Source organism: Streptomyces sp. NPDC085596, from assembly GCF_044541565.1.
Classification (GTDB): Bacteria; Actinomycetota; Actinomycetes; order Streptomycetales; family Streptomycetaceae; genus Streptomyces.
The window spans coordinates 1-57,050 of the sequence record NZ_JBITTC010000006.1; the positions used below are offsets into that span (position 1 = coordinate 1).

Genomic DNA, 57,050 nt, shown 5'->3' on the forward strand with positions numbered 1-57,050 from the left:
ACGCCCGGTTACATATCGAACCCGGAAGCTAAGCCTCACAGCGCCGATGGTACTGCAGGGGGGACCCTGTGGGAGAGTAGGACGCCGCCGAACAATCTTTGGAGGACCCCTGGTCCCAGCGTTCAGCTGGGACCAGGGGTCCTTTTGTTTTTACAATGCTTGTAGTACCCGAAGACAGGAGTCACCCGATGTCCACCAACTCTCCCGACGACCGACCGGAGCGCGATCAGCGGCGACGGGACAGTGGTGACCGCGGTGATCGTGGCGGCTACCGCGGTGGCCCGCCCCGGTCCAACGATCGTGGTGACGACCGCCGTGGTGGTGACCGTCCCTCCTTCCGCCGTGACGACCGAGGTGGCGACCGTGGTGGCGACCGCGGTGACCGTGGCGGCTTCCGCCGCGACGACCGCTCCGGCGACCGCCCCTCCTTCCGTCGCGACGACGACCGCCGTGGCGATGACCGCGGTGGCGCCCGCCGTGACGACAGCCGTGGTGGCGACCGTGGCGGCTTCCGTCGCGACGACCGCTCCGGTAACCGTCCGCCCTTCCGTCGTGATGACAGCCGTGGTGGAGACCGTCCCTCGTTCCGTCGTGACGACAGCCGTGGCGACTTCCGCCGTGACGACAGTCGTGGTGGCGACCGTGGTGGGTTCCGTCGTGACGACCGCTCCGGCGACCGGCCGGCCCCCCGTCGTGATGACAGCCGTGGCGGTGACCGTCCGGCCTTCCGTCGTGACGACAGCCGTGGTGGAGACCGTCCCTCGTTCCGTCGTGACGACAGCCGTGGCGACTTCCGCCGCGACGACCGTCGTGGCGACGACCGTGGCGGCTTCCGGGGCCGTGACGACAACCGTGGTGGCGACCGTGGCGGCTTCCGCCGCGACGACCGCTCCGGCGACCGTCCCCCCTTCCGTCGCGACGACAGCCGTGGCGGCGACCGTCCGCCCTTCCGTCGTGACGACAGCCGTGGCGGTGACCGTCCGCCCTTCCGTCGTGACGACAGCCGTGGCGGTGACCGTCCGCCCTTCCGTCGTGACGACAGCCGTGGTGGTGACCGTCCCTCGTTCCGTCGTGACGACAGCCGTGGCGGCGACCGCCGCGACGACCGTCGTGGCGACGACCGTGGCGGCTTCCGGGGCCGTGACGACAACCGTGGTGGCGACCGTGGCGGCTTCCGTCGCGACGACCGCTCCGGCGACCGTCCCCCCTTCCGTCGCGACGACAGCCGTGGTGGTGACCGTCCCTCGTTCCGTCGTGACGACAGCCGTGGCGGCGACCGCCCGGCCTTCCGCCGTGACGAGCGTTCCGGTGACCGTCCGGCCTTCCGCCGTGACGACAGCCGTGGCGACTTCCGCCGCGACGACCGTCGTGATGACCGCCGTGGCGACGACCGTGGCGGGTTCCGCCGCGACGACCGCTCCGGCGACCGTCCCCCCTTCCGTCGCGACGACAGCCGTGGCGGCGACCGCCCGGCCTTCCGTCGTGACGACAGCCGCGGCGGCGACCGTCCCTCCTTCCGTCGCGACGACCGGGGCGACCGGGGCGACCGTGGCGCGCGGCCGGGTGAGCGTGGCGGGTTCCGTGGCCGGGACGACCGGCGCGGTGACGACCGGCGCGAAGGTGGCCGGTTCCGCGACGAGCGTGACCGTGACCGCGAGCCGATCAAGCGGCTGCCGATCCCCGAGGACGTCACTGGCGACGAGGTCGACAAGGACGTCCGCCAGGAGCTGCAGAGCCTCCCGAAGACGCTCGCGGAGGACGTCGCCAGGAACCTGGTGATGGTCGCGCGGCTCATCGACGAGGACCCTGAGGGTGCCTACGGCTACTCCAGGGTGGCCCTGCGTCTGGCGTCCCGTGTGGCCGCTGTCCGTGAGGCCGCCGGCTTCGCGGCGTACGCCACCCAGAAGTACAGCGAGGCGCTGGCCGAGTTCCGTGCCGCGCGTCGGATGACCGGCAACACCGAGCTGTGGCCCGTGATGGCCGACTGCGAGCGTGGGCTCGGGCGTCCGGAGAAGACGCTGGACATGGCCGGTGCCCCCGAGGTGCAGAAGCTGGACAAGGCCGGCCAGGTCGAGATGCGGCTCGTCGCGGCCGGTGCCCGGCGTGACATGGACCAGCTGGACGCGGCCATCGTGACGCTCCAGAGCGCGGAGCTGGCCTCCAACTCCATCCAGCCCTGGACCGCCCGCCTGCGCTACGCCTACGCGGACGCCCTGCTGGCCGCCGGCCGGGAGAGCGAGGCGCGGGAGTGGTTCGGCAAGGCCGTCGAGGCCGACCGGGACGGCAGCACGGACGCCTCCGACCGGCTCGCCGAGCTGGACGGTGTCGAGTTCGTCGACGCGATGGACGAGGACGACGCCGAGACCGAGACCGTGGTGACGGTCGTGGTCGACGAGGACACGACGACCGACGACGAGTCCGAGGCCGACGAGGCCGACGAGCCTGAGGTCGACGAGTCCGAGGCCGATGAGCCCGAGGCCGCCGAGCCCAAGGTCGTCGAGATCAAGGTCGTCGAGATCAAGGACACTACCGAGCGGAACACCGAGGACTGATCCTCGGCTCCTCGGCGCATGGAAAGCACATGAAAGAAGGGCGGGACCCCAGTGGTCCCGCCCTTTTTTCATGCCCGGAGCCGGCAGGAGCCCGCCTCAGATGTCCACCACCCGCAGCACCAGCCCCGACGCCGGCTTCGGCCCGAAGGACGTCGACTTGCGGGGCATCGTCACGCCCTGGCGGGCCAGCTCGCGTACGACCTCCTCGCGTACCGGGTGCAGGAGCACGGCCGTGCCGCCGCCGCGTTCCGCCTTGCTGACCGTGGCCGCCGTGTCGTGGATGTACGCGATGTGCGCGGGGGAGTCCTCGGGGATGTGCCACACGTGGTCGAGGAGCGCGGTGTGCAGGACCGTCGCGTCCAGGGAACGCCAGGCGGCCGGATGTCCGGCCGGGACCGCGCGGGCCAGCAGGGCCGGGTCCGGGCGGTCCAGCAGGTGGAAGGCGCCGTCGCCCGCCAGCAGGAAGGCGTTGCCCTCGGCGGCCGCTTCGGCGAGCTCCGCCAGCGCCTCGGGCAGCGGTACCGCGAGACGCCGTACCCGGAACAGGTCGCCCACGGCGGCGAGGGCGTCCGCCACCGGCAGGCCGTGCAGCAGGCGGTGGATGGCGCGGACACGGAGCGGATAGCGGGCGGTGTCGACCAGCAGGACCAGTCCCAGGTCCCACGGGCCGGGGGAGGGCTGCTCCGCGCGCAGCAGGCGGTAGGTGGCCCAGCGGTGGTGGCCGTCGGCGATGAGGGCCTGGTGGTGGGCGAGATCCGCCCGTACGAGGGCCAGCTCGGCCGGGTCGGTGAGGCCCCAGAGCCGGTGCCGTACGCCGTCCTCGGTGGTCGTCGTCAGCAGGGGCGGGAGTTTCGCCGTGCGCTCGACGGCCTCGGAGGTGGCGCCGTCGCCGCGGTAGGTCAGCAGCAGGGGTTCCAGGTTGGCGCGGGTGGCGCGCATCAGGCCGGCGCGGTCGGCGACCACCGGCGTCATCACGTCCTCGTGGGGGAGGACGACGCCCTCCTCCGGCTCCGAGACGCGCAGGGCACCGATGACACCGCGCTGGACCAGACCGTCCACGTCCAGCTGCTCGTACACGTACAGGGCGGGGGCCGGGTCGGGGGCGAGGATGCCCTCGGCGAGCCAGCGGCGCAGGGTGTCGGCGGCCTGTTCGTTGCGGATGTCGGGCGTGTCGGCCTGCGGGAGGATCAGCCGGACGATGTTGTACGGGTCGGCGTCCTGGAGGTGGTGCAGGCCGTCCGGGCGTACGACCACGTCGTACGGCGGGGAGGTGACGGAGGCCAGGCTGCCGACCCGTTCGGGGTCGTAACGAAGGCCGCGGAACGGGGTGAGTTCCAGACCTCGGGGCGCCATTGCTTCCGAGTGACCTGCGATGTTCATCCCGGCATCGTACGTGTGCGGGCGGGGTGCGGGATGATCGGGGGAAAGAGCGTCGAACGAGGAGCGATACGGATGAGCCGGAGCGTCAGGACGAGCCCCGAGGGCAGTGAGCGGCCCCTGCACGAGGCGTACGACACGGCGCTGCTCGACCTGGACGGGGTGGTGTACGCGGGTGGCGAGGCCATCGCGCACGCCGTGGACTCGCTGGCCGACGCCCGCGCCGAGGGCATGCACCTCGCGTATGTCACCAACAACGCGCTGCGCACCCCGGACACCGTGGCCGGGCACCTGACCGAGCTGGGCATACCGACCGGCGCCGACGACGTGATCACCTCCGCGCAGGCGGTGGCCCGGCTGATCAGCGAGCAGGTGCCGGCCGGGGCGCGGGTGCTGGTGATCGGCGGCGAGGGGCTGCGGGTGGCGCTGCGCGAGCGCGGGCTGACCCCGGTGGAGTCGGCCGACGACGACCCGGCCGCCGTCGTGCAGGGGTACGGCGGGCCCGACCTGGCGTGGGGGCGGTTCGCGGAGGCGTCGTACGCGGTGGCGCGCGGGGTGCCGTGGTTCGCGTCCAACACCGACCTGACCATTCCGAGCGGGCGGGGCATCGCACCGGGCAACGGCGCGGCCGTGGAGGTCGTACGGATCGCCACCGGTGCCGAGCCGCAGGTGGCGGGCAAGCCGCTGCCCCCGATGCACAAGGAGACCATCCTGCGCACCGGCGCCGAGCGGCCGCTGGTGGTCGGGGACCGGCTGGACACCGACATCGAGGGCGCCTACAACGGCGAGGTCGACTCGCTGCTGGTGCTGACCGGTGTCACCGACGGCGCCCAGCTGCTCGCCGCGCCGCCGCAGCACCGGCCGACCTATGTCGACGCCGACCTGCGCGGCCTGCTCACCGGGCAGCCGGAGGTGGCCGAGGAGGGTGACGGTTTCCGCTGCGGGGGCTGGACCGCCACGGCAGGCTCCGAGCAGCTGGAGCTGTCGGGCGAGGGGTCCGCGCTGGACGGGCTGCGGGCCCTGTGCGCGGCGGCCTGGACGGCGGCCGGTGACGGCTCCTGCGCGCTGGACGCGGAAAAGGCGCTGGCCAGGCTGGGTCTCTGAGGTCTCGCACGCATCGGCGGGATCGAGATCAAATAGGAGGATAGGCTAACCTAACCGCGTGTTGGTCGAGAGTCCTCCGGAACAGCGCGCGGAAACCGCCCCCGCGCCCCCGAAGCGACGGCTGGTGCGTGCCCTCGGGCTGCTCCTGGCCGTCGTGCTCCTGGCGTTCGTCGCCATGGCGAGTATCGGCGTCGGCGCCAAATCGCTGGCGCCGGACCTGATCTGGCACGGGTTGTTCCACGACAGCGGCACCTACGCCGACATCGTCGTGCGGGACCGGATCTCCCGGACCGTCCTCGGTCTGCTGGCCGGGGCCGCGTTCGGGCTGTCCGGCTCGGTGCTCCAGGCGCTCACCCGCAACCCGCTGGCCGACCCCGGTCTGCTCGGCATCAACGCGGGCGCCTCCGCCGCCGTCGTCACCGCCATCACCTTCTTCGGCGTGACCTCGCTGAGCGGCTATGTGTGGTTCGCGTTCGCCGGTGCGGCCGCCGTGGGCGCGCTGGTCTGGTTCCTCGGCGGCAGCCGGGGCGCCACCCCGGTACGCCTCGCGCTGGCCGGCACCGCGATCGCCGCCGCGCTGTACGGCTACCTCCAGGCCGTGATGATCCTGGACGACGAGGCGCTGTCCCGGATGCGCTTCTGGACGGTCGGCTCGCTGGACTCCGCGAACGACCGGACCATCGTCCAGGTGCTGCCGTTCCTGGTGGCCGGCATGGTCCTCTCGCTCGCCCTGGCCCGGCCGCTGAACGCCATGGAGATGGGCGACGACACCGCCCGCGCGCTCGGCGCCCACCTGGGCCGCACCCGCGCGCTGGCCATGCTCGCCGCGACCGTGCTGTGCGGCGCCGCGACCGCCGCCTGCGGCCCGATCATGTTCGTCGGTCTGATGGTGCCGCACGTGGTGCGCTCTTTCACCGGGCCCGACCTGCGCTGGATTCTGCCGTACGCCGCCGTGCTGTCGCCCGTGCTGCTGCTCGGCGCCGACATCATCGGCCGGCTCGTCGCCCGGCCCGCCGAGATCCAGGTCGGCATCATCACCGCGCTCATCGGCGGCCCGGTCTTCATCTTTCTCGTACGACGGCGGAGGACGGCCCAGCTGTGAAGACACTCTCCCGGAGCCGTGCGGTACGCACCCCCGGCGGGCTCTCGCTGCGCCTGGACCTCCGTTCCCTCATCGTCGTCGTCCTCCTGCTTCTCGCCGTGCTCGCCGCGGGCGTGGCGCTGATCGGCACCGGCGACGCCCACATACCCGCGACCGACGTGCTGCGGACCCTCGTCGGCGACGGCAACCCGTACCAGGACTTCATCGTCAACGAGCTGCGGCTGCCCCGGCTGCTGGTCGGGCTGCTGGTCGGCGCGTCGCTGGGGCTCGGCGGGGCGCTGTTCCAGTCGATCTCGCGCAACCCGCTCGGCAGCCCCGATGTGCTCGGCCTCTCCCAGGGCTCGACCGCGGGCGCCCTGGTGATGATCGTGCTGTTCTCCGGCAGCGCCACCGCCGTGACCGTCGGCGCGCTCGTCGGCGGCCTGGTCACCGGCATCGGCATCTACCTGCTCGCCTGGAAGCAGGGCGTGCACGGATACCGGCTGGTCCTGGTCGGCATCGGCGTCTCCGCCGTCCTCACCGCCGTCAACGGCTACCTGATCACCAAGGCCGACATGGTCGACGCCGCCCGCGCGGTGGTGTGGATGACCGGTTCCCTCAGCGGCCGGGACTGGACCCAGGTCTGGCCCCTGCTGATCCTGTGCGCGGTCCTCGTCCCGCTGGTCCTCGTCAACGGGCGGGGCCTCAGGATGCTGGAGATGGGCGACGACGTGGCCCACGCCCTCGGGGTGCGGGTGCACCGGGTGCGGCTGGTGCTGATGGTGTGCGCCGTACTGCTCACCGCCGCCGCCACCGCCGCCGCGGGCCCCGTCGGCTTCGTCGCCCTCACCGCGCCGCAGCTCGCCCGCCGCCTGACCCGCTCGCCGGGACCCAACCTCGTGCCGTCCCTGTGCATGGGCGCCGCCCTGCTGGTCACCGCCGACTGGATCTGCCAGCGCGTCTTCGGCGCCGACCAGCTGCCCGTCGGCGTGGTCACCGGCGTCGTCGGCGGCGCCTACCTGCTGTGGCTGCTGGTCAGCGAGCGCCGGGCGGGGCGGGTATGAGCGCCGAAGCCAGCGGACTGAAGTCGAACACCTCTAGGAGCACCAGCACCGTGAACCGCCTGTCCGCCGAGAACGTCACCCTCGCCTACGAACAGCGCGTCATCGCCGAACGGCTGTCGGTGGAGATACCCGACAACTCCTTCACCGTCATCGTCGGCCCCAACGCCTGCGGCAAGTCCACCCTGCTGCGGGCGCTGTCCCGGATGCTGAAGCCGGCCGAGGGCCAGGTGCTGCTCGACGGACAGGCCATCCAGTCGCTGCCCGCCAAGAAGGTCGCCCGCACTCTCGGTCTGCTCCCGCAGTCCTCCATCGCGCCCGACGGCATCACCGTGGCCGACCTGGTCGGCCGGGGCCGCTACCCGCACCAGGGGCTGCTGCGCCAGTGGTCGGCCGAGGACGAGCGGGTCGTGAACGAGTCCATGGCCCAGACCGGCGTCACCGAACTCGCCGAGCGGTACGTGGACGAACTGTCCGGCGGCCAGCGCCAGCGCGTCTGGATCGCCATGGCCCTCGCCCAGCAGACCCCGCTGCTGCTCCTGGACGAGCCGACCACCTACCTCGACATCCAGCACCAGATCGACGTCCTCGACCTGTGCGCCGAGCTGCACGAGACCCAGGGCCGCACCCTCGTCGCCGTCCTGCACGACCTCAACCACGCCGCGCGCTACGCCACCCACCTCATCGCCCTGCGCGACGGCGAGGTCATCGCCGAGGGCGCGCCGACGGAGATCGTCACCGCCGACCTGGTCGAGCGGGTCTTCGGGCTGCGCTGCCAGGTCATCGACGACCCCGAGACCGGGACCCCGCTGGTCGTACCCGCCGCCCGCAAGGCGCGGACGGCGAAGGTCACAGCAGCTTCCTGAGCCGGAACAGATCCATCAGGGCCGCCTCCAGCCGGATGCGGCCCGAGCCCCAGGCGGTGGCGAAGTTCAGCTCGCCGTCCACCAGGGCCACCAGGTCGTCCCCGGCCAGGGCCAGCCGGATCTGGGCCCGCTCCCTGGGCGGGCCCGGCAGGGTCTCGGCCACCTCGATCCGGCCGCCTCTCATGCGCCCGGCGAAGGTGACGTCCAGGTCGGTGACATGGCAGCTCACCGAGCGGTCCAGCGCGGCGGCCGCGCCGACGTCGCCCTCGGCGCCGCTCATGCTGTCCGAAAGCTTCTCCAGTGCCGTACGGCACTCCTCGATCGTGGCCATCGCGCACGACGGTACCCCAGCGGTTCGCGGTAGCGTCTGGGCATGAGCGAGTCCGCGCCCGAGTCCGCGTCCCAGGCCGAGGCCGTCAGCCCCGACGCCCCGGCGCCCCTGGCCGTCCCCCGCACCCCCACCGGGGACGCCGGGGTCGACGCCCGCCTGGCCCGGCTGGCCGACGCCGACCACCTGCCCACCGACGGACACCTCGGCGTGTACGAGGATGTACACCGGGGGCTGCGCGACGCGCTCGACGCGCTCGACACCCGCCCGGACCATCCGGCACCCGCCCCCCGGTGAGGCCCAGGGCCGCACCGCCCGTACCAAGAGCACGAAGCACTGAGCAGGAGCTGAACCGAACGTGGCAGGAGTCGCACGCCGCCGTCTGGACGCGGAACTGGTCCGCCGTAAGCTGGCGCGCTCGCGCGAGCACGCCAGCCAGCTGATCGCCGCCGGACGGGTCACCGTCGGCAAGACCGTGGCGACCAAGCCGGCCACCCAGGTGGAGACCGCCGCCGCGATCGTGGTCCTGAAGGACGACACCGAGCCCGACTACGTCTCCCGCGGCGGCCACAAGCTCGCCGGCGCCCTCGCCGCGTTCGTCCCCGAGGGCCTGGTGGTCGAGGGGCGGCGCGCCCTGGACGCGGGCGCCTCCACCGGCGGCTTCACCGACGTCCTGCTGCGCGCGGGCGCCGCCCAGGTCGTCGCCGTGGACGTCGGATACGGACAACTCGCCTGGTCTCTCCGGAACGATGAACGGGTCACCGTCAAGGACCGTACGAACGTACGCGAGTTGACGCTCGAGGGGATCGACGGGAAACCGGTGGACCTGGTGGTGGGGGATCTGTCCTTCATCCCGCTGGGTCTGGTGCTGCCCGCCCTCAAGCGGTGCGTGACGCCGGACGCCGATCTGGTGATGATGGTCAAACCGCAGTTCGAGGTGGGTAAGGAACGGCTGGGCAGTGGGGGTGTCGTACGGAGTCCGCAGCTGCGGGCGGACGCCGTGCGCGGGGTGGCCGGTAAGGCGTGGGAGCTGGGTCTCGGGGTGCGAGGAGTCACCGCGAGTCCGCTGCCGGGCCCGTCCGGCAACGTCGAGTACTTTCTCTGGCTGCGTGCCGGAGCCCCCGAGATCGACCCGGCCGACATCGATCGTGCAGTGGCGGAGGGGCCGCGTTGACACAGAACCGAGCGCGTACTGTTTTCCTGCTCGCCCACACCGGGCGTCCCGCGGCGATCCGCAGCGCGGAACTCGTGGTCAAGGGACTGCTGAGGTCCGGCATCGGGGTGCGGGTGCTGGAGGAGGAGGCGCGCGATCTGCCGCTGCCGGGGGAGCCAGGAGGGGTAGTACTCGTCAAGGAGGCGACACCGCAGTCACTCGACGGCTGCGAACTGCTCATCGTCCTCGGCGGTGACGGCACCCTGCTGCGCGGCGCCGAGTTCGCCCGCGCCTCCGGGGTGCCGATGCTCGGCGTCAACCTCGGCAGCGTCGGCTTCCTCGCCGAGGCCGAGCGGGACGACCTGGACCGGGTCGTCGACCGGGTGGTGGCCCGCTCCTACGAGGTCGAGGAGCGCATGACCATCGACGTGGTCGTGCACCGCAACGGCGACATCGTGCACACCGACTGGGCGCTGAACGAGGCGGCCGTGCAGAAGGTGTCCGCCGAGAAGATGCTCGAAGTGGTGCTGGAGATCGACGGCCGGCCGGTCACCGCGTTCGGCTGCGACGGCATCGTGCTCTCCACACCCACCGGCTCCACCGCCTACGCGTTCTCCGCCGGGGGACCGGTGGTGTGGCCCGAGGTGGAGGCGCTGCTCATGGTGCCGATCAGCGCGCACGCCCTGTTCGCCAAGCCGCTGGTCACCTCCCCCGACTCGGTCCTCGCGGTCGAGGTGCTCCCGCACGTCCCGTCGGGCGTGCTGTGGTGCGACGGCCGCCGCACCATCGAGCTGCCGCCCGGCGCGCGGGTCGAGGTCCGGCGCGGCGCGGTGCCTGTCCGCCTCGCCCGGCTGCACCACGCCTCCTTCACCGACCGGCTGGTGGCGAAGTTCGCCCTGCCCACCACCGGCTGGCGCGGAGCCCGGCAGGACCACTCCGCGGAGTGACAGGGGCGGCCCGTGTGCGCCGCGCGCCCCGGACCTCGTAAGGTCTGTTCCGTGTTGGAGGAGATGCGGATACGGTCGCTCGGGGTCATCGACGACGCCGTGGTCGAGCTGTCGCCGGGGTTCACCGCGGTCACCGGTGAGACCGGCGCGGGCAAGACCATGGTGGTCACCAGCCTCGGGCTGCTGCTCGGCGGGCGCGCCGACCCGGCGCTCGTGCGGATCGGCGCGGGCAAGGCGGTGGTGGAGGGGCGGATCGCCCTGGCCGCCGGCTCCCCCGCCGTCGTACGCGCCGAGGAGGCCGGGGCCGAGCTGGACGACGGCGCCCTGCTGATCAGCCGTACCGTCTCCGCCGAGGGCCGCTCCCGCGCGCATCTCGGCGGGCGCAGCGTGCCCGTGGGGCTGCTCGCCGAGCTGGCCGACGAACTGGTGGCCGTGCACGGCCAGACCGACCAGCAGGGCCTGCTGAAGCTGTCCCGGCAGCGGCAGGCCCTGGACCGGTACGCGGGCGAGGCCGTCGCCGGGCCGCTGGCCGTGTACACCGAGGCGTACCGGCGGCTGCGGGCCGTCGTCGTCGAGCTGGACGAGATCGTCACCCGGGCCCGCGAGCGCGCCCAGGAAGCCGACCTGCTGCGCTACGGCCTGGACGAGATCGCCGCCGTCGAGCCGCGCGCCGGGGAGGACACCGAACTCGCCGAGGAGGCGGACCGGCTCGGGCACGCCGAGGCGCTGGCCGCCGCGGCCGCCGCCGCGCACGCCGCCCTCGCGGGCAACCCCGAGGACCCGGAGGGCATCGACGCGGCCACCCTGGTCGCGGGCGCCCACCGGGCACTGGAGGCGGTCCGCGCCCACGACCCGGCGCTGGCCGCGCTCACCGACCGGATCGGGGAGATCGGCATCCTCCTCGGGGACGTAGCCGGTGAGCTGGCGGGATACGCCGACGACCTGGACGCCGACCCGCTGCGGCTGGCCGCCGTGGAGGAGCGCCGGGCCGCCCTGACCGCGCTGACCCGCAAGTACGGCGAGGACATCGGCGCCGTGCTGGCCTGGGGCGAGCAGGGCGCCGCCCGGCTGACCGAGCTGGACGGCGACGACGAGCGGATCGGCGAACTCACCGCCGAGCGCGACGCCCTGGGCGTCGAACTGGGCGCGCTCGCCGAGGCGTTGACGAAGGCCCGTACGGAGGCCGCCGAGCGGTTCGCCGCCGCCGTCACCGCCGAACTTGCTTCCCTGGCGATGCCGCACGCCCGCGTCTCCTTCGACATCCGGCAGACCGAGGACCCCGACGGCGTCGAGGCCGGCGGCCGCAGGGTCGCCTACGGGCCCACCGGCGTGGACGAGGTCGAGCTGCTGCTCGCCCCGCACCCCGGCGCCCCGCCCCGGCCCATCGCCAAGGGCGCCTCCGGCGGTGAGCTGTCCCGCGTGATGCTCGCCGTGGAGGTGGTGTTCGCGGGCACCGACCCCGTGCCGACGTACCTCTTCGACGAGGTCGACGCCGGGGTCGGCGGCAAGGCGGCCGTGGAGATCGGGCGGCGCCTGGCGAAGCTCGCCCGCACCGCCCAGGTCGTCGTGGTCACCCACCTGCCGCAGGTCGCCGCGTTCGCCGACCGGCAGCTGCTGGTGGAGAAGACCAACGACGGCTCGGTCACCCGGTCCGGGGTGAAGGTCCTGGAGGGTGAGGACCGCGTCCGCGAGCTGTCCCGGATGCTGGCCGGCCAGGAGGACTCCGAGGCGGCCCGCGCCCACGCGGAGGAACTCCTCGCCACGGCCCGCGCGGAGGACCAGACCACCCGTCACTAGGCTGGGCGGATGACGATACGCACCGGCCGCGCCGCCGCCCTGCTCACCTCCGCCCTGCTCACCCGGGGGCTGACGGCGGCGCTCCGGGACCGCGCGCCGGGCGGCCGGGCCCGCTGGGAGCGGAAGAACCACGCCGGGCGCACCGTCGAGCTGTACGCCGGGCCCGCGAGCGCCGCCGCCACCGCGCTCGCCGCCGCCCGGGTCCACCCGGCGGCCGGGCTCGCCGTACTCGCCGCCGGGGCCTGCGGGGCGTACGACGACATCGCCGGTGCCGACGACCCCCGCCGGGGCTTCCGCGCCCACCTCGGCGCCCTGCGTACGGGCGAAGTCACCTCCGGCGCGGTCAAGTTGCTCGGCATCTCCGCCGCCGCGCTGGCCGCCGGGACCCTGCTGAAGGAGCGGCCGCTCGACCGGCTGCTCGCGGGCGTCGTCATCGCGGGCGCCGCGCACACCGCCAACCTGCTCGACGTACGCCCCGGCCGCGCGGCGGGCGCCGTGCTCGCGCTCGCGCTGCCCGGCCTCGCCCGGAGCGGACCGGGCGGCGCGCTGGCCGCCGTCGCGGCGGGCGGGGCCGCAGCCGTGCTCCCGGAGGACCTGGGGGAGCGGGCCATGCTCGGCGACACCGGAGCGCACGCCCTGGGCGCGGCGCTCGGCACCGCCGTCGCGCTGGCCAACCGGCGCGCGGGCCTCCTCGTCCACGCCGCCGCCGTGGTCGCCGCCACCGTGTGCGGGGACCGGGTCACCGCCTGGGCGCGGGCCCTGTGAGCCGCTGACCTCGCGGTACGCGCCCGGCGCGGCTCCGCCGGGCCGACGGCCGCTCTCACTCGTACGGGTGAGATGCGCCGGCGCATTGCCACCGCGCGCGGCCTCCCGGGTCCGCCGGTATTTCCCGGAACAGCCGTACGTACTGGCATGCTTGACGGTGTGCCGCCTCCGGGCGGCGGCCCCGCGCGGCCCGCCGTACCCCGCTTCCGCCGTTTCGCCGTTCGCTACCTTCTGTACGTCCCCCAGTCCCTCATGCCCCGCCCCTCCCCGCCCCGAATCAGGAGCCCCGGCCTTCGTGAGCCCCGTGAGCAGCAACGCCCCGCACGGCCGGTCCTCGCTGCGCACCGTGCAGGTGCTCGGCGGCGGCAACGCCGGGAGCAGCGCCCATGTGCGCTCACTGGCCGAGGGACTGGTCGCGCGGGGCGTGCGGGTCACCGTGTGCGCCCCGGTGGAGGCCGACCACGCCTACGACTTCCGGGGCACCGGCGCCGACCATGTGTCCGTGCCCCGCAGCAGCGACCCGGCGGCCGTGGGCCGGCTCCGGGCGGCCTGCGCGGACGCCGACCTGGTGCACGCGCACGGGCTGCACGCCTCCTTCCGCGCCGCGCTGGCCCTCGGCGGACGCACCACCCCGCTGGTCGTCACCTGGCACGACCGGGCGCACGCCGAGGGCGCGCGGGCGCGTCTGCTGCGGCTGCTGGAGCGGCGCGTGGCGCGGACGGCCGCCGTGGTCCTCGGCACCAGTTCCGCCCTGGTCGACCGGGCCCGCCGCACCGGCGCGCGCGACGCCCGGCTCGGCGCGATGGCCCTGCCCGGCCGCCCCCGGCCCGCCGCGTCGGAGGACCCGGACCGGCCCTCGGCCAAGCTCCGCGCCGAACTCGGCGCCACCGACCGCCCGTTGCTCCTCACCGTCGGCTCCCTCGACCGGCACCGCGGCTACGACGTCCTGCTGGACGCCGCCCGCGTCTGGCGCGGCCTCGACCCGCAGCCGCTGACCCTGATCGCGGGCGAGGGCCCCCTCCGCCCCGAGCTGCAACAACGCATCACGGACGAGGAGTTGCCCGTCCGGCTGCTCGGCGTGCGCGACGACGTCCCCGACCTGCTCGCGGCCGCCGACCTCGCCCTGCTCACCAGCCGCTGGGAGTCCCGCCCCCTCCTCGCCCAGGAGGCCCTGCACGCCCGCGTCCCCCTGATCGCCACCGCGGTCGGCGGCATCCCGGACCTGGTCGGCGACGCCGCCGAACTCGTCCCCTACGGCGACCCCCGCGCCCTCGCCGACACCGTCACCCGCCTCCTCGCCGATCCCGAACGCCGCGAACAGCTCACCGAGCGCGGCACCCGACAGGCGGCCGGCTGGCCGACCGAGGACGAGACGATCGCCCAAGTCCTGAGCATCTACGATGAGTTGACCCAGCCGCTGGCGCTGCTCTAGTCGCCTCAGGTGCTCTAGTCGACGTGCCGCCGGGCGCGCAATGCCAGGCTCAATGCCAGTACCGTCTGCGGGTCGTCGAGGTCGGTGTTCAGCAACTCGCCTATGCGGGCCAGGCGGTTGTAGAGGGTCTGGCGGTTGAGGTGGAGTTCGCGGGCGGTCTCCGCCTTGCGGCCCGCGTGGGCGAGGTAGGTTTCCAGGGTGGGGAGCAGCGGCGGCTTGGCGCGGCGGTCGTGTGCGCGCAGCGGGCCGAGCGCCCGGTCCACGAACGCCGCCAGGTCCGGGTGGTCGCGCAGCCGCCACAGCAGCAGGTCGGTGTCGAGGCGGCGGGCGTCGTACCAGGGCTGGTCGGTCAGGCCCTGCGCGGCCGTCGCCGTCTCCGCCGCGTGCCGCAGCCCCGCCGAGGCCGCCGCCCAGCCGCCCGCAAGCCCCACCACCACGACCGGCGGCCGGGCACCCGGCCGGACCATCCCGGCCCGCTCCGCGCCCGCCCGCAGCGCAGCCGCCACCCGGTTCGCGACCGGAGCCCTGTCGCCCGCCGAGCGCAGCCCCACCAGCACCGGCACCCGGCCCTCCACCGGCCGTACCCCTAGCAGCACCGGCACCCCCACCGACGCCAGTTCCTCCCCGACCGCCCGCGCCAGCACCGCCCAGCCCCCCGCCGGGGACAGCGCGTCCCCCACCCGCATCACCACCGGCAGCAGCGGACCGTCACCCGGCCGGAACCCCAGCACACGGGCCTGCGCCGGAGCGTCCCCGGCCCGCACCCGGCCCTCGGCGAGATCGGTCAGGAAGTCGCCCCGGCCACGTGCTGCCAGCTCCTCCTCCTGCCGGGCCTGCATCAGCACCACCGCCACGGTCCCCGCCGCCCGCTCGGCCGCGATCCGGTGCACCGGAGCCAGCGGCGCCCCGACCGGCAGCAGCACCAGCCGCGCCCGCACCCCGCCCGCCCCGGCCCCGCCGCCCGGCACATCCACCAGCAGCGCACCCGACGGCGGCGGCTCCGCCCGGTGCTGACCGCGCAGCCCCTCCCACACCTGCAAGGGGTCCGTCCCCTCGGGGCCCGGCCCGGCCGCGTACAGCAGGCGGCCGTCCGCCGTCTCCAGGAACACCGGGTTGGCGCAGAAGTCCGCGAGGATGGAGAGCAGTTGCGGCACCCCGCCCCCGCCGAGCAGCGCCTCCGTACAGCGCCGGTGCACGTCCTCCGCCCGCTGGAGCAGCGCGTAGTGACCGTTGACGATCTCGGTGTGGATCTCCTCGGTGACCGTCACGAACGGCACCTCGCGGTGCAGTTGGACCAGCGGCAGCCCCGTCGCCCGCGCGGTGTCCACCAGGGCGGCCGGCAGCCGGGTGAAGCGCTGGCCCAGCTCCACCACCAGCGCGGCGATGTCCCGCTCGGCCAGCGTTCGCACGAACGCCCGCTGCTCGGCCGGGCGCGTGCCCAGTCCGTACCCGGTGGTCAGCAGCAGTTCGCCGCCCTTGAGGAGCGAGGCGATGTGCGGGACCTCGCCCGCGTGCACCCAGCGCACGACCCGCTCCAGCCGGTCCTCGCCCGCCAGGACCTCCGGGAGTCCCCCGCGCAGCCCGGGCAGCTCCAGCGCCCGCCGCACGGTGATCCCGCCGCCCTCTGTCCCGGTGCCCATGGCCCGGACGCTACCCGCCTGACCTCGTACGGAACAGTCACAGCCCCCGCTACAGCGGCCGGATGTTGTGGTTGAAGCGGAAGACGTTGTCGGGGTCGTAGGCCCGCTTCACCTTCTCCAGCCGGAGCATGTTGCCCACGCCCAGGCCCGCGCCGACCCGCTCGGCGCCCTCGTCGCCGATGAAGTTCAGATACACGTCGCCCGTGCTCCACGGCTCGACCTCCGAGCGGACCTCGCGTACCCAGGAGATGACGCGCTCGTCGTCCGCCGGGTCCTCCCAGATGGCGAAGGGATGCGCCGACCAGGGGGCGTCCCGGTAGGGGATCGGGTAGTCGTGCGGCCCGGCCGCCAGCGCACCGCCCTGCGGGAACAGGATGTGCTGGGTGCTGGTCGGCACCGGCATCCGCTCCCCGAGAGAGCAGTAGACGTCCACCAGATCGTCCGGCAGTCCGGTCAGATACTCGGCCGACCAGTAGTTCCGCAGCCCCGGCGGGTCGTCGATCATGCGCTGCACGTCCGCGTACGGCAGTTCGGCGACCAGTTCGCCCGCGGCCGGCAGCGCCAGCAGCGGCCCGATCAGGTCCCGCAGGCCCGCCACACCGCCCGCGTACGTCACCAGTGCCCCGCACACGCGCCTGCCCACCAGCTCCTCGGGCACGAACTCCTCGGGCGGGCCGGTGATGTACAGCAGGGCCCCGCTCAGCCGGTCGGGGCCGGCGTCGATGACCTCGCGGAACGCGCGTACCACCTCGGGGCCGTGTTCCGGCGGGTACAGCAGCAGGGCGACCGCGAACTCGGGCAGCTCGTGCAGGCTCAGGGTGAGCGAGGTGGCCACCCCGAAGTTGCCGCCCCCGCCGTGCAACGCCCAGAACAGCTCGGGATGCTCCTCGGGGTCCGCGCGCACCTGCTCGGCGTCGGCCGTCACCAGCTCCACAGCCTGGAGGTTGTCCACGGCGAGCCCGTAGGCGCGGTCCAGCCAGCCGGTTCCGCCGCCGAGGACGAACCCGCCGACCCCGGTGGTGGAGACCCGGCCCCCGGTGGTCGCCAGACCGTACGGCGCACAGGCCAGGTCCAGGTGGCTCATCGTGGCCCCGCCCTCGACCCGTACCGAACGGGCCTTTGGGTCGACCGTCACGCCGTGCATCCGGCGCAGGTCCACCACCACCGCGCCGTCGCCCAGGGCGTTGCCCGCGACGCTGTGCCCGCCGCCGCGCACAGCGACAGGCAGATCCAGATCGCGGGCGAACCTGACCGTCCGCACCACGTCGGCGGCGTCCGCGCACTGGGCGATCACGGCCGGCCGGCGGTCGATCATCCCGTTGAAGACGGCACGGGCCTCGTCGTATCCCGCGTCGCCCGGCACGAACACCTCGCCGGTGAGCTCCTCGCGCAGCGCGGCAAGCGCCGCACCGGCCTTCGAGAGGGAAGCCATGGCCGCCCCCTTCCGATCGGGAGTGGTCCGCTTCCCAGCCTAGGAGCGTCAGCCGCCGTACGCCCCCGAAGCCGTCAGCCGCAGCGCCGTGTCGATCAGCGGGACATGGCTGAACGCCTGCGGGAAGTTGCCGACCTGGCGCTTCAGGCGGGGGTCCCACTCCTCGGCGAGCAGGCCGAGGTCGTTGCGCAGGCCGAGGAGCTTCTCGAACAGCTTGCGGGCCTCGTCCACCCGGCCGATCATCGCCAGGTCGTCCGCCATCCAGAACGAGCACGCCAGGAAGGCGCCCTCGTCACCGGGGAGGCCGTCGACGCCCGCGTCCTCGCCGTCGGTCGGGTAGCGCAGGATGAACCCGTCGGACGTGGACAGCTCGCGCTGGATCGCCTCGATGGTGCCGATCACCCGCTTGTCGTCCGGCGGCAGGAAGCCCATCTGGGGGATCAGCAGCAGGGAGGCGTCCAGCTCCTTGGAGCCGTAGTACTGGGTGAAGGTGTTGCGCTCCGGGTCGTAGCCCTTCTCGCAGACCTCGCGGTGGATCTCGTCGCGCAGTTCCTTCCAGCGCTCCAGCGGTCCTTCCGCGTCCCCGGACTCGATCAGCTTGATCGTGCGGTCCACGGCCACCCAGGCCATCACCTTGGAGTGCACGAACTGCCGGCGCGGACCGCGCACCTCCCAGATGCCCTCGTCCGGCTCCTGCCAGTGGTCCTCCAGGTAGCGGATCAGCTTCAGCTGGAGCACCGAGGCGTAGTCGTTGCGGGCGAGCCCGGTCATGTGGCCCAGGTGCAGGGCCTCGATGACCTCGCCGTACACATCCAGCTGGAGCTGGTCGGCGGCGCCGTTGCCCACCCGGACAGGGCGCGAGTTCTCGTAGCCCGGCAGCCAGTCCAGCTCGGCCTCGCCCAGCTCACGCTCACCGGCGATGCCGTACATGATCTGGAGGTTCTCCGGGTCGCCCGCCACCGCGCGCAGCAGCCACTCGCGCCAGGCGCGGGCCTCGTCGCGGTAGCCGGTGCGCAGCAGCGAGGACAGGGTGATCGCCGCGTCCCGCAGCCAGGTGTAGCGGTAGTCCCAGTTGCGCACGCCCCCGATGTCCTCCGGCAGGGAGGTGGTGGGCGCGGCCACGATGCCGCCCGTGGGGGCGTAGGTGAGCGCCTTCAGCGTGATCAGCGAACGGATCACGGCCTCGCGGTAGGGGCCGTGGTACGTACACTGCTCGACCCACTCGCGCCAGAACTCCTCCGTCGCCTGAAGCGCCTGCTCCGGCTCGGGCAGCGGCGGCGGCTCCTTGTGCGAGGGCTGCCAGGAGATGGTGAACGCCACCCGGTCACCGGGGGAGACGGTGAAGTCGGAGTACGTCGTCAGGTCCTTGCCGTAGGTCTCGGCATCGGTGTCGAACCACACCGAGTCGGGACCCGCGACGGCGACCGTGCGGTTGTCGTGCTTGTGCACCCACGGCACGACCCGGCCGTAGGAGAACCGCATCCGCAGCTCCGAGCGCATCGGCACTTCTCCGCTGATGCCCTCCACGATCCGGATGAGCTGCGGTGCTCCGTCACGCGGAGGCATGAAATCCGTCACCCGCACGGTGCCGCGCGGGGTGTCCCACTCCGACTCCAGGATCAGCGAGTCGCCCCGGTAGCTCCGCCGGGCCGCCGTCGGCGGCAGTGAGTCCGCCGCGAACGCCGGGCCGAGCCGCCAGAAGCCGTGCTCCTCGGTGCCCAGCAGGCCGGCGAAGACGGCGTGCGAGTCGAAGCGGGGCAGGCACAGCCAGTCCACCGTGCCGTCCCGGCAGACCAGGGCAGCGGTCTGCATGTCTCCGATGAGTGCGTAGTCTTCGATGCGCCCGGCCACGTGCAACTCCAGTCGAACGGCCACGTCACCCCCGCGCGAGGGGGTGATCGCCAGTGCGGTCAAGGGTGGTTGTCATACGTCGTTGAAGCGGTGAAGCAAAGCAGCCCGCGCAGCCCTGTGGCAAAACGGCGGTCCTTGCTCGACGAACTGCCGTGCTCACGATGGTCCGGGAACTAAGGGCGGGGGTGTGCCGTCATCCCGGCCTGGCTCGGCAGCGAGTGTCCGAGCAGGATACGACGCACGTAGATGATCTGCGCGCCGCTCCGGGCAACCCGTGTGAGCCGAACGAGTGAGCGCGGGGTGAGGACTCCGTGACCACCGCCCGCCCGCGCCGTACCTGCTCACGCGAGCCCGGCCGGCCGTGTACGGAGCGTGGCCGGACGCCGACTCCTCCGGGCGCTGATACCCTGGTAGCCCGTGGACCGGTGGGCCCCAAAACCCCCGAACCGCAGCGACGACGCCACCGCGAGGAACACCTGATTCTCCGGGCCGGCGACCGCACCGCATCACAGACAGCGACCACGGGAGCCCCCTCTTGGCCATGCCGCCGAAATCTACGACGACCAAGCACATCTTCGTCACCGGGGGTGTTGCCTCCTCGCTCGGCAAGGGCCTCACCGCCTCCAGCCTGGGCATGCTGCTCAAGGCTCGCGGCCTGCGCGTAGTGATGCAGAAGCTCGACCCGTATCTGAACGTCGACCCCGGCACGATGAACCCCTTCCAGCACGGTGAGGTGTTCGTCACCAACGACGGCGCCGAGACCGACCTGGACATCGGCCACTACGAGCGCTTCCTCGACCGCGACCTCGACGGCTCGGCCAACGTCACCACCGGCCAGGTCTACTCCACGGTCATCGCCAAGGAGCGGCGCGGCGAGTACCTGGGCGACACCGTGCAGGTCATCCCGCACATCACGAACGAGATCAAGCACCGCATCCGGCGCATGGCCACCGACGAGGTGGACGTCGTCATCACCGAGGTCGGCGGCACCGTCGGCGACATCGAGTCGCTGCCGTTCCTGGAGACCGTCCGCCAGGTCCGCCACGAGGTCGGCCGGGACAACGTCTTCGTCGTCCACATCTCGCTGCTGCCGTACATCGGCCCCTCCGGCGAGCTGAAGACCAAGCCGACCCAGCACTCCGTCGCCGCGCTGCGCAACATCGGTATCCAGCCCGACGCGATCGTGCTGCGCTGCGACCGCGAGGTCCCCACCGCCATCAAGCGCAAGATCTCGCTGATGTGCGACGTGGACGAGGACGCCGTCGTGGCCTGCCCCGACGCCCGCTCCATCTACGACATCCCGAAGGTCATCCACGCCGAGGGCCTGGACGCCTACGTCGTCCGCAAGCTCGACCTGCCCTTCCGGGACGTGGACTGGACCACCTGGGACGACCTGCTGGGCCGCGTGCACAAGCCGGACCACGAGATCACCCTCGCCCTGGTCGGCAAGTACATCGACCTGCCCGACGCCTACCTGTCGGTGACCGAGGCGCTGCGCGCCGGCGGCTTCGCCAACCGGGCCCGCGTGAAGATCAAGTGGGTCACCTCCGACGACTGCAAGACCCCGGCCGGTGCCGCCGCCGCCCTCGGCGACGTGGACGGCATCTGCATTCCCGGTGGCTTCGGCGACCGCGGTGTGCTCGGCAAGGTCGGCGCCATCCGCTACGCCCGCGAGAACAAGATCCCGCTGCTCGGCCTCTGCCTGGGCCTGCAGTGCATCGTGGTCGAGGCCGCGCGGAACCTGGCGGACATCCCGGACGCCAACTCCACCGAGTTCGACCCGGCCACCGCCCACCCGGTCATCTCCACCATGGCCGAGCAGATGGACATCGTCGCCGGTGAGGGCGACATGGGCGGCACCATGCGACTGGGCATGTACCCGGCGAAGCTGGCCGAGGGCTCCATCGTCCGCGAGGTCTACGACGGCAAGGAGTACGTCGAGGAGCGGCACCGCCACCGCTACGAGGTCAACAACTCCTACCGCGCCGAGCTGGAGAAGAAGGCGGGCATCGTCTTCTCGGGCACCTCGCCCGACGGCAAGCTCGTCGAGTACGTCGAGTACCCGCGCGAGGTCCACCCCTACCTCGTCGCCACCCAGGCGCACCCCGAGCTGCGCTCGCGGCCGACCCGGCCGCACCCGCTGTTCGCGGGCCTGGTGAAGGCCGCCGTCGAGCGCAAGACGGCGGGCAAGCCGAAGAACTCCAAGTAACACACCAGTTGTTACGGTGGCCGGGGTGCGAACCTTCAAAGGTGCGCACCCCGGTTTTCTTTTGCGCACGTGGCACGTGGAGGGACAGGGCATGACGATCAAGGACACCCCCGAGGAGTGGGAGGTCCGCGCGAGCGCGACCCCGTTCACGGGCAACAAGACCGCCGTCCGCACGGACGACGTGGTCATGCCCGACGGCTCGGTGGTCCGCCGCGACTACCAGGTCCACCCCGGCTCGGTCGCGGTCCTCGCACTGGACGCGCAGGACCGGGTCCTGCTCATCAACCAGTACCGCCACCCCGTGCGCCACAAGCTCTGGGAGATCCCGGCCGGCCTGCTCGACGTGCCGGGCGAGAACCCGCTGCACGCCGCCCAGCGCGAGCTGTACGAGGAGGCGCACGTCAAGGCCGAGGACTGGCGGGTGCTGACCGACGTCTACACCACCCCCGGCGGCTGCGACGAGGCCGTACGGATCTTCCTCGCCCGCGACCTCTCCGAGGCCGAGGGCGAGCGCTTCGTCACGGAGCACGAGGAGACCGACATGGAGTACGCGCGCGTGCCCGTGGACGAGCTGGTGCGGCTGGTGCTCGCCGGGGACGTGCACAACAACTGCCTGGTCGTGGGCGTCCTCTCGCTGGTCGCCGCCCGCGCCGGAGACGGTCTGGACGCCCTGCGCCCGGCCGACGCGCCCTGGCCGGCGCGTCCCTTCGCCTCCTGAATCCGGCCAAGATCCACGCCAACATCACAGACAACACCACATTGGTGTGACCATCGCCTGATCCGATCGGGGGACGTGTCCGCCGCGCTCCACCGGGAACGTCGCAGAGCGTGAACTAGGCTCTGGAAACGCCCGTACCGGAAGAACCGGCGGGCTTTGCGCGTGCGGTGGGACGGGAGCGTGGCCCGTGACGGATCAGGCGGTGGACCAGGAAGAGGCGCGGCTGTCGGAGCCGCCGGCCCCGGAGGGCCATTTCCTCGGGCGCACACGGGAGTTGAAGGAGCTCAGGGTCGACATCGAGCGCACCGGCCTGGACACCCTCGCCGGGCGCAAGGCGCCCAGGGCCCGCGTTCTCCTCATCGCCGGGCGCCCCGGCTCCGGCCGGACCGCGCTCGCCGAGGAGTTCGTCCGCCAGGTCGCGCAGCGTTACCCCGACGGCGTGCTCCGGGCCCGCCTCAGCGACCCCGACGGCACCCCCGTACCCGTCGAGCGCACCGCCCGCGAACTGCTCACCGCGCTCGGCACCCGCGCCCCCGCGGGCGCCGCCGAGGACGAGCTGACCGAGGCCCTGCGCACCGCCCTCGCCCCCCGCCGCGCCCTGCTCCTGCTGGACGACGCCGCCGGGGCCGAACAGGTCGACGCCCTCCTCCCGGACGCCCCCGACTGTCTGGTGGTCGCCGTCTCCCGCGGCCCCCTCACCGGCATCTCGGACGTCCGCCCCTGCACCCTGGGCGGCATGGACACCAAGTCGGCGGTGGAACTGCTCACCCGGTACACCGGCTCGGTCCGCGTCACCGTCGACCCTCGCTCCGCCGAGAACCTCGCCGAGATCTGCCAGGGGCAGCCCGCCGCCCTCACCCTGGCCGGCGGCTGGCTCGCCGCCCGGCCCCAGACTGCCGTCTCCGACCTCGCCAAGCGGCTGCACACCGACCCCGACGACGGCCCCGCCCTCGCCCGCGTCCTCACCCTCGTCCACGACGGACTGCCCGCCTCCACCGCCCGCACCCTGCGCCTGCTCTCCCAGGCACCGGCGGGACCCGTCGACGCGCACACCGCCTCCGCCCTCGCCGGCTGCTCGCTCAAGGCCGCGCACACCGTGCTGCGGGAACTGGCCGCCCTCGGCCTGCTCCGCCCGGCCGTCTCACCGCTGCCCGAGTACGACATCCCCGGCTGTCTGCACCCCCTGCTGCGCGCCCTCGCCGAGGCCAAGGACCGCCCCGCCGAACTCCAGCTGGCCCGCGCCCGGCTGCTGGAGCGCGACGTACGGCTGCTCCAGTCCTGCCGTGCCATCACCGAGACCGACAGCCCCCAGGCCCGCGAGAAGCTCCAGACGCTGCCCCCGGGCCTGCGCTTCCCCAGCCCCCGCGCGGCCGCCGAATGGCTCACGGCCCGGCGCCCGGCGCTGCTGGCCGCCGCCCGGCTCGCGGTGGCCGACGGAGAGCTGGACACCCTCGCCCGCCGGCTGATGTCCCAGCTGGTCCGGGCCATGGTCGCGCACTTCGGCACCCAGGCCGCGGCCCCCGACCTGTACGGCATCCACGGCCTGGTCCTCGATGTCGCCGAGCGGCGCGGACTGGCCCGCGAGAAGGCCGCCGCCCTGCTGAACCTGGGCGACGTGGACGCCCAGACCGGCCGCACCCGGGACGCGCTGGTCCGCTACCGGGCCGCACTGGACGCCGGACGCGAGGCGAACGACCCGTATGCCACCGGCCGTGCGATGGAATCCGTGGGCGGCGCGCACCAGGAGCTGGGCGACCACGACCGGGCCGCCGACTGGTTCGGCCGCGCCCTGTCCCAGCGCCTGGCCCGCGGCGAGCGCGCCGAGGCCGCCCGGCTCTACGGCCGTATCGCCACCGCCCACACCTACGCGGGCCGGTACGGGGAGGGCCTGCGCAACTGGCGGGCCGCCCTCGCCGGGTACCGCAAGGAGGGCGATGTCGCCGCCCACGCGCGCGCCCTGAGCGAGCTGGCCCGCGTCCAGGAGTACGCCGGGCGCCCCGAGGAATGCCTGCGTACCTGCCAGGAGGCGGTGGAGTGGGCGCGGCGCGCGGACGACACCCGGCTCCAGGCCGCGCTCCAGCTGAGGCTGGCCGACACCCTGGACCGGCTCGGCGACCCCACCGCCGCCCGCCTGCACCGCGCGGCGGCGGAGCGCATGCTGGAGGAAGAGGCGGCCAACGGGCCCGCCGTTGAAGGTGAGTCAGCGAGGGTGGACGCCGACGCCTGCGAAATCCGCAGTGCATCCGATGAAGATTGATGCAATGGAAGGCTAGACACGCGGAACACCTTCATTAAACTGGCTCTGCCGCACGTTCTCCTGCGGTGTCTCCCGGTGTGCCCCGGCATGCCTGGGTATGTCTTTCAGCGCACCCCCCATACCCCCCTGAGTCAAGGACCGTGATCGACGTGAAGGTCGGCATCCCCCGCGAGGTCAAGAACAACGAGTTCCGGGTGGCCATCACCCCCGCCGGCGTGCACGAGCTGGTGCGTAACGGCCACCAGGTCGTCATCGAGCGGGGCGCCGGTCTCGGCTCCTCGATCACGGACGAGGAGTACATCGCCGCAGGCGCCGGCATGCTCGACTCCGCCGACCAGGTGTGGGCCGACGCCGACCTGCTGCTGAAGGTCAAGGAGCCGGTCGCGGAGGAGTACCACCGCCTGCGCAAGGACCAGATCCTCTTCACCTACCTGCACCTGGCCGCCTCCCGCGAGTGCACCGACGCCCTGCTGGAGTCCGGCACCACGGCGATCGCCTACGAGACCGTCGAGCTGGCGAACCGCGCCCTGCCGCTGCTCGCCCCGATGTCCGAGGTCGCGGGCCGGCTCGCCCCGCAGGTCGGTGCCTACCACCTGATGCGCCCGGCCGGCGGCCGCGGCGTGCTGCCGGGCGGCGTGCCGGGCGTGACCCCGGCCAAGGCCGTCGTCATCGGCGGCGGTGTCTCCGGCTGGAACGCCACCCAGATCGCCGTCGGCATGGGCTTCGAGGTGACGCTGCTGGACCGCGACATCAACAAGCTGCGCGAGGCCGACCGGATCTTCGGCAGCAAGGTCAAGGCGATCATGTCCAACGCCTTCGAGCTGGAGAAGGCCGTCCTGGACGCGGACCTCGTCATCGGCGCCGTCCTCATCCCGGGCGCCAAGGCCCCCAAGCTCGTCACCAACGAGCTGGTGTCGCGGATGAAGCCCGGAAGTGTCCTTGTCGACATCGCCATCGACCAGGGCGGCTGCTTCGAGGACTCCCGTCCCACCACGCACGCCGAGCCGACCTTCCGGGTGCACAACTCGGTCTTCTACTGCGTCGCCAACATGCCCGGCGCGGTGCCCAACACCTCCACCAACGCGCTCACCAACGCGACGCTGCCGTACATCGTCTCGCTCGCCAACAACGGCTGGGTCGAGGCGCTGCGCCGCGATGCCGCGCTCGCCCGTGGTCTCAACACCCATGACGGCACGGTGGTCTACAAGGAGGTCGCCGAGGCGCACGGCCTGGAGCACGTGGCGATCGAGACCCTGATCGGCTGACCCGCCCCGCGCGGCGGACACCCAAGTCGCCAGCGCGGAAAAGGCGATTCGTCAACACGGATCGTCAACACCGCGAACCCGGCCGGACCTTGCCCGACAAGGTCCGGCCGGATGTGTGTATGGTCACTTTGCGACGCTAGGTCAACTCGCCTCGAACGTAACGCTTGGACCGATTCGCACACCGGTGATACCTGCTGTGCGACGGCTGTACGCCCTTGACAGCGGGATGTTTCATTGTCGACACATCGAGCCGGGTCCGGCGGATTGTGTTGCTGCGGACCGCCGACACGCCATAGAGTCGCCAACCGTCGGCATGGTGCCACGCTGACCTTGTCTAGAAGTTTCCTGGTCACCAAGGAGGTAAGACGACTTGTGAATGAGTCGACATTTTCTCCCGGAGGTGGTCGACCAGGATTGCGCGGAGAGGGCCAGGGTCCCGAAGGGCTCGCGGCCGTCGGCTCCGTCGCGGTGCGCACCTTCGCAGCCCACCAGAGTCCGGTTCCGCAGACGGCCCGGAGAGCACACCAGAGCATGGATGGCCAACACGTGAACGCCATGGCCGGCGACGGAAGTGGCGCGCCCCGCAACCACTTCGCCGACTACGACGAACTGCCCGAGGGGCACTTCTACGACCCCGACGCCGAGTACGAGCCCGATCCGGAGTACGCGGCCACGCTCGCGCCCGACGCGGCCCGCCAGCGCCGTGAGCGCGTCGGCCCGACCGGGCGCCCGCTGCCGTACTTCCCGATCCCGGGCCCGCTGACCGACCACGGCCCCGCGAAGATCATCGCGATGTGCAACCAGAAGGGCGGCGTCGGCAAGACCACGTCGACCATCAACCTGGGTGCCGCGCTCGCGGAGTACGGACGGCGCGTGCTGCTCGTGGACTTCGACCCGCAGGGCGCGCTGTCGGTGGGTCTCGGCGTCAACCCGATGGAGCTGGACCTCACCGTCTACAACCTGCTCATGGAGCGGGGCATGTCGGCCGACGAGGTGCTGCTGAAGACGGCGGTCCCCAACATGGACCTGCTGCCCAGCAACATCGACCTGTCCGCCGCCGAGGTCCAGCTGGTCTCCGAGGTCGCGCGAGAGTCCACGCTCCAGCGCGCCCTGAAGCCGCTGATGGACGACTACGACTACATCGTGATCGACTGTCAGCCCTCGCTGGGCCTGCTCACCGTCAACGCGCTGACCGCCGCGCACAAGGTGATCGTGCCGCTGGAGTGCGAGTTCTTCGCGCTGCGCGGTGTGGCCCTGCTGACCGAGACCATCGAGAAGGTCCAGGAGCGGCTCAACCCGGAGCTGGAGCTCGACGGCATCCTGGCCACGATGTACGACTCGCGCACGGTGCACAGCCGTGAGGTGCTGGCCCGGGTGGTCGAGGCGTTCGACGATCACGTCTACCACACGGTCATCGGGCGCACGGTCCGCTTCCCGGAGACCACGGTCGCCGGTGAGCCGATCACCACGTACGCCTCCAACTCCGTCGGCGCCGCCGCCTACCGCCAGCTCGCCAGGGAGGTGCTCGCCCGGTGTCACGCCGAGTGAGTCTGCCCGGAGCCGACGAACTGTTCCGTACGACAGGAGGGATGGCGCTCCAGCCGTCCTCGCCCCGGCGCGGACCCGGCGGTGAGGCGCGGGTGCCCGCACCGGCGGGGGAGAGCGACCCGGCCGCGACGGCGCAGGACGCGCCGCAGTCGGTGCCCGTCCAGGGCGGCGACGGCGAGGGCGCCGAGCACACCGCGGCGGCCGGCCCGGGTTCCGCCGAGTCCGGTGAGTCCCGTATCCGGCCCGCCCGGCGGCAGACCGATACGGACGACTCCGGCGCCGAACAGTCCCGCAAGCGCGGCCGGGCGGCCGCGCGGCGGCCCAGCGGACGCGAGCGGCACGACGAGAAGATCACCGTGTATGTCTCGGCCGAGGAACTGATGGACCTCGAGCACGCCCGTCTGGTCCTGCGCGGCGAGCACGGCCTCGCCGTCGACCGCGGCCGGATCGTCCGCGAGGCGGTCGCCGTGGTCCTCGCCGACCTGGAGTCCCGCGGCGAGGCCAGCATCCTGGTCCGGCGGCTGCGGGGGCGCTAGCCGCTCTTCCCGCCGGCCGGCCGATACCCTGCGACCCCCATGAACGCGCACCACACCGCCACCCCTGGCCCCAGACGCCCGCTGGGCCGGGGCCCGGACACCACATCTCCGGCCCCGGCCCCGGCTCCTGCCACCCCGCCGGAGCCGGTCGCCCCCGACGGGGTGTTCAAGGTCCGGCTCGACAACTTCGAGGGCCCCTTCGACCTGCTGCTCCAGCTCATCACCAAGCACAAGCTGGACGTCACCGAGATCGCCCTGTCCAAGGTGACCGACGAGTTCATGGCGCACATCCGGGCCATGGGACCCGACTGGGACCTGGACCGGACCACCGAGTTCCTCGTCGTCGCCGCCACCCTGCTCGACCTCAAGGCCGCCCGGCTGCTGCCCGCCGCCCAGGTCGAGGACGAGGCCGACCTCGCCCTGCTGGAGGCGCGGGACCTGCTCTTCGCCCGGCTGCTCCAGTACCGGGCCTACAAGCGGATCGCCGACATCTTCAACGAGCGGCTGGACGACGAGGGCCGCCGCCACCCCCGTACCGTCGGTCTGGAGCCGGAGCACGCCGAGCTGCTGCCCGAGGTCGTCATCAGCATCGGGCCCGAGGGGTTCGCGCGGCTCGCGGTCAAGGCGATGCAGCCGAAGGCCAGGCCGCAGGTGTACGTCGACCACATCCACGCCCCGCTGGTGAGTGTGCGGGAGCAGGCCGGGATCGTCGTCGCCCGGCTGCGCGAGGCCGGTGAGGCCGACTTCCGCGCGCTGGTGGCCGACACCGACGACACCCTCACGGTCGTGGCCCGCTTCCTCGCCCTGCTGGAGCTGTACCGCGAGAAGGCCGTGGCCCTGGAGCAGGAGACCGCGCTCGGCACCCTGCTGGTCCGCTGGACCGGCGGGGAGACGGAAGCCGCCCCGATGGTCACCGACGAGTTCGACCGGCCCGCGGAGACGGCGCAGAAGGCCGCCAAGGCCCACAAGACCTCTGGGGAGCAGAAGACGTGAACCACCAGGCCACGGACGACCGCGTCGCCGCCCTCGACCTCAAGCCCGCCCTGGAGGCCGTCCTGATGGTCGTGGACGAGCCCGCGACCGAGGAACACCTCGCCCGCGTCCTTCAGCGGCCCAGACGCCGGGTGGCCCAGGCGCTGCGCGAGCTGGCCGACGACTACACCGCGCAGGGCCGGGGCTTCGAGCTGCGCTTCGTCGCGGGCGGCTGGCGTTTCTACACCCGCGCCGCGTACGCGCCCGCCGTCGAACGCCTCGCGCTGGAGGGCCAGACGGCCCGGCTCACCCAGGCGGCCCTGGAGACCCTCGCGGTCGTCGCCTACCGCCAGCCGGTCGGCCGCAGCCGTGTCTCCGCCGTGCGCGGGGTCAACTGCGACGGCGTGATGCGGACCCTGCTCCAGCGCGGTCTGGTCGCCGAGGCGGGCACGGAACCCGAAACAGGTGCGATCCTGTACGTGACGACGAACTATTTCCTGGAGCGGATGGGCCTGCGTGGCTTGGACGAGCTTCCGGAACTCGCGCCCTTCCTCCCCGAGGCGGAGGCGATCGAGGCCGAGACCCAGGAGGGAGTCCCGTCGTTCGACCCGGACGCGCCCGACGCGCCCGGCGGTCAGGACGCAGACGACTACGACGGAAACCTTGATGCGAAGCAGCGGCAGCGGCAGGAACAGCGGACGCGGTAACCCCCGCGGCGCGGGTAACGACCGGGACGAGCGCAAGGGGCAGGGCCGCCCCAGCAAGCCCCGTCCGGAGGAGCGCCGCTACGACGTGGGTCCCGGCGCCACGAACGACGGCCCGAAGGCCGGCCGTGGCGGCGCGGCTCGCGGCGGCGCCAAGGGCGGCCCCAAGCAGTCCCAGCAGGCGGGGCGCGGCCGTACGGCGCCCGGCCGCTCGCGTGAGTACGAGACGCGGGCGGAGGAGCGCAACCGGGAGCGGTACGAGGGCAAGAAGGACGTGAAGCCGCCCAAGACCTTCCCCGGCGCCGAGCAGGAGGGCGAGCGGCTGCAGAAGGTCCTCGCCCGCGCGGGCTACGGCTCGCGGCGCGCCTGCGAGGAGCTGATCGAGCAGTCCCGCGTCGAGATCAACGGCGAGATCGTGCTGGAGCAGGGCCGCCGGGTGGACCCGGAGAACGACGAGGTCAAGGTCGACGGGCTGACCGTCGCCACCCAGTCGTACCAGTTCTTCTCGCTGAACAAGCCCGCCGGTGTGGTCTCCACGATGGAGGACCCGGACGGACGCCAGTGCCTCGGGGACTACGTCACCAACCGTGAGACCCGGCTCTTCCACGTGGGCCGGCTCGACACGGAGACCGAGGGCGTCATCCTGCTCACCAACCACGGCGAGCTGGCGCACCGCCTCACGCACCCGAGGTACGGCGTGAAGAAGACCTACCTCGCGCACATCGTGGGCCCGATCCCGCGCGACCTCGGCAAGCGCCTGAAGGACGGCATCGAGCTCGAGGACGGGTACGCCCGCGCGGACCACTTCCGGGTGGTCGAGCAGACCGGCAAGAACTACCTGGTCGAGGTGACCCTGCACGAGGGCCGCAAGCACATCGTGCGCCGCATGCTGGCCGAGGCGGGCTTCCCCGTCGACAAGCTGGTGCGCGTCTCCTTCGGCCCGATCACCCTCGGCGACCAGAAGTCGGGCTGGCTGCGCCGCCTGTCCAACACCGAGGTCGGCATGCTGATGAAGGAAGTCGACCTCTAGACGAGGTCTTGCCGCAGGCAACGGTCCGGCTTTATGGTCAACTTGACGATTAGTCGGGTGGCCATGGAGCCGGACCAACGGGGGCCGGGTCGTGCGAGCCCGGAAGGACGTACCCCATGACCACCACGCCCGCGGGCAGGCGCGCCGCCGCCGGTTCCCTGCTCGGTCTCGCCCTCGGCGACGCGCTGGGTTTTCCGACCGAGTTCAACGACGTGCCGTCCATCCTCGCCAAGTGCGGACCGTGGCGCGAGATGGAGCTGCCGGGCCGCGCCTTCGTCAGCGACGACACGCAGATGACCCTCGCGCTCGGGCGCGGGCTCCGGACGGCCATGGGCCGGGGGTATCTCGCACCGAAGCGGCTGGAGCGGCCGCTGCGCGAGGAGTTCGTCGACTGGTACCAGTCCCCGGAGAACAACCGCGCCCCCGGCCGCACCTGCCTCACCGCCTGCGCGCTGCTGAAGGAGGAGGGGCGGGCCTGGCAGGAGGCCAGCCAGATCCACTCCAAGGGGTGCGGCGCCAACATGCGCGTCGCCCCGCTCGGCCTTGTTCCCGGCCTGACCGGCGAACAGCGGGCGAGCGCCGCCCAGTTGCAGTCCGGCCTCACCCACGGCCACCCCACCGCGCTCGCCGCCTCCGACCTCACCGCCCACGCGGTGTGGCTGCTGGCCCAGGGCACCGACCCCGCCGGACTCGTCGGCCGACTGCGCTCCTACGCCCTCGACAACCGCACCCGCTACCACCACAGCTGGCTCGGCGACCTGTGGAAGCGCGCCGGGGACGCGAGCCCCGAGGAGTTCATCGCGCGCGGCTGGGACGAGTGCCTGGCGATCCTGGGCCGCCTCCAGGAGGCGCTGCGCACCGTCTCCCCGGAGACCGACCCGTGTCTGGCCACCGGCGAGGGCTGGATCGCGGAAGAGGCCCTGGCCACCGGACTGCTCTGCTTCCTGCTCTTCCCCGGCGACCCCGTCCTGGCCCTGCGCCGGGCCGCCTGCACCTCCGGCGACTCCGACTCCATCGCTTGTCTGACCGGCGCCTTCGCAGGCGCCTGGCTGGGCGCGGACGCCTGGCCGGCGGCCTGGGTGGACCGGATCGAGCACCGGGACGAACTGCTGGAGCTGGGTGCCCTCTGGGACGCCTAGGCGTGCCGGGCCGAGGCGAGGCGTGTGCGGTACAGGAAGTCCGCCACGCGGGCCGCGTCGGGTTCCTGGGGGAGTGGGGTGCGGAGCAGGGCCGCGTCCGTCTCCTCCGCCAGCCGGGCCATCCGCGCCTCGATCTCCGGCCAGGGCACATCCCCCCGCTTCACCTCCAGCAGCGCCTCGCGCTCCTCGCCCACGTCGAGCCGCAGCTCACCGGTGCGCAGCAGGTCGCGGGCACTGGTCAGCAGGCGGAGCAGATGCATCGCGTGCTTCCAGCGCGGAGCGCCGGTGGTGCGGACGTCGGCGTCCAGCCTGCGGCGCTGGCCCAGCGCGTAGCCGCTGAAGGTGGCGTGGACCTGGCGGGACAGGAACGCCTCGCGCAGGGACAGCAGTTCGCGGCCGGTGTCGTCCAGGTGCTCCACCAGCGGGGAGTGCAGGCACTCCAGGATGTTCGGGTTGGCCCGCAGTGCCAGCTCGCAGAAGCGCTCCAGCTCCCAGGAGAACCGCTCCTCGCCCGGCCCCTCGACATGCGTGGGCGGCTTCTCGAACCGCCAGAACAGCGGGGTCGGGGCCAGGAACACGCCCCGCCGGTCGGTGTCACTGGTGTCGGTGGCCAGACCGAAGGCGCGCGAGCCCATGACACAGGCGTAGACGGTGTGGTCTCGGACCAGGTCGGCGGGGCGCATGCGGGGGAGCGTACGCGGGCGGTCAGCTCAGGTGGACCGTATTTCCGTGCACCATGATCTCCTTGGCGGGCAGCGGCTCGGTGGCCGGTCCGTGCGCGACCGAGCCGTCGGAGATACGGAACCTGCTGCCGTGGCAGGGGCAGTCGACGGTGCCGTCCGCGACCTTGTTCAGGGTGCAGCCCTGGTGGGTGCAGACCGCGGAGAACGCCTTGTACTCGCCCTTCTTGGGCTGCGTCACCACGACCTTCTCGGCCGTGAAGATCTTGCCGCCGCCCTCCGGGATCTCGCTGACGCTTCCCAGCGCCCGCCCGCCGCCGGAGTCCGAGGAGGCGCTCTCGCCGCTGGGGGAGGCGCTGGCGGCGGCCGAGGAGCTGTCGCCGTCGTCGCCGCATCCCACACAGCAGACGGCCAGCGTGGCGGCCCCCGTGGCGAGAAGCGTGCGCCGCGTCGCGGGCTGGGTCATGTCGTCACTCCGTATGTCCAAGAGGCGGAAAAGGGTGGAAAGAGCCAGACTTTCGGGCATCTTGGCACCGAACGCCGTCCGGACGAAGGAGGCGGCAGCGGGTCGGACCCCGCCTCGGCCGAACGGGCGCCCGTCTCACCGCCCGGTCGGCGTGCGTCCGGCCCGCCCCGGCTGACTAGGCTGGACGCACCAGAAGCCGGCCCCGTGCCGGCGCCGCCGCCGCCCTGCGCAAGGACATCGCCCAGTGAGAACCGCAATCGTCATCGGCACCGGGCTCATCGGGACCTCGGCCGCGCTCGCCCTCACCCAGCGGGGCGTCACCGTCCACCTGGTCGACCACGACCCCGCGCAGGCCCGCACCGCCGCCGCCCTCGGCGCCGGCACCGACGAGCCGCCCCAGGCCCGGGTCGACCTCGCGCTCGTCGCCGCCCCACCCGCCCACGTCGCCACCGTCCTCGCCGACGCCATGCGCCGCGACCTCGCGCACGGCTACCTCGACGTGGCCAGCGTCAAGGGCGGCCCGCGCCGCGAACTGGAGGCCCTCGGCCTGGACGAGGCCGTCCTCGCCCGCTACCTCGGCACCCACCCCATGTCCGGCCGCGAGAAGTCCGGCCCGCTGGCCGCCACCGCCGACCTCTTCGAGGGCCGCCCCTGGGTGCTCACCCCCACCCGCGACACCGACACCGAGGTGCTGAACCTCGCCCTCGAACTGGTCTCGCACTGCCGCGCCGTCCCGGTCGTCATGGACGCCGACGCCCACGACCGCGCCGTGGCGCTCGTCTCCCACATGCCGCACCTGGTCTCCAGCATGGTCGCCGCCCGGCTGGAGAACGCCGAGGAGTCCGCCGTACGGCTGTGCGGGCAGGGCATCCGGGACGTCACCCGGATCGCCGCCTCCGACCCCCGGATGTGGATCGACATCCTCTCCGCCAACCCCGGACCCGTAGCCGACCTCCTCACCGACGTCTCCGCCGACCTGGACGAGACCGTGCGCGCCCTGCGCGCCCTGCAGTCCGCCGACGAGGACAAGCGGCGCACCGGCGGCGCCGGCATCGAGGACGTGCTGCGCCGGGGCAACGCCGGCCAGGTCCGGGTCCCCGGCAAGCACGGCTCCGCCCCGCGCGCCTACGAGACCGTCGCCGTGCTCATCGACGACCAGCCCGGCCAGCTCGCCCGCATCTTCGCCGACGCCGGACGCGCCGGGGTCAACATCGAGGACGTCCGCATCGAGCACGCCACCGGACAGCAGGCCGGTCTCGTCCAGCTCATGGTCGAGCCGGGTGCCGCACCCGTCCTCACCGAGGCGCTGCGCGAGCGCGGCTGGGCGCTGAGGCAGTAGCACGGGTCCCCGGCGGCCTCACGGCCCACGTGCGTCCGTACGAGTGACCCACACCCAGTAACCTTGTGCGGGGCGCCCTCGCGCCCCGCCACCCCGACCGACACCCTTCACCAGGAAGGTGCCCTCCCGTGGAAAACGGCGCCGCCCCGACCGCCAAGCCCGTGATCGTAGCGATCGACGGCCCCTCCGGCACGGGCAAGTCGAGCACGTCGAAGGCCGTGGCCGCGCAGCTCGGCCTCAGCTACCTGGACACCGGCGCCCAGTACCGGGCCATCACCTGGTGGATGGTGACCAACGGCATCGACCTCACGGACCCCACCGCGATCGCCGCCGTCGCGGGCAAGCCGGAGATCGTCTCCGGCACCGACCCGCTGGCCCCCACCATCACCGTCGACGGCTACGACGTGGCCGGGCCGATCCGCACCCAGGACGTCACCTCCAAGGTCAGCGCGGTCAGCGCGGTGCCCGAGGTGCGCACCCGGATCACCGAGCTGCAGCGTTCCATCGCCGCCGGCGCCGAGCTGGGCATCGTGGTCGAGGGCCGGGACATCGGTACGACCGTGCTGCCCGACGCCGACCTGAAGATCTTCCTCACCGCCTCCCCGGAGGCCCGCGCGGCCCGCCGCAGCGGCGAGGTGAAGGGCTCCGACGTCGCCGCCACCCGCGCCGCCCTGATCCAGCGGGACGCGGCCGACTCCAGCCGCAAGACCTCCCCGCTCGCCAAGGCCGGCGACGCGGTCGAGGTGGACACCACCGAGCTGACCCTCGCCCAGGTCATCGAGTGCGTCGTCACCCTGGTCGAGGAGAAGCGGGCCGGGAAGTGACTGGGCCCGAACCGCCCTCCGAGCGGGGCGCCGAGATCGGACGGCGTATCGGCGTCGGCCTGATGTACGGCCTGTGGCGGCCGCGCGTGCTGGGCTCCTGGAAGGTGCCCGCGTCCGGCCCGGTGATCCTCGCCGTGAACCACTCCCACAACATCGACGGCCCCATGGTCATGGGCGTGGCGCCCCGGCCGACGCACTTCCTGATCAAGCAGGAGGCGTTCATCGGGCCGCTCGACCCCTTCCTGACCGGCATCGGCCAGCTGAAGGTCGACCGCACCACAGCCGACCGCACCGCCATCGGCCGGGCGCTCGGTGTGCTGGAGCAGGGCGGGGTGCTGGGCATCTTCCCGGAGGGCACCAGGGGCGAGGGCGACTTCGCCTCGCTGCGCGCCGGGCTCGCCTACTTCGCGGTGCGCGGCGGGGCGCCGATCGTGCCCGTGGCCGTGCTCGGCAGCGCCGACCGGCCGGGCCGCCTGGTCAAGGCGCTGCCCCCGCTGCGCTCGCGCGTCGACGTGGTCTTCGGAGACCCGTTCGAGGCGGGCGACGGCTCGGGGCGGCGTACGCGCAAGGCGCTGGACGAGGCGACCGAGCGCATCCAGAAGCGGCTCACCGCACACCTGGAAAACGCCAGGCGCCTGACCGGGCGCTGGGCGACACTTGAGTAGTGGAACCGGCCCGGAACGGGTCACTCCACCGATCACCACGAACGACGACGAGGTACGGACTTCATGAACGACCAGAACCAGCCCGACGGCTCGGCCGCGCACGAGCACGAGCACGGGGCTCTCGGCGACGCCGAGTACGCGGAGTTCATGCAGCTCGCCGCGGAAGAGGGCTTCGACATCGAGGACGTCGAGGGCGCCATCGGGGAGGCGGGCCACGGCCCGCTGCCCGTGCTCGCCGTCGTCGGCCGCCCGAACGTCGGCAAGTCGACCCTGGTGAACCGGATCATCGGCCGCCGCGAGGCGGTCGTCGAGGACAAGCCGGGCGTCACCCGCGACCGCGTCACCTATGAGGCGGAATGGGCCGGCCGCCGTTTCAAGGTGGTCGACACCGGCGGCTGGGAGCAGGACGTCCTCGGCATCGACGCCTCCGTGGCCGCCCAGGCCGAGTACGCCATCGAGGCGGCCGACGCGGTCGTCTTCGTGGTGGACGCCAAGGTCGGCGCCACCGACACCGACGAGGCCGTGGTCCGGCTGCTGCGCAAGGCGGGCAAGCCGGTCGTGCTGGCCGCCAACAAGGTCGACGGCCTCAGCGGCGAGTCCGACGCGGCCTACCTGTGGTCCCTGGGCCTCGGCGAGCCGCACCCGGTCTCCGCGCTGCACGGCCGCGGCACCGGCGACATGCTGGACGCCGTCCTGGAGGCGCTGCCCGAGGCGCCCGCGCAGACCTTCGGCACCGCCGTCGGCGGCCCGCGCCGGATCGCGCTGATCGGCCGCCCGAACGTCGGCAAGTCCTCGCTGCTGAACAAGGTGGCGGGCGAGGAGCGCGTCGTCGTCAACGAGATGGCGGGCACCACCCGCGACCCGGTCGACGAGATGATCGAGCTGGGCGGCAAGACCTGGAAGTTCGTCGACACCGCCGGTATCCGCAAGCGCGTCCACCTCCAGCAGGGCGCCGACTACTACGCCTCCCTGCGCACGGCCGCGGCCGTGGAGAAGGCGGAGGTCGCGGTCATCCTGATCGACGCCACCGAGAGCATCTCCGTGCAGGACCAGCGGATCATCAGCATGGCCGTGGACGCGGGCCGCGCCCTGGTCATCGCCTTCAACAAGTGGGACACCCTCGACGAGGAGCGCCGCTACTACCTGGAGCGGGAGATCGAGACCGAGCTGGGCCAGATCGCCTGGGCCCCGCGCGTCAACGTCTCCGCCCGCACCGGCCGCCACATGGAGAAGCTGGTCCCGGCGATCGAGACCGCGCTCGACGGCTGGGAGTCGCGCGTCCCCACCGGCCGGCTGAACGCCTTCCTCGGCGAGCTGGTCGCCGCCCACCCGCACCCGGTGCGGGGCGGCAAGCAGCCGCGCATCCTGTTCGGCACCCAGGCGGGCACCAAGCCCCCGCGTTTCGTCCTCTTCGCCTCCGGCTTCATCGAGGCGGGCTACCGGCGCTTCATCGAGCGCCGTCTGCGCGAGGAGTTCGGCTTCGAGGGCACCCCGATCCACATCTCGGTGCGGGTGCGCGAGAAGCGCGGCGCGAAGAAGAAGTAACCGCTGCGGCGGACACACGAAAGGGCGGCCCGGTCTCGGTGGAGACGGGCCGCCCTTCGCTTCCGGCTCAGCTGCCCTGGCGCGGGGCCGGGGGGAGCGCCGCCGGGCCGGGGCCGTCGCCGTCCGGCCGGGCCCGCCCGATCGTGCCGATCCGCTGCCACTGGGACTGCTGCCGCGCGCTGTACGCCCCCGCGCTGTAGGCGCTGTAGGAGCTGCTGAACGACCCCGGCCGGTGCCCGCCGTACGCGCCCGTGCCCTGCGGGAGGTTCCCGAAGGCGGTGAAGCCCAGATTCTCCTCGCCGCTGCGGTCCCCCGGAAGCGTACGGAAGGTCTTGACCCACTCCGCGTACAGCGTGTCGTAGATCGGCGTGGACGAGGGCCCGCCGGAGTTCTCCTGCCCGGACCGGGCGACGGGAACGGGGGACAGGGCGGGCCGGCGGGGAGGAGTGTCGTATGGGTGCACGTATGTCCAAACGACGGTGCCCCCAAAGAGATGCGGCCCCGCGAGGGGCCTTCGGAGGCACGCCGGACAGCACGACCGGCCGTGCCGGCCCCGGGGGTGCGGGGACCGGCACGGCTGGTGCCCGGGGGAGGTGGTCTCAGGTGCCGGCGAGCGGCAGCGCGGCCGCGACCAGGCGGCCGTTGGCGGCGGCCTTGTCCAGCGCGTCGCGCAGCAGGTCCTCGCGGGGCTGACGGCCGATGGAGCCGACCGGGGCCGCGAACATCAGCACCTGCTGGTGCTTGTTGGCGGCGGCCCGCCAGCTGTCCGTGACCTGGAGCGGCTGGTGCGCCTGCCACCAGGCCACCGGCCGGCCGCCGTTCGGCCCCGGCTGGAGCACCGCGTGCAGCTGGCCCACGGCGAGCAGCACCGACCAGCCGTGCAGCACCGGCGGGACGGCGGCCAGCGCGGTCATGGGCATGAAGCCCTGCTCGATGAGGAGCGGCAGGAAGTCGTCACCGCCCCCGGTCGCGCCGGGGCGCGCGATGGGCGCGGTCGGCTCGACCACGAGCGCCGGGTGCAACTCGCCCTCGATCAGCACCAGTCCGCTGGTCACCCCGAGCACGGCCGGCTCGGGCACCGTCTGCCGGGGGTGCTCCTCGGGGGCCGCCTCGCCGCCGATGGAACGGACGGCGCCCTGCAACTGCTCCTCGGTGACCTGCACGACCTGCGAGGGCAGACAGCCCGCGTGGGCGAAGGCGAGGACGGCGGTCTCGTCACCGACGAACAGGACGGTGCTGGTGCGTTCCTGCCCGGAGTCCCCCGGAGTGCGGCAGGACGTGCAGTCATAACTGCCCGGAGCGGTCTCTCCGGCGAGCAGCCGGTCGGCTTCTTCGTCGCCGATCTCGGCGCGTACGGCCTCACTGACGTCGAGCATGCGCGGCACGGTGGCTCCCTCGGGATGCGCGCGGTCGGCCGGGTGGCTCCCGGTCGCTGAGCCTTGGGGTTGCGGGCTCACGCAGAAGACAACGGGCGTGCTGTGGTGGGGGTCACGCCCCAGGGGGAACGGAATCGAACCGACCAACGCGCAGTGTCACTTTCGGTACGGAATCGGCCACTCCCCGTCAACTCCGTACACAGTCAAGGAACTTGAACGGGTGATCTAGGTCACAGGCGGGCGCCGCCCATGGTCGACAAGTCCAGAAATAACCGTATGAAGTGGTTGGCCGGAAATCGCCGATACCTGCGGTAACCGCCAACTGGCCTGCCGCGACGGGGTGTTGTTGAAATGTGGCACCTGTCCTCCTTAGATTCCTTCGCCGTGTGCAACTAGCACCGCTCGGGTAGGTCCGCCGCCCGGCGCCGGGCCGGAGACGGCCGCGGCACCGGAACCGGTGGACGGGGCGGGCACGAGGAACCGCGGTTCTGCGCGGCGAGACGTGCCCCGCCCAGGGGGAGCCCGGGTTCGTGGAGAGGGAACTGCATGTCCGAGTGTGCCGATACCACCCGTTCGACCGCCCGTAAGGGCCGTACGACGGCCGCCCTCGCCGGGGCGGCACTGCTCGCCCCGCTGGGGCTGCTGGCCGCCTCCGGAGAGGCTCAGGCGGCGGACAACGGAGTCTGGGACCGCATCGCCCAGTGCGAGAGCGGCGGCAACTGGCACATCAACACCGGCAACGGCTACTACGGCGGACTCCAGTTCTCCGCCGGCACGTGGCGTGCCTACGGTGGCGGCGCCTATGCCGCCACCGCCGACCAGGCGTCGAGAAGCGCGCAGATCGCCGTGGCGTCCAAGGTCCAGCAGGCCCAGGGCTGGGGAGCCTGGCCGGTCTGCTCCGGCCGAGCCGGAGCCTCAGGGTCCGCGCCGGCCGCCGCTTCGGCCACGGGTACCGGGACCGACAAGGGCAGCGTGACGAAGAAGTCCAGCCCGGCCCGGTCCGCTCCGGCGAAGGCGCCGGAGCGCCCGGCGGCGACCCACGCCGACCGGGGAGCCCACCGGGGCGGCTACACCGTCCGTGAGGGCGACACGCTGAGCACCATCGCCGCCCGGCACGGGGTGAGCTGGCAGCGGGTCTACGACGCCAACCGGTCGGTCATCGGGGCCGACCCCGACCTGATCGTGCCGGGGCAGCGTCTCGCGCTCTGACGCCCGGTCCCGCCTCGACGGCCACGGCCGCCGCCCTCCCGAGGGCGGCGGCCGTTCGCATGTCTGTTCGTGCGACAGGGCGGTGCAGGGACGCGCCGGGGAGTCCGTGAATTTCTTATGCGGCGTCAGCTCCCCGGCCCGCGCGCCGTATTCCTCGGGAAAAACGTTCCGGTCCTGTTATTGGCCGGTTCCGGTGCGTGATCCGACGCATTACGACCGGTAATTGGACCCCGTGACCGGCCCCACAGGAAAATTCTGTTCGATTACCCCGTGAAGGTGAACGGAAACCCCCATACGTGTGACGGAGTACGCGGGTAACGGGTGCCGGGAAGCTGTGACAGAAGTGTGACCGGGCGGCACCCCGAGGCCGTCGGAGCGAGTGCCTTCCGTAGTCGTCGCGGGCCGCCTAGCGTGGCCGCATGGCACAGATTCCCGCTCCGCCACCGGAGCCGCAGGACACCCTGGACAGCTACGTCGGCCTGGCCGCGGAGGACGCCGACCGGCGTGCCCGGGGCCGGGGCTGGCAGACGGTGCGGGCGCTGCCGCCCGGCGCGATCATCACCATGGAGTACCGCACGGGCCGCCTGAACTTCGAAGTGAAGGACGGCCGGGTCGCCCGTGTCTGGAAGGGCTGACCCGGCCGTCAGGGGCGCGCGGCCTGGGAGGCGCCGCGTGGGAGCCGGTCCGCGTGCGACGGACGGCGGCTGCCTGCCGGGGTGACCGGAGAGCGCTCCGAGCGGGCCGTGTGCGGGCCCGGCGCCAGATGGGCCGGGGGCCGCGCCCCGCGCGCGGACCCGACCGGCTCCCGCGCCGGCACCGCCGCCTCGGCGGTCTTGGCCAGGGGCTGGAGCGCCACCGGGGCGAGCGGCGCGGCCGGCACCGGTACACGGCGCCGCCACCGGGCGCGCAACCGGTCCCGCAGCGCGAACAGCGCGTTCTCGACCCTGGAGATCAGCGGCTCGAACCAGGGCAGGGCCAGCAGGATCAGCAGCCCGGCGGCCCAGCCCAGCAGCACGTCGCTCAGCCAGTGCGTACCGAGGTAGACGGTGGTGAGGCCGACGCCGAGCGAGGTGACGGCGGAGAGCGCGGACAGCCAGCGGCGCGCCCTCGGCGTGGAGGCCAGATAGGCCAGGATGCCCCAGGTCACGACCGCGTTGGCGGTGTGACCGCTGGGAAATATGTCTCCGCCCAGGCCCATCTCGTTCGCGCCGATCACGGTGGCGTAGTGCGGGCCGAGCCGGCCCATGCCGAGCTTGGCGGCGCCGACCGTGATGTTCAGCAGCAGCAGCGAGGCGGCCAGGGTCAGCAGCGGACGGATCGTGTGCTGCCGCCAGGAGCGCCAGCCGAGCCAGGCCGCGACCATCACCGCGGTGGGGCCGCGCTGGCCGAGCACGACGTAGTAGTCGAGGAAGGCGTGGATCTCGGGCCACTGCTGGTACGGCCGGAAGAACATGACCCGCCAGTCCAGCCGGACCAGCCAGGACGTGGTGATCACGGCCCACACGATCGCCAGGTAGAAGGCCAGGGTCGAGGAGAACAGCACGACCCGGTGCCGGGACATCCTCGGCACATCGATGTGGGCCGGTCGTTCCGGCTCACGGTCCAGCCTGGTGAACACCCGGTCCAGACGCCGGGTGAGGTTTCGTTCGGTACGCACCCAATCGACGTTACAGCGAGTGAGCTGTGTTCCCGGTCGGTACTGGGGCTTTGTGATGACGATGTGATGTGGGAAACCTCTCAGGAACCGCTTGAATTCCTGAACGTCGCCAATATCGTCGAAGCCGCCCCCGCAATTTCCCCGATCACGCCGGGAGCGGTTTTATGGCGCTTTTAAATTGGTTCACCGAAAGGTGGCCCCGTATTCGGCGGGCGCTCACCCGGCCCGCCGGGCCGGTCAGGGCGGGCCCGAGCCGTTCAGCCACAGGGCGCCGTAGACCGCCGCCAGGGCCGCGAGCGCCGAGATGAGCAGCGCCGCGCGGGCCGGACGCGCTCGGGCCAGGGCGCAGGCCGGCGGGAAGAGGAGCGGGAAGGCGGGGATCAGGAGCCGGGGCTTGGAGCCGAAGTAGCTCGACGCGCACAGGGCCAGCGCCAGGACGACACCGCTGTACACCAGCAGCGCGAGCGGCTGCCGCCGGCGCACCCCGGTCACGTACAGCCAGAGCAGCAGGGCGACGCCGGCGATCAGGGCGACGCCCGCGAGCGCCGAGGGGAACGCCGTGAGCATGCCGGCGACGAAGCGCGCGAAGGCGTACCCGCCGTCGAATCCGTTGCGCCACCCGGCCTGGACGTCGAGATAGCCGAGCAGCCCGTCCCCGGTGCGGTGGCCCACCCACAGCACATACGCCGCCGCGCCCAGCGGAGCCACCGCCGCGCCCAGCACCCGTCGCCACGCGGGGGCGCGCGCGGGGAGCGGCGCGCCGTTCGGGCCGGGCGCGCTCCCGGTTCGCCCGAACGAGGCAATGGCCGCGACCCACACCGCGGCGACCACCGCCGCCCCCACCGGCCGGGTCAGCCCGGCGAAGGAGGCCAGCAGCCCCGCCGTCACCCAGCGCCCGGAAAGCACCGCGAACAGCGACCAGGCGGCCAGCGCGGTGAACAGGGACTCGCTGTACGCCATCGACTGCACGACGCCGACCGGCAGCACCGCCCACAGCAGCACCGCGCACACCCCGGCCCGCGCCCCGTACAGCCGGTCCGCCACCGCGAAGATCCCGCCCGCCGCCGCCAGCGAGGCAAGCGCGGACACCGCGAGACCCGCGTCCGCGTACGACAGCGGGGTCAGCGCGTGCAGCAGCCGCTCCAGCCAGGGCAGCAGCGGGAAGAACGCCAGGTCGGAGTGGACGTCACCGTTCGGCAGCCGGACCTCGTGGCCGTAGCCCGCCCCGGCGACCCGCGCGTACCAGAGGGAGTCCCAGCGGGCGGAGAGCAGCTTGTGCGCGCTCGTGCCGCGCGCGGCGCTCCACACGGCCAGCACGGCCAGCCCCAGGGCGCGGACCCCCACGTACCCCAGGAGCGCCGGGAGAGCCCGGCGGGGGAGGGAGGTCTCGGGCGGGGCCGCCCGCGTCGCTGTTCCGGTCACGGGCCGATTATCGACGGCCGCGCGAACCGCCCGGTCACGCGCCGGTGACCTGCGGTGGCGAGGTGGCGCACGCCACACCGATCGGGGCACAACCGTGAGAGGTCCGCCACGTGACCAGGGCATGAACTCGCGTACGCTGACGAGCCACCCGCGTGGGTCCGAGCGGGCCTTCATACACCGCTCTTCTCCGGCCGTACGGCGTGGAGACCCCCACCCCGCCGACCCGCCGCACGCGAGGATTCTTCTGGGAGGTACGTACATGTCCGGCACGACCACGGCCTTCCGGCCGTGCCGTCGGGCGGCCGCGGCCGGTGCCAACCGCTGGATCGTCCTCGTCGTCCTCTGTGTCAGCCTGCTGCTCGTCGGCCTCGACGCCACCGTGCTGCACGTGGCGGTCCCCGCCGTGACCGAGGACCTCCGGCCCAGCGCCGTGGAACTGCTCTGGATCGTCGACATCTATCCCCTGGTCTGCGCCTCGCTGCTGATCCTCTTCGGCACGCTGGGCGACCGGGTCGGACGCAGACGCGTCCTGCTGCTCGGCTACGCCCTGTTCGGCCTGGCCTCGGCCCTGGCCGCGCTCGCCCACAACGGCGAGACGCTGATCCTGGCCCGCGCGCTGCTCGGCGTCGGCGGCGCCATGATCATGCCCGCCACGCTCTCCATCCTGCGCCAGGTCTTCCCCGACCGGCGCGAGCGGGCGCTCGCCATCGGCATCTGGAGCGCGGTCGCCGCCGTCGGCGCGGCCGTCGGCCCGCTGCTCGGCGGGTTCCTGCTGGAGCACTTCTGGTGGGGCTCCGTCTTCCTGGTCAACATCCCGCTGATGCTGGTGAGCCTGCCCATCGGCCGGATGCTGCTGCCCGAGTCCCGCGGCGAGCGCGACGGCCCCTGGGACGTCGTCGGCGCCCTCATGGCCGCGGGCGGCCTGTTCGGCGTCGTCCTCGGCGTCAAGCGGCTCGGCGGCGGCGAGGACATGACCGGCCCGCTCACCCTGGTACCGCTCCTGGTGGGCGCGGCCCTCCTCTTCCTCTTCGTACGGCGCCAGTCCCGCCGCGCCCACCCCCTGGTCGACCTCGGCATGTTCCGGCGGCCCGCGTTCAGCACCTCGGTGGGCTGCATCGTGCTCGCCATGCTGGCCCTGGTCGGCCTGGAGCTGATCGCCGCGCAGTACCTCCAGCTGGTACTGGGGCTGTCCCCGCTCCAGACCGGCCTGCGCCTGCTGCCACTGACCGTCGCCGCGATGGCGGCCGGTCTCGCGGGCGCACGGGTGCTGCGCAGCCTCGGGCCGCGCCGGATGGTCTGCGCCGGGTTCGTCCTCACCGCCGTCGCCGTCGTCACCCTCACCGCGATGGGCGGCCACGACAACACCCCGCTGCTGCTCACCGGCTTCGTGCTGCTCGGCTTCGGCCTGGAGACGACCCTCTTCGGGGCCTACGAGTCCATGCTCAGCGAGGCCCCGGCCGATCGGGCCGGCGGCGCCGCCGCCATCGGCGAGACCTCCTACCAACTGGGCGCCGGCATCGGCATCGCCCTGCTCGGCAGCGTGATGAACGCGGCCTACGCGCCCGCCCTCAGCTCCGTGCCCGGCGTCCCCGCCTCCGCCTCCTCGGCGGCTGGCCGTTCGCTGGGCGAGGCGTACGAGGTGGCCGCACGGCTCGGCGGGCCCGCCGGGGCCGCGCTGCGCCACGCCGCCCGCGACTCCTTCGTGCACGGACTGCATGTGACGCTGCTGGTCAGCGCAGGTCTGCTGCTGCTCGGCGCGCTGATGGCGCTCCGGCTGCCCAAGGTCATGAGCTGCGCGCCGGAGGGCGCCGAGGCGCCGGAGCCGGCCGTGGAGAGCGCCGTACCGCTCACCAAGGGCGGCCTGCCCGCGCCCAGGGCGGCCGGGAAACCCACGGTCTCCGCCTGACCCCGGCGCGGTCGCTCTGGACGTGCGGCGCACTCGGCCGTAACGTCGGCCGGGCATCGTAACTAGCGCTGCTAGTTTTCGAGAGCAGCACAGTTCCAGAGCAGCACAGTTCCAGAGCCGCACGGTTCCAGAGCCGCACAGTGCCGGAGGGTGTTTCCATGTCCGCGTCCCCGAAGCCGCCCGCGTTCGACCCCGCCGACCCGCTCGGCCTCGACGACCTCCTCGACCCCGAGGACCTCGCCGTCCGCGACACCGTCCGCTCCTGGGCGGCCGACCGCGTGCTGCCGTACGTGGCCGACTGGTACGAGAAGGGTGAGCTGCCCGGCATCCGGGAGCTGGCCCGCGAACTCGGCTCGATCGGCGCCCTCGGCATGTCCCTCACCGGGTACGGCTGCGCGGGCGCGTCGTCCGTGCAGTACGGCCTGGCCTGCCTGGAGCTGGAGGCCGCCGACTCCGGCATCCGCTCCCTGGTCTCGGTCCAGGGCTCGCTCGCCATGTACGCGATCCACCGGTACGGCAGCGAGGAGCAGAAGAACGAGTGGCTGCCCCGCATGGCCTCCGGCGAGGTGATCGGCTGCTTCGGGCTGACCGAGCCCGACCACGGCTCCGACCCGGCCGGCATGCGTACGTTCGCCAAGCGGGACGGCGACGACTGGGTGCTCAGCGGGCGCAAGATGTGGATCACCAACGGCTCGGTGGCCGGGGTCGCGGTGGTCTGGGCGCGCACCGAGGACGGCATCCGGGGCTTCGTCGTCCCCACCGACCGCCCCGGCTTCTCCGCGCCCGAGATCAAGCACAAGTGGTCCCTGCGGGCCTCGGTCACCAGCGAACTCGTGCTGGACGACGTACGGCTGCCCGCCGACGCGGTGCTGCCCGGCGTGACCGGGCTGCGCGGGCCGCTCGGCTGTCTCTCGCACGCCCGGTACGGCATCGTCTGGGGCTCGATGGGCGCCGCCCGCAGCAGCTTCGAGGCCGCCCTCGACTACGCGCGGACGCGGGAGCAGTTCGGGCGGCCCATCGGGGGCTTCCAGCTGACCCAGGCCAAGCTCGCCGACATGGCGGTCGAGCTGCACAAGGGGATTCTGCTCGCCCATCATCTGGGGCGGCGGATGGACGCCGGACGGCTGCGGCCCGAGCAGATCAGTTTCGGCAAGCTGAACAACGTCCGTGAGGCCATCGAGATCTGCCGGACGGCGCGGACGATCCTCGGTGCCAACGGGATCTCCCTGGAGTATCCCGTGATGCGGCACGCGACCAACCTGGAGTCGGTGCTCACCTACGAGGGCACCGTCGAGATGCACCAGCTGGTGCTGGGCAAGGCGCTCACCGGGCTCGACGCCTTCCGGTGAGCCCCCTGGGGCGGGGCCGGTGAGCGGCCCCGCCTCAGCTCTGGTTGAAGAAGCCGTCCTCCCGGCGGCCCGACGGTTCGCCGGTGATGATCTCGGTGTGGGCGGGCGTCAGCAGGAAGACCCGCGTCGCCACCCGCTCGATCGTCCCCCGCAGCCCGAAGGTGAGTCCGGCCGCGAAGTCGACCACGCGCTTGGCGTCGGCGCCCTCCATCGCCGTGAGGTTCATGATGACCGGGACACCGTCCCGGAACAGTTCGCCGATGGCGCGGGCGTCCCGGAAGCTGTCCGGGGTGACCGTGCCGATCCGGCGGCCCTTGTCCTCGGCCGTGTCCGCGGCCACCTTCACCCGCGGGTCGGTGACCCAGGCGTCAGCGGACTCCGTGCCCTCGGAGTAGTCGTCGTCGTAGTAACGCTCGTCATTGTTGTCGTCGACGAGGCCGAGCCACGCACTCGCCTTGCGTACCGATCCCATGGACGCCTCCTCTCACAGCGGTCTTTCTTGTTCTTCGCTTCCCTATGGTCATCCATGATGCGGACGGCGCGCCAAGTGGATAGACGCCGCGCGGGGGGTTTGTGACGGTACTGGTGCACGATCGATCCGTCGAGAGCCCTTGTGCCCCAAGGGCTGCGACTCATACGGCTGCTGACTGGGAGTGAAATATGATTTGTCGCGGCGGATGGGTGATGTGTGGTGTGTCCGGGTGACGAAGGTGGCCCGAGGGGCGACTGGGATGGGGCGTGTGGGGCGATTGTCGGCTTTTGTGACTTGAGGGGACGTCAGGGTGCGCGGGCCGTCGAGTCGTTGAGCCGTCTACGGCCGAAAGGCACTCTTGTGCCGACCGGTCGTTCGACCGAATACTCCCCCTCAGCGCTTGTCAGGGGCATGCACGTCCGATCGACCTGCCGCTGGCTGCGCCTCACGGGCCCCGACCCCACGCGGGCCCCTGAATTCCCCAGGAGGGAACGACACGTGAGGATCAAGCGCACCACTCCCCGAGGCCGTATCGCCAGACGCACCCAGCTCACGGCGGCCGTCACCGGCCTCCTCGCCGTAGCCGCGTTCGCCGCCCCCACGGCGAGCGCCAGCGACGTCCACACGTTCAGCGCCGGCCAGCTCACCAAGGCGAGCGACTCCGTCCGCCAGGCCGATGTCCCCGGCACCGCCTGGGCCGTCGACAGCAAGACCAACCGCGTCCTCGTCACCGTCGACAGCACGGTGTCCCAGACCGAGATAGCCAAGATCAAGGAGCAGGCCGGCGCCGACGCGCTCACCATCAAGCGGACGCCCGGCAAGTTCAACAAGCTGATCACCGGCGGCGACGCCATCTACGGCGGCTCCTACCGCTGCTCGCTCGGCTTCAACGTCCGCAGCGGCAGCACGTACTACTTCCTGACCGCCGGGCACTGCGGTGAGGTCGCCTCCACCTGGTACAGCAACTCCGCCAAGACCACGCTGCTCGGCACCAACGTCGGGTACAGCTTCCCCGGCAACGACTTCGCGCTGGTGCGCTACACCAACTCCGCGGTCGCGCACCCGAGCGCGGTCGGCAGCCAGACCATCAGCAGCGCGGCCACCCCGGCCGTCGGGACCACCGTGACCCGGCGCGGGTCCACCACCGGGACGCACAGCGGTCGCGTCACCGCGCTCAACGCCACCGTCAACTACGGCGGCGGGGACGTGGTGTCCGGGCTCATCCAGACCACCGTGTGCGCCGAGGGCGGTGACAGTGGTGGTCCGCTGTACGGCGGCAGCGTCGCGTACGGGCTCACCTCCGGGGGCAGCGGCAACTGCTCCTCCGGCGGTACGACGTTCTTCCAGCCCGTCACCGAGGCGTTGAGCTACTACGGGGTGACGCTTCCCTAGGTTGCCTCAGGTTCCCTGAAGTCCCCTGACGGGCCGTCCTCACTGACGGGTCGGTTCGAGCGGGCCCCTGTACGCGGTAACTCGCGTGCGGGGGCCCGCTTCCTGCTGTGCGTTCTGGAGGGCGCGCGGGTGTGTGAGGGCGCGTGTGCGGGCGTGTGGGGGGTCTGTGTGGGGGGTGTGGGGCTTCGGGTTTTGGTCGCTTTGGGAGGGGTTGTTTTCGGACACCCGATCCTGTCGCTGTCCGGTGGTCCGGCTTGTGCATTCCGCGTTTGCACTGCGAATTTCCTGGGGTGACTGTCCTCGGTCAAGCTGGGGAGGTTGTTCGAGAGTCCGGCCTGAAGTCGGTCTTGTGTGCCCGCTGTGCCGTTCGGAAGAGTGGGCGCTCGTCAACCAGCCTTCCGGTTCGTCAGGTCCCCACAACCTGCCGGGCCGACCCCCCACAGGAGGACATGAGTTGAAGCATCGACGCATACCCGCACGCCGGGCCGCGATCGCCGGAGCGGGTGTTGTCGCACTGGTCGGAGCGGGTGTCACCTTCCAGACTGCGAACGCCAGCGAACCCGCGAACTCCGCGCCCGACGCGCGGGTCCTGTCCGCTCCGGCGGCCGGAAAGCTCGCCTCCACGCTGCTCGCCGACCTCGGCTCCGACAGCGCGGGCAGCTACTACGACGCCCAGGCCAAGAGCCTCGTCGTCAACGTGCTCGACGCCGACGCCGCCGATACCGTCCAGGCGGCCGGCGCCAAGGCCAGAATCGTCTCCCACTCGCTCGCGGTGCTCGACGGGGCGCGGTCCACGCTGAAGAAGGACGCGACGATCCCCGGAACCTCGTGGGCGACCGACCCGGTCTCCAACAAGGTCGTCGTCACCGCGGACAAGACCGTGTCCGAGGCTCAGTGGACCAAGCTGGGCAAGGTCGTCTCCGGGCTCGACGGTGCCGCCGAACTCAAGCGGTCCAAGGGGGAGTTCAAGCCCTTCGTCGCCGGTGGTGACGCCATCAACGGGTCGGGTGGGCGGTGCTCGCTCGGGTTCAACGTGACCAAGGGCGGCGCGCCGTACTTCCTCACCGCGGGGCACTGCACCGCGTCGATCTCCAGCTGGACCGACTCGTCCGGGAACGCCATCGGGCAGAACGAGGACTCCAGCTTCCCCGGTAACGACTACGGGCTGGTGAAGTACGCCAGCGGTGTCGATCACCCGAGCGAGGTCAATCTCTACAACGGGTCTGCTCAGCAGATCACGGGGGCGGCTGACGCCACCGTGGGGATGAAGGTGACCCGTAGCGGGTCCACGACCCAGGTTCACGGCGGGACCGTCACCGGGCTCAACGCGACCGTGAACTACTCCGAGGGCACGGTCAGCGGGCTGATCCAGACCGATGTGTGCGCTGAGCCTGGGGACAGTGGTGGGTCGCTGTTCTCCGGGAGCAGTGCGGTCGGGCTGACCTCGGGGGGTAGTGGTGACTGCACCTCCGGTGGGGAGACGTTCTTCCAGCCTGTGACCGAGGCGCTGTCCGCTACTGGGACTCAGATCGGCTGAGTTTTGGGCTCTGGGCCCCCGCGTCTCCTTCGGGAGGGCGGGGGCCTCTTTGCGTCTGCCGCTGCTCGTCGGTCGTGGCCGCGTGCGTTGTGGGGCGGGGCCGCGCCGGGGGTATCCGTCCTCGGTCCGGCGGCCCCGTTTCTTTGATGCGTTCGGCTTGGTGTTCGCCGGACGCTGCGGGCGGACACCCCCCGCCACGTCCCCTCGCCGCCGTGTCCGGCCACCCCGCCGTGCGGCCATCGCTCATGGGTCGCTCTAGTCCTCGTGTGGCCTCTTCGTGCGTTTTTGCAGGTGAGAGGGTCAATCGTGCTCATCGTATGTGTGTTCGATAGTGGGGGTATGGTGGTGTTGGAACGAGTGTTCGATTGGCCTGGGAGGTGCTGGAGTGGCGTTCGCGCATCTGCGTGTCGTCTCCGGGTTCTCCCTGCGCTATGGGGCCTCGCATCCGGAGCGGCTGGCCCTGCGCGCCTCTGAGCGGGGGATGGACGTGCTTGCGCTTACCGATCGGGACACCCTTGCCGGGGCCGTTCGGTTCGCCAAGGCTTGTGCGGGGAGTGGGGTGCGGCCGGTCTTCGGCGTTGATCTTGGGGTTGAGGTCGCCTCGGGTGGGGGTGGTGGGGGACGGCTGCGGGCTCCTGTGCGTGGGGGTGTCTTCATCGACGAGTCGGCTCCTCGGGTGACCTTTCTCGCTCGGGACGGGGCTCTGGGGTGGGGGGAGCTTTGCCGGATGGTCACCGCCGCCTGGTCGGGTGGGGGTGTCAGGCCGCTGCTGGCCTGGGGTGAGCATCGGGGTGAAGGGCTCATGGTGCTGTTGGGGGCCGACTCCGATGTGGGGCGCGCCCTGGCCGCCGGGCGGCCCGACCGGGCTGCCCGGCTGTTGGTGCCCTGGCGGGAGGTCTATGGGGATGCTCTTCGGCTTGAGGTGGTCTGGCATGGGCGGTCCGGTACGGGGGCCGGGTCGCTGAGGCTCGCTGCTCGTGTGCTCGGGTTCGCCGTGGAGCAGGGGGTGCGGCCTGTGCTGAGTAATGCGGTGCGGTATGCCGATCCTGGGCAGGGGCGGGTCGCCGATGTGCTGGATGCCGCTCGGCGGCTGGTTCCCATCGATCCGCGTAAGGGGCTCGACTCCGGTGAGGCGTGGCTGAAGGGGCCGGAGGAGATGCTTGGGGTTGCTGAAAGGGTTGTGGAGGCTGCCGGGTATCGGCGGGGGGTTGCGCTGCGGTTGGTTCAGGAGACCCTTGCTGCTGCCGGTGAGTGTGTGGTCGATCCTGAGGATGATCTGGGGATCGGGAGTGTCCGGTTTCCTGAGGGGCGGCTTGTCGGGGCCGGGCGGCGTGGTGCTCAGCGGGCGCTTGCTTCTCGGGCCGTCGCGGGGATGGTGCGTCGTGGGTATTCCGGGCGGCGGGCGTACTGGGAGCGGATGCATGAGGAGTTGGAGATCATTGGGCATCATGGGTATGCCTCCTATTTCCTGACGGTTGCCCAGGTCGTCGATGACGTAAGGGAGATGGGCATTCGGGTTGCTGCCCGGGGGTCCGGGGCCGGGTCTCTTGTGAATCATCTGCTGGGTATTGCTCATGCTGATCCGATGGAGCATGGGCTGCTCATGGAGCGGTTCTTGTCCAGGGAGCGGGTTGTGCTTCCTGATATTGATGTGGATGTGGAGTCCGCTCGGCGTCTTGAGGTCTACCGGGCGATCATCGGGCGGTTCGGGGGTGAGCGGGTTGCGACTGTTGCCATGCCGGAGACCTATCGGGTGCGGCATGCCATTCGGGATGTGGGGGCCGCTCTGTCGATGGATCCCGCCGAGATCGATCGGGTGGCCAAGGCTTTTCCGCATGTGCGGGCTCGGGATGCCCGGGTCGCGCTCGCCGAGTTGCCCGAGCTGAAAGGGCTTGCGGGGGAGCGCGAGCGGTACGGGGTGTTGTGGGAGCTGGTGGAGGCGCTGGACGCTCTGCCGCGTGGGGTCGCCATGCATCCTTGTGGGGTTCTGCTGTCCGATTCCTCGCTGCTTCGGCGTACTCCGGTGGTTCCCACCAGCGGGGAGGGGCTGCCCATGTCGCAGTTCGACAAGGAGGACGTGGAGGATCTCGGGCTGCTCAAGCTCGATGTGCTCGGGGTGCGGATGCAGTCGGCCATGGCGCATGCCGTCGCCGAGGTGGAGCGGGCTTCCGGGGAGCGGGTCGATCTGGAGGCTTTGCCGGAGGGGGATGCCGATACTTATCGGCTTATTCGGTCTACCGAGACGCTCGGGTGCTTCCAGATCGAGTCGCCTGGACAGCGGGATCTGGTGGGGCGGCTTCAGCCCGATTGTTTCGGGGATCTGGTGGTGGATATTTCGCTGTTCCGGCCCGGTCCTGTCGCCGCCGACATGGTGCGGCCGTTCATCGAGGCCCGGCATGGGCGGGCGTCTGTGCGGTATCCGCATCCGGATCTTGAGCCGGCGTTGCGGGACACGTATGGCGTTGTGGTTTTTCATGAGCAGATCATTGACATTCTCGTGGTCATGACCGGTTGTGGGCGTGGCGAGGCTGATTATGCGCGGCGGCTGCTTTCCGACTCCGAGGCACAGGGGCGGGTTCGGGTGTGGTTCGCGCAGCGGGCGGAGGGGAGGGGGTACGACGCCGATACTGTTCGGCGGACCTGGGAGATTGTCGAGGCTTTCGGGTCTTACGGGTTCTGCAAGGCGCATGCTGTTGCTTTTGCTGTGCCCACTTACCAGTCGGCCTGGCTCAAGGCGCATTACCCTGCTGCTTTTTATGCCGGGCTGCTCACTCATGATCCCGGTATGTATCCCAAGCGGCTGCTGCTGGCGGATGCGCGGCGGCTCGGGGTGCCGATTCTGCCGTTGGACGTGAATGTGTCCGGGGTCGCTCATCGAATCGAACTGGTGTCTGGTTCAGGGGTGTGGGGGGTGCGGCTGGCCCTTGCCGATGTGCATGGGATCAGTGAGGCGGAGGCCGCCAGGATCGCCGAGGGGCAGCCGTACGCGTCCCTGCTGGACTTCTGGGAGCGGGGGCGGCCGGGGCGGCCGCTGGCTCAACGGCTGGCTCAGGTGGGGGCGTTGGATTCCTTCGGGGCCAATCGGCGTGATCTTCAGTTGCATCTGGCCGAGTTGCACCGGGGGTCTCGGGGCGGGCGTGGGGAGCAGCTTCCGCTGGGCGGCGGCCGGCGGACCGCTTCCGCCGGGCTGCCCGATCTGTCGGACGCCGAGCGGCTCAGTGCCGAGCTGGGTGTGCTGTCCATGGATGTCTCCCATCACCTGATGGACGACCACCGGGGCTTTCTGGAGGAGCTGGGCGTGGTGTCGGCCCGGCGGCTGCGGGAGGCCCGGCACGGGGAGACCGTGCTGGTCGCGGGGGCCAAGGCGGCCACCCAGACTCCGCCGATCCGGTCCGGCCGGCGTGTCATCTTCAGCACACTGGACGACGGCACCGGGCTGGTCGACCTCGCCTTCTTCGACGACTCGCACGACGCGTGCGCCCACACCGTCTTCCACTCGTGGCTGCTGCTGGTGCGCGGGGTGGTGCAGCGGCGGGGACCGCGCAGTCTGAGTGTGGTCGGCTCGGTCGCCTGGAACCTCGCCGAACTCGCCGAACTCCGGGCCGAGGGCGGGCTGGAGAAGGTTGCGGCCCGGCTGGCCGAGCCCGTGCCGGAGGCGAAGGGTGCGGAGGATGGTGCGGGTCGGCGGATTCGGCTGTCCACCGGGTACCAGATGCATCCCTGGGCCGACCTGCGGCCCGCCGGTCAGGAGGTGGCGGAGCAAGCGCCCGCCGCCATGCGGAAGTTGTGGCACCAGAGTCCGGGGAGTGCGGGATGACCATTCTCTGTGTGCGTTTTCGGGAGGCGGGCGCGGGCGCGGGCGCGGGCGCGGGTGACGGTGAGCTTGAGCTGTCCGGACTGCTCGGGCTGCTGGAGGAGTTCACCCCCGTGGTGGAGGGGCTGCCGCCCGATGGGGCGCTGGCCGATCTCCGAGGGGCCGAGCGGTACTTCGGGCGGGGTCCGGTGGAGCTGGCCGCGCTGATCCGGGTACGGGCGCTCGCCCGGTACGGGGTCGACTGTGTGGTGGGGGCCGGGCCGGGGCCGATGCTGGCGCGGATGGCCCTGCGGGACGCCCGGCCGGGGCTGGTGTGTGCCGTCCCCGAGGGTCCTGGTGCCGTCGCCGAGTTTCTTGCCGGGCTGCCCGTGGTCGCGTTGCCCGGTGTCGGTACGGCGACCGCTCGGACCCTGTGCGAGTACGGGCTGGACACCCTCGGGCGGGTCGCCGTCGCGCCGCCCTCCACGCTTCAGCGGCTGGTCGGGGCCAAGGTCGCCCGTGAGCTGCGGGAGCGGGCCAACGGGGTCGACCGGGGGCGGGTCGTCCCGAACGCCGTCTCCCGGTCGGTGGGGGCCGAGCGGTCCTTCGGCGTGGACGAGCTGGACCCCGGCCGGCACCGGCGGGCGCTGCTGGCCGATGCCGAGGAACTGGGGGCGCGGCTGCGGGAGATGGGGCGGGTCTGCCGCTCCCTGACGCTCACCGTGCGCTACGCCGACCGCTCCACCACGGTGCGCGGGCGCACCCTCGCCGAGCCGACCGCGCACTCGGCCGACCTCACCAGGGCGGCGTACGGCATGTACGAGGCGCTCGGGCTCCAGCGGGCGCGGGTGCGGGCGCTCGCCCTGCGTGCCGAGGGGCTGACCCCGGCCGGGGAGGCCGCGCACCAGCTCACCTTCGACCCCGTGGACGAGAAGGTCCGCCGGATCGAGGAGGTCGCCGACCTGGCGCGGGCCAAGTTCGGGCCTCGCGCGGTGATGCCGGGGGCGCTTGCGGCCTGAGTTACGCGTGTTGCGGGAGTTTCTGGTGGGATTCGGCGGCTACGTGCTGCCTGGTGACGGTTCCTCAGTGTGCGGGGGCTTCTGAGGGCCGATGGAACTTTTTACCGACGCGTAACTTCACAGTTGCACTACTCGTCCGTAACTTGACGAGTGAACAGCATCCCGTGATCCGGATCACAGGGTTAGGCCGTGCACCTTCTCCCTTGAGCCGCAAGGAGATCACACGATGCTGCCCTGGAAGCGAGCGCTCAGACCGCTCGCCGCGCTGGTCCTGGCCGCCGCGCTCGCCACCGTTCCCGCCGCCACCGCCCACGCCGCTCCCAGCAGTGGCTGGAACGACTACTCCTGCAAGCCCTCCGCCGCCCACCCGCGTCCCGTCGTCCTCGTCCACGGCACGCTCGGCAACTCCGTCACCAACTGGGTGTCGCTCGCTCCGTACCTCAAGGAGCGCGGCTACTGCGTCTTCTCCCTCGACTACGGGCAGCTGTCCGGCGTCCCCGTCTTCTACGGCCTCGGCCCGATCGACAAGTCGGCCGAGCAGCTGTCCGCCTTCGTCGACAAGGTGCTCACCGCCACCGGAGCCACCAAGGCCGACCTCGTCGGCCACTCCCAGGGCGGCATGATGCCCCGGTACTACCTGAAGTTCCTCGGCGGAGCCGCCAAGGTGAACGCGCTCGTCGGGATCGCCCCCAGCAACCACGGCACCGACCTGAACGGCCTCACCAACCTGCTGCCGTACTTCCCCGGCGCCGAGAACCTGATCAAGTCCAGTACGCCCGCCCTCGCCGACCAGATCGCGGGCTCGGCCTTCCTGACCAAGCTCAACGCGGGCGGCGACACCGTCCCCGGAGTGCACTACACCGTCATCGCCACCAAGTACGACGAGGTCGTCACCCCCTGGCGCACCCAGTACCTGACCGGCTCCGACGTCCGCAACGTCCTCCTCCAGGACCTGTGCCCGCTCGACCTGTCCGAACACGTGGCGATCGGCATCTTCGACCGCATCGCCTACCACGAGGTGGCCAACGCCCTCGACCCGTCCCACGCCACGGCCACTTCCTGCGCGTCGGCTTTCAGCTGACATGGCTCGGGGCCCTGCCCGGCCTGAGCCGCCCGGCAGGGCCCCGCGATCGAGGGGCGTTCAGCGCGCGGTGCGGCTCCGGCCCGTCGCGCGCTGGCGCACGGAGAGGAACAGTGCTGCTGAACCGAGGGCCAGGGCGGCGGCGCCGCCGATGGCCGCGTAGGAGGTGCCGGTGGGGGTGCCGGTCTCGGCCAGGGGGACGGAAGTTCCCTCCGGCTGCGGGGTGTTGGGCTCGGGGGAGGGGGGCACCGGCTTCGCCGAGGTGCTCGGGTCGTCGTCGCCGTGGCCGTGGTGCTCCACCGTGGAGCGGTCGGCGCCAGCCGCGATCTGCCGGTCCGAGGGGGCGGAGGCGGTGGCCGTGGGCGTGGGTGCGGCCGAGGTGGGGGCGGGGGTCGCCTTGGCGGTGTCGGCCTTGGCCGGTGCCGGTCCGCCGAAGTCGACGTCCGAGCAGGAGTAGAACGCCTCCGGGCTGTCCGAGCGCTGCCACACCGCGTACAGCAGCTGCCTGCCCGTACGGTCGGGGAGCCTGCCGGAGAACGTGTAGAAACCGTCCGTGGCGACCGGGTCCGTGGACTTCGCCACCGGGTGCGCCAGGTCCAGGTCGGACCAGGCCAGGGGCTTCGCCGGGTCGTAGCCGGGCTTGGTCGCGTAGACCTCGAAGGTGCCCTTGTGCGGGGCGGTCACCCGGTACTTGAAGGTGTGCGGGCCGCTGCGCACATCGGTCGCGGGCCAGTCGGCGCGGGCCAGGTCGAGGCCCTTGAACTCGTCGTTCCCGGCGCCGCACAGCTTGCCGTCGGGGATCAGCTGCTGGTGGCGGCCGCCCGCGTCGCCGATCCGGATGCCGTTCCAGTCGTACAGCGCCTGGGTGCCGCCCGCCGCCACGGCCGCCTGGCAGGCCGCCGACTTCGGGGACTCCGGGCCCTCCGCGAAACACTGCGCGACCCGGCTGACCGGGCCACCCATCGAACCGTGCGCGGCCGCCGGCGCGGCGGCCAGCCCGCCCAGGGTCAGCGGTGCCAGGCCGAGCGCGGCCGCGGTGGCGGCGGCCCGCAGTCGCGGCATCCGCTGCCCGTGCGGACTCGAGGGCGTGGCGAAGGGCATCGGAACTCCTCGGAACGGTACGGCCGGCCGGCAGCCGGAAGGGGGCTGCTCCCGTGGGGGACGCTCAGAAACTAGCCCCGTGGATCGGTGAATTCGCCCGCTCCGAGCCCCTGGAGCCGATCTTTATGGTCGTCTTAAGGCCGTGCTCAGACTGGGCTCAGGTCGCTACCGTGCCCGGTATGAACGATCACCCCCCATCCGTCCGCGCGGCCACGGCCGCCGACGTGCCCGCCGTGCGCGCGGTCACCGATGCCGCCTACCACCCCTACATCGCGCGCATAGGTGTGGTGCCCCAGCCCATGGAGGCGGACCACATGTCCGATGTCGCGGCGGGGTGTGTGTTTGTCACCGGGGAACCGGTCGCCGGACTCGTGGTGGTCAGTGCCTTCCCCGACCACCTCTTTCTCGACAGCGTCGCCGTCCACCCCGACGCCCACGGCCGGGGCGTCGGGC

49 protein-coding genes and 1 rRNA gene (1 of these 50 running past the window's edge) are annotated in these 57,050 nt (G+C 72.2%); 37 read left to right on the forward strand and 13 right to left on the reverse strand.

Translation table 11 applies throughout. The features are described from left to right. The 3 genes from rrf to ACIGA3_RS18760 all read left to right on the forward strand — a co-directional run. A 5S ribosomal RNA gene (gene rrf / locus ACIGA3_RS18750) occupies nt 1-93 on the forward strand; the annotation flags it as partial. Between the two features lie 210 nt (nt 94-303). Beyond that, nucleotides 304-1,779: a hypothetical protein gene (locus tag ACIGA3_RS18755; RefSeq protein ID WP_399717572.1), complete on the forward strand. Its 1,476-nt coding sequence runs from the start codon at nt 304-306 to the stop codon at nt 1,777-1,779. Beyond that, nucleotides 1,671-2,552, forward strand: coding sequence for a hypothetical protein (locus ACIGA3_RS18760; RefSeq protein ID WP_399717575.1), 882 nt, complete (start codon nt 1,671-1,673; stop codon nt 2,550-2,552). Before ACIGA3_RS18755 ends, ACIGA3_RS18760 begins: the two co-directional genes overlap by 109 nt. Before the next feature lie 96 nt (nt 2,553-2,648). Here ACIGA3_RS18760 and ACIGA3_RS18765 read toward each other — a convergent pair whose 3' ends face one another. After that, nucleotides 2,649-3,932 carry a DUF1015 family protein gene (locus tag ACIGA3_RS18765; RefSeq protein WP_399716696.1) on the reverse strand — a complete coding sequence of 428 codons (1,284 nt, stop codon included), beginning with the start codon at nt 3,930-3,932 and terminating at the stop codon, nt 2,649-2,651. 72 nt (nt 3,933-4,004) lie between these two features. Here ACIGA3_RS18765 and ACIGA3_RS18770 point away from each other — a divergent pair, with 72 nt between their 5' ends. From ACIGA3_RS18770 to ACIGA3_RS18785, 4 genes are read left to right on the forward strand one after another with little or no spacing between them, the layout of a single operon-like run. Continuing rightward, nucleotides 4,005-5,033 (forward strand): HAD hydrolase-like protein, encoded by a 1,029-nt coding sequence (locus tag ACIGA3_RS18770; RefSeq protein ID WP_399716697.1) that lies wholly within the window; start codon nt 4,005-4,007, stop codon nt 5,031-5,033. Between the two features lie 58 nt (nt 5,034-5,091). Then, the gene (locus tag ACIGA3_RS18775) at nt 5,092-6,135 is read left to right on the forward strand and encodes a FecCD family ABC transporter permease (protein WP_399716699.1); all 1,044 of its coding nucleotides are present in this window, start codon (nt 5,092-5,094) and stop codon (nt 6,133-6,135) included. Beyond that, on the forward strand, nt 6,132-7,178 hold the full coding sequence (locus ACIGA3_RS18780) for a FecCD family ABC transporter permease (RefSeq protein WP_399716701.1): 1,047 nt from the start codon (nt 6,132-6,134) through the stop codon (nt 7,176-7,178). Before ACIGA3_RS18775 ends, ACIGA3_RS18780 begins: the two co-directional genes overlap by 4 nt. Beyond that, nucleotides 7,175-8,041: an ABC transporter ATP-binding protein gene (locus tag ACIGA3_RS18785; protein ID WP_399716704.1), complete on the forward strand. Its 867-nt coding sequence runs from the start codon at nt 7,175-7,177 to the stop codon at nt 8,039-8,041. Before ACIGA3_RS18780 ends, ACIGA3_RS18785 begins: the two co-directional genes overlap by 4 nt. Here the strand turns inward: ACIGA3_RS18785 and ACIGA3_RS18790 are convergent. Continuing rightward, a complete protein-coding gene (locus tag ACIGA3_RS18790; RefSeq protein WP_399716707.1) occupies nt 8,025-8,372 on the reverse strand; it encodes a sterol-binding protein in 348 nt (115 codons plus the stop codon). The two genes, ACIGA3_RS18785 and ACIGA3_RS18790, sit on opposite strands and share 17 nt — an antisense overlap. Before the next feature lie 42 nt (nt 8,373-8,414). On the opposite strand from ACIGA3_RS18790, the gene ACIGA3_RS18795 reads away from it, so the two are divergent. From ACIGA3_RS18795 to ACIGA3_RS18820, 6 genes are all read left to right on the forward strand, one after another. After that, entirely contained in the window at nt 8,415-8,666 is a 252-nt protein-coding gene (locus tag ACIGA3_RS18795; protein WP_399716708.1) for a hypothetical protein, read from the forward strand. A 61-nt stretch (nt 8,667-8,727) separates the two neighbouring features. Then, nucleotides 8,728-9,543, forward strand: a complete 816-nt coding sequence (locus tag ACIGA3_RS18800) for a TlyA family RNA methyltransferase (RefSeq protein ID WP_399716710.1) — start codon at nt 8,728-8,730, stop codon at nt 9,541-9,543. Continuing rightward, nucleotides 9,540-10,469 (forward strand): NAD kinase, encoded by a 930-nt coding sequence (locus ACIGA3_RS18805; protein WP_399716713.1) that lies wholly within the window; start codon nt 9,540-9,542, stop codon nt 10,467-10,469. Before ACIGA3_RS18800 ends, ACIGA3_RS18805 begins: the two co-directional genes overlap by 4 nt. A 63-nt stretch (nt 10,470-10,532) precedes the next feature. Then, a complete protein-coding gene (recN, locus tag ACIGA3_RS18810) occupies nt 10,533-12,266 on the forward strand; it encodes a DNA repair protein RecN (protein ID WP_399717577.1) in 1,734 nt (577 codons plus the stop codon). A 9-nt stretch (nt 12,267-12,275) separates the two neighbouring features. Further along, the gene (locus ACIGA3_RS18815) at nt 12,276-13,031 is read left to right on the forward strand and encodes a hypothetical protein (protein WP_399716715.1); all 756 of its coding nucleotides are present in this window, start codon (nt 12,276-12,278) and stop codon (nt 13,029-13,031) included. 295 nt (nt 13,032-13,326) lie between these two features. Further along, entirely contained in the window at nt 13,327-14,463 is a 1,137-nt protein-coding gene (locus tag ACIGA3_RS18820; RefSeq protein WP_399716718.1) for a glycosyltransferase family 4 protein, read from the forward strand. A 14-nt stretch (nt 14,464-14,477) separates the two neighbouring features. On the opposite strand, the gene ACIGA3_RS18825 is transcribed toward ACIGA3_RS18820, so the two are convergent. The 3 genes from ACIGA3_RS18825 to ACIGA3_RS18835 are packed head-to-tail and all read right to left on the reverse strand — an operon-like array spanning nt 14,478 to nt 19,386. Beyond that, nucleotides 14,478-16,103: a PucR family transcriptional regulator gene (locus tag ACIGA3_RS18825; RefSeq protein ID WP_399716721.1), complete on the reverse strand. Its 1,626-nt coding sequence runs from the start codon at nt 16,101-16,103 to the stop codon at nt 14,478-14,480. A gap of 49 nt (nt 16,104-16,152) precedes the next feature. After that, nucleotides 16,153-17,535 (reverse strand): FAD-binding oxidoreductase, encoded by a 1,383-nt coding sequence (locus tag ACIGA3_RS18830; RefSeq protein ID WP_399716724.1) that lies wholly within the window; start codon nt 17,533-17,535, stop codon nt 16,153-16,155. Nucleotides 17,536-17,583: 48 nt separating this feature from the next. After that, a complete protein-coding gene (locus tag ACIGA3_RS18835) occupies nt 17,584-19,386 on the reverse strand; it encodes a glycoside hydrolase family 15 protein (RefSeq protein ID WP_399717580.1) in 1,803 nt (600 codons plus the stop codon). Nucleotides 19,387-19,927: 541 nt separating this feature from the next. Between ACIGA3_RS18835 and ACIGA3_RS18840 the strand changes: the two genes are divergently transcribed. From ACIGA3_RS18840 to ACIGA3_RS18885, 10 genes are all read left to right on the forward strand, one after another. Further along, on the forward strand, nt 19,928-21,595 hold the full coding sequence (locus tag ACIGA3_RS18840; protein WP_399716726.1) for a CTP synthase: 1,668 nt from the start codon (nt 19,928-19,930) through the stop codon (nt 21,593-21,595). Between the two features lie 91 nt (nt 21,596-21,686). Next, nucleotides 21,687-22,313, forward strand: a complete 627-nt coding sequence (locus tag ACIGA3_RS18845) for an NUDIX domain-containing protein (protein WP_399716729.1) — start codon at nt 21,687-21,689, stop codon at nt 22,311-22,313. 187 nt (nt 22,314-22,500) lie between these two features. Continuing rightward, entirely contained in the window at nt 22,501-24,570 is a 2,070-nt protein-coding gene (locus ACIGA3_RS18850; protein WP_399716732.1) for a tetratricopeptide repeat protein, read from the forward strand. A 149-nt stretch (nt 24,571-24,719) separates the two neighbouring features. Next, the gene (gene ald, locus ACIGA3_RS18855; RefSeq protein WP_399717583.1) at nt 24,720-25,835 is read left to right on the forward strand and encodes an alanine dehydrogenase; all 1,116 of its coding nucleotides are present in this window, start codon (nt 24,720-24,722) and stop codon (nt 25,833-25,835) included. A gap of 555 nt (nt 25,836-26,390) precedes the next feature. After that, nucleotides 26,391-27,383 carry a ParA family protein gene (locus tag ACIGA3_RS18860; RefSeq protein WP_381072978.1) on the forward strand — a complete coding sequence of 331 codons (993 nt, stop codon included), beginning with the start codon at nt 26,391-26,393 and terminating at the stop codon, nt 27,381-27,383. Next, a complete protein-coding gene (locus ACIGA3_RS18865) occupies nt 27,368-27,919 on the forward strand; it encodes a hypothetical protein (protein ID WP_399716734.1) in 552 nt (183 codons plus the stop codon). The genes ACIGA3_RS18860 and ACIGA3_RS18865 overlap by 16 nt, the downstream gene beginning before the upstream one ends. Nucleotides 27,920-27,958: 39 nt before the next feature. Further along, nucleotides 27,959-28,912 carry a segregation and condensation protein A gene (locus tag ACIGA3_RS18870; protein ID WP_399716737.1) on the forward strand — a complete coding sequence of 318 codons (954 nt, stop codon included), beginning with the start codon at nt 27,959-27,961 and terminating at the stop codon, nt 28,910-28,912. Nucleotides 28,913-28,977: 65 nt separating this feature from the next. Next, the gene (scpB, locus tag ACIGA3_RS18875) at nt 28,978-29,598 is read left to right on the forward strand and encodes an SMC-Scp complex subunit ScpB (RefSeq protein ID WP_399717585.1); all 621 of its coding nucleotides are present in this window, start codon (nt 28,978-28,980) and stop codon (nt 29,596-29,598) included. Next, nucleotides 29,558-30,625 (forward strand): pseudouridine synthase, encoded by a 1,068-nt coding sequence (locus tag ACIGA3_RS18880; protein WP_399716740.1) that lies wholly within the window; start codon nt 29,558-29,560, stop codon nt 30,623-30,625. Before scpB ends, ACIGA3_RS18880 begins: the two co-directional genes overlap by 41 nt. 116 nt (nt 30,626-30,741) lie before the next feature. Next, the gene (locus tag ACIGA3_RS18885; RefSeq protein WP_399716742.1) at nt 30,742-31,764 is read left to right on the forward strand and encodes an ADP-ribosylglycohydrolase family protein; all 1,023 of its coding nucleotides are present in this window, start codon (nt 30,742-30,744) and stop codon (nt 31,762-31,764) included. On the opposite strand, the gene ACIGA3_RS18890 is transcribed toward ACIGA3_RS18885, so the two are convergent. Beyond that, nucleotides 31,761-32,447 (reverse strand): DNA polymerase beta superfamily protein, encoded by a 687-nt coding sequence (locus tag ACIGA3_RS18890; RefSeq protein ID WP_399716743.1) that lies wholly within the window; start codon nt 32,445-32,447, stop codon nt 31,761-31,763. The two genes, ACIGA3_RS18885 and ACIGA3_RS18890, sit on opposite strands and share 4 nt — an antisense overlap. Before the next feature lie 22 nt (nt 32,448-32,469). Further along, on the reverse strand, nt 32,470-32,910 hold the full coding sequence (locus ACIGA3_RS18895) for a Rieske (2Fe-2S) protein (protein ID WP_399716746.1): 441 nt from the start codon (nt 32,908-32,910) through the stop codon (nt 32,470-32,472). Nucleotides 32,911-33,154: 244 nt separating this feature from the next. Here ACIGA3_RS18895 and ACIGA3_RS18900 point away from each other — a divergent pair, with 244 nt between their 5' ends. The 4 genes from ACIGA3_RS18900 to der all read left to right on the forward strand — a co-directional run bounded on the left by ACIGA3_RS18900 (nt 33,155) and on the right by der (nt 37,283). Beyond that, nucleotides 33,155-34,249 carry a prephenate dehydrogenase gene (locus tag ACIGA3_RS18900; protein ID WP_399716748.1) on the forward strand — a complete coding sequence of 365 codons (1,095 nt, stop codon included), beginning with the start codon at nt 33,155-33,157 and terminating at the stop codon, nt 34,247-34,249. A gap of 128 nt (nt 34,250-34,377) precedes the next feature. Continuing rightward, nucleotides 34,378-35,073 carry a (d)CMP kinase gene (gene cmk, locus ACIGA3_RS18905; protein WP_399716750.1) on the forward strand — a complete coding sequence of 232 codons (696 nt, stop codon included), beginning with the start codon at nt 34,378-34,380 and terminating at the stop codon, nt 35,071-35,073. 62 nt (nt 35,074-35,135) lie between these two features. Further along, a complete protein-coding gene (locus tag ACIGA3_RS18910) occupies nt 35,136-35,738 on the forward strand; it encodes a lysophospholipid acyltransferase family protein (RefSeq protein WP_399717588.1) in 603 nt (200 codons plus the stop codon). Between the two features lie 63 nt (nt 35,739-35,801). Then, nucleotides 35,802-37,283 carry a ribosome biogenesis GTPase Der gene (der, locus tag ACIGA3_RS18915; RefSeq protein WP_399716752.1) on the forward strand — a complete coding sequence of 494 codons (1,482 nt, stop codon included), beginning with the start codon at nt 35,802-35,804 and terminating at the stop codon, nt 37,281-37,283. A gap of 67 nt (nt 37,284-37,350) precedes the next feature. Here the strand turns inward: der and ACIGA3_RS18920 are convergent, their stop codons facing one another. After that, nucleotides 37,351-37,746, reverse strand: a complete 396-nt coding sequence (locus ACIGA3_RS18920; protein WP_399716754.1) for a hypothetical protein — start codon at nt 37,744-37,746, stop codon at nt 37,351-37,353. 136 nt (nt 37,747-37,882) lie between these two features. Then, nucleotides 37,883-38,668 (reverse strand): hypothetical protein, encoded by a 786-nt coding sequence (locus ACIGA3_RS18925; RefSeq protein ID WP_399716757.1) that lies wholly within the window; start codon nt 38,666-38,668, stop codon nt 37,883-37,885. Between the two features lie 537 nt (nt 38,669-39,205). Between ACIGA3_RS18925 and ACIGA3_RS18930 the strand changes: the two genes are divergently transcribed. Next, nucleotides 39,206-39,868 (forward strand): transglycosylase family protein, encoded by a 663-nt coding sequence (locus tag ACIGA3_RS18930; protein ID WP_399716760.1) that lies wholly within the window; start codon nt 39,206-39,208, stop codon nt 39,866-39,868. Between the two features lie 419 nt (nt 39,869-40,287). Then, nucleotides 40,288-40,503, forward strand: a complete 216-nt coding sequence (locus tag ACIGA3_RS18935; RefSeq protein WP_399716762.1) for an I78 family peptidase inhibitor — start codon at nt 40,288-40,290, stop codon at nt 40,501-40,503. A gap of 8 nt (nt 40,504-40,511) precedes the next feature. Here ACIGA3_RS18935 and ACIGA3_RS18940 read toward each other — a convergent pair whose 3' ends face one another. Continuing rightward, nucleotides 40,512-41,525, reverse strand: a complete 1,014-nt coding sequence (locus ACIGA3_RS18940) for a phosphatase PAP2 family protein (RefSeq protein WP_399716764.1) — start codon at nt 41,523-41,525, stop codon at nt 40,512-40,514. Between the two features lie 237 nt (nt 41,526-41,762). Beyond that, nucleotides 41,763-42,947 carry a glycosyltransferase family 39 protein gene (locus ACIGA3_RS18945; protein WP_399716767.1) on the reverse strand — a complete coding sequence of 395 codons (1,185 nt, stop codon included), beginning with the start codon at nt 42,945-42,947 and terminating at the stop codon, nt 41,763-41,765. Nucleotides 42,948-43,206: 259 nt separating this feature from the next. Between ACIGA3_RS18945 and ACIGA3_RS18950 the strand changes: the two genes are divergently transcribed. Together ACIGA3_RS18950 and ACIGA3_RS18955 are read left to right on the forward strand one after the other, a co-directional pair. Beyond that, on the forward strand, nt 43,207-44,853 hold the full coding sequence (locus ACIGA3_RS18950) for an MFS transporter (protein ID WP_399716770.1): 1,647 nt from the start codon (nt 43,207-43,209) through the stop codon (nt 44,851-44,853). A 158-nt stretch (nt 44,854-45,011) separates the two neighbouring features. After that, nucleotides 45,012-46,202, forward strand: coding sequence for an acyl-CoA dehydrogenase family protein (locus tag ACIGA3_RS18955; RefSeq protein WP_399716772.1), 1,191 nt, complete (start codon nt 45,012-45,014; stop codon nt 46,200-46,202). 34 nt (nt 46,203-46,236) lie between these two features. Here ACIGA3_RS18955 and ACIGA3_RS18960 read toward each other — a convergent pair whose 3' ends face one another. After that, nucleotides 46,237-46,674 (reverse strand): cell division protein SepF, encoded by a 438-nt coding sequence (locus ACIGA3_RS18960; RefSeq protein ID WP_399716775.1) that lies wholly within the window; start codon nt 46,672-46,674, stop codon nt 46,237-46,239. A gap of 498 nt (nt 46,675-47,172) precedes the next feature. Here ACIGA3_RS18960 and ACIGA3_RS18965 point away from each other — a divergent pair, with 498 nt between their 5' ends. The 5 genes from ACIGA3_RS18965 to ACIGA3_RS18985 all read left to right on the forward strand — a co-directional run bounded on the left by ACIGA3_RS18965 (nt 47,173) and on the right by ACIGA3_RS18985 (nt 55,496). Further along, nucleotides 47,173-48,066, forward strand: coding sequence for a S1 family peptidase (locus ACIGA3_RS18965; RefSeq protein ID WP_399716778.1), 894 nt, complete (start codon nt 47,173-47,175; stop codon nt 48,064-48,066). 454 nt (nt 48,067-48,520) lie between these two features. Continuing rightward, on the forward strand, nt 48,521-49,603 hold the full coding sequence (locus ACIGA3_RS18970; RefSeq protein ID WP_399716779.1) for a S1 family peptidase: 1,083 nt from the start codon (nt 48,521-48,523) through the stop codon (nt 49,601-49,603). 385 nt (nt 49,604-49,988) lie between these two features. After that, entirely contained in the window at nt 49,989-53,420 is a 3,432-nt protein-coding gene (locus ACIGA3_RS18975) for a DNA polymerase III subunit alpha (RefSeq protein WP_399716782.1), read from the forward strand. Beyond that, entirely contained in the window at nt 53,417-54,415 is a 999-nt protein-coding gene (locus ACIGA3_RS18980) for a DNA polymerase thumb domain-containing protein (protein WP_399716785.1), read from the forward strand. The genes ACIGA3_RS18975 and ACIGA3_RS18980 overlap by 4 nt, the downstream gene beginning before the upstream one ends. A gap of 226 nt (nt 54,416-54,641) precedes the next feature. Next, a complete protein-coding gene (locus tag ACIGA3_RS18985) occupies nt 54,642-55,496 on the forward strand; it encodes an esterase/lipase family protein (RefSeq protein WP_399716788.1) in 855 nt (284 codons plus the stop codon). Nucleotides 55,497-55,556: 60 nt separating this feature from the next. Here ACIGA3_RS18985 and ACIGA3_RS18990 read toward each other — a convergent pair whose 3' ends face one another. Next, a complete protein-coding gene (locus tag ACIGA3_RS18990) occupies nt 55,557-56,558 on the reverse strand; it encodes a lytic polysaccharide monooxygenase (RefSeq protein ID WP_399717591.1) in 1,002 nt (333 codons plus the stop codon). Nucleotides 56,559-56,776: 218 nt separating this feature from the next. On the opposite strand from ACIGA3_RS18990, the gene ACIGA3_RS18995 reads away from it, so the two are divergent. After that, on the forward strand, nt 56,777-57,050 hold the 5' portion of the coding sequence (locus tag ACIGA3_RS18995; protein WP_399716791.1) for a GNAT family N-acetyltransferase. It continues 185 nt past the right edge of the window; the window shows 274 of its 459 coding nt (coding positions 1-274); its start codon is at nt 56,777-56,779; its stop codon lies beyond the right edge, outside the window.

Bases quoted from the DNA above. Each gene is read 5' to 3' on its own strand.
- ACIGA3_RS18765 (WP_399716696.1), bottom strand. From the start codon at position 3,932: ATGAACATCGCAGGTCACTCGGAAGCAATGGCGCCCCGAGGTCTGGAA.
- ACIGA3_RS18770 (WP_399716697.1), top strand. From the start codon at position 4,005: ATGAGCCGGAGCGTCAGGACGAGCCCCGAGGGCAGTGAGCGGCCCCTG.
- ACIGA3_RS18785 (WP_399716704.1), top strand. From the start codon at position 7,175: ATGAGCGCCGAAGCCAGCGGACTGAAGTCGAACACCTCTAGGAGCACC.
- ACIGA3_RS18790 (WP_399716707.1), bottom strand. From the start codon at position 8,372: ATGGCCACGATCGAGGAGTGCCGTACGGCACTGGAGAAGCTTTCGGAC.
- ACIGA3_RS18795 (WP_399716708.1), top strand. From the start codon at position 8,415: ATGAGCGAGTCCGCGCCCGAGTCCGCGTCCCAGGCCGAGGCCGTCAGC.
- recN (WP_399717577.1), top strand. From the start codon at position 10,533: ATGCGGATACGGTCGCTCGGGGTCATCGACGACGCCGTGGTCGAGCTG.
- ACIGA3_RS18815 (WP_399716715.1), top strand. From the start codon at position 12,276: ATGACGATACGCACCGGCCGCGCCGCCGCCCTGCTCACCTCCGCCCTG.
- ACIGA3_RS18825 (WP_399716721.1), bottom strand. From the start codon at position 16,103: ATGGGCACCGGGACAGAGGGCGGCGGGATCACCGTGCGGCGGGCGCTG.
- ACIGA3_RS18830 (WP_399716724.1), bottom strand. From the start codon at position 17,535: ATGGCTTCCCTCTCGAAGGCCGGTGCGGCGCTTGCCGCGCTGCGCGAG.
- ACIGA3_RS18840 (WP_399716726.1), top strand. From the start codon at position 19,928: ATGCCGCCGAAATCTACGACGACCAAGCACATCTTCGTCACCGGGGGT.
- ACIGA3_RS18845 (WP_399716729.1), top strand. From the start codon at position 21,687: ATGACGATCAAGGACACCCCCGAGGAGTGGGAGGTCCGCGCGAGCGCG.
- ACIGA3_RS18860 (WP_381072978.1), top strand. From the start codon at position 26,391: ATGGCCGGCGACGGAAGTGGCGCGCCCCGCAACCACTTCGCCGACTAC.
- ACIGA3_RS18870 (WP_399716737.1), top strand. From the start codon at position 27,959: ATGAACGCGCACCACACCGCCACCCCTGGCCCCAGACGCCCGCTGGGC.
- scpB (WP_399717585.1), top strand. From the start codon at position 28,978: ATGGTCGTGGACGAGCCCGCGACCGAGGAACACCTCGCCCGCGTCCTT.
- ACIGA3_RS18880 (WP_399716740.1), top strand. From the start codon at position 29,558: ATGCGAAGCAGCGGCAGCGGCAGGAACAGCGGACGCGGTAACCCCCGC.
- ACIGA3_RS18885 (WP_399716742.1), top strand. From the start codon at position 30,742: ATGACCACCACGCCCGCGGGCAGGCGCGCCGCCGCCGGTTCCCTGCTC.
- ACIGA3_RS18890 (WP_399716743.1), bottom strand. From the start codon at position 32,447: ATGCGCCCCGCCGACCTGGTCCGAGACCACACCGTCTACGCCTGTGTC.
- ACIGA3_RS18895 (WP_399716746.1), bottom strand. From the start codon at position 32,910: ATGACCCAGCCCGCGACGCGGCGCACGCTTCTCGCCACGGGGGCCGCC.
- ACIGA3_RS18910 (WP_399717588.1), top strand. From the start codon at position 35,136: ATGTACGGCCTGTGGCGGCCGCGCGTGCTGGGCTCCTGGAAGGTGCCC.
- der (WP_399716752.1), top strand. From the start codon at position 35,802: ATGAACGACCAGAACCAGCCCGACGGCTCGGCCGCGCACGAGCACGAG.
- ACIGA3_RS18930 (WP_399716760.1), top strand. From the start codon at position 39,206: ATGTCCGAGTGTGCCGATACCACCCGTTCGACCGCCCGTAAGGGCCGT.
- ACIGA3_RS18935 (WP_399716762.1), top strand. From the start codon at position 40,288: ATGGCACAGATTCCCGCTCCGCCACCGGAGCCGCAGGACACCCTGGAC.
- ACIGA3_RS18950 (WP_399716770.1), top strand. From the start codon at position 43,207: ATGTCCGGCACGACCACGGCCTTCCGGCCGTGCCGTCGGGCGGCCGCG.
- ACIGA3_RS18955 (WP_399716772.1), top strand. From the start codon at position 45,012: ATGTCCGCGTCCCCGAAGCCGCCCGCGTTCGACCCCGCCGACCCGCTC.
- ACIGA3_RS18960 (WP_399716775.1), bottom strand. From the start codon at position 46,674: ATGGGATCGGTACGCAAGGCGAGTGCGTGGCTCGGCCTCGTCGACGAC.
- ACIGA3_RS18980 (WP_399716785.1), top strand. From the start codon at position 53,417: ATGACCATTCTCTGTGTGCGTTTTCGGGAGGCGGGCGCGGGCGCGGGC.
- ACIGA3_RS18985 (WP_399716788.1), top strand. From the start codon at position 54,642: ATGCTGCCCTGGAAGCGAGCGCTCAGACCGCTCGCCGCGCTGGTCCTG.
- ACIGA3_RS18990 (WP_399717591.1), bottom strand. From the start codon at position 56,558: ATGCCGCGACTGCGGGCCGCCGCCACCGCGGCCGCGCTCGGCCTGGCA.